We start from the raw sequence: 55,247 nt of genomic DNA, 5'->3' as shown, positions 1-55,247 counted from the left end.
CTCAACTGCTCGGCAGGCAGTGCCCTGCCACCGCACACCGCGCAGTACTCCTGGTCAGCAGGAACGTGCCCACCACACACGGCACAGTTCACTCGTCCACTTCCAATCTCGCCGAATGACAAAACGGCGCGGACACTACCGGCGCGACCACTCGGCGGGCACCCGAATTTCGAAACCTTGGAGTGCCGGTGTCCGGATCGTGACCGGCTCGTGACGGTGCCGCTCACCGGCCCAGTACGCGCCGGAGTTCCGCTCTGGCAGCGGTGCCCGACGAGTCGAAACGACTCGCGTAGAGCTCGTCGAATTCCTCGGCTCCCAGCTCCGAGCGCAACCGAGCGCACATCTCGCGCACGTCGGGATCCCCCCGGTCCAGCACCCCCTGCAGTGCCGCTGCCACGCCGAGCAATCGCGCGGCTTCTCGCGGAGCTCCCTCGGCGAGTACCAGTCGGGCCAGCTGCTCGCACAGCACCGCGCTCACCGGTCTGTCCGCCACGGGATTTTCGGAGTCCAGGGCTTTTCCGAACAGTTCACGAGCACCCGCCGGGTCTTCCTCGTCCAACGACAACCGGATCCGGAACGAGAGCAGCAGATCGCGCATCATCGGATGTGGTGGTGATCCGAGTTCCACGAGGTCCGCCTCGGCGTCTCGCACCAGCCGGTGAGCCGATTCGGTGTCGCCCTCGGCCCGGATCAGTTCCATCCACCCGTAGGTGACGATGACGCGATGGCTGGAGGGAGTGGTGCCCGCCAGCCGGGAAGCCTCGTCCAACTCGGACCGCGCGCCGGAGAGGTCTCCCATCCGAACTCGGTGCATTCCGATACGGGCCAGCTGTGGCACCAGTTCGGTGGTGGAACGCAGCTCGCGCAGCACACGTACGGATTCCGTGAGTCGCTCGACAGCGCTTTCGTGATCGCCCCGCAGCGAGTGGAAATCGGCCGTGCTGCCGATGGCCTGGGCCTTCCCCCAGCGGTCACCGATCGCCTCGAAAGCGGCCACGGCCCGCTCGGCGTGCTCCTCCCCCTCACCTGTCTCGCCCCGGCGCTCGGCCAGTATCGCCCACCCGTAGTGCGCGGCGGCTCTGGGCCACGGATCGGGGTGTTCGGCCGCGCGCCGCAACGAGCCCGCCATCTCGTCCAGCCGCTCCGTCAGCAACCAGACCATGGGTTCCAGCAATCCCAGGTAGACGTATCGCGACATCGCGCCCGTGTCGCGCAGCTTCTCCACCGCCGCGGCCACCCGTTCCGACCAACCGTAGGAGTCCTCGTAGAGCCTGCTGACCAGCTCCACCACCGCGCGGCTCTCCGCGGGTGCCGGTCCGGACAACGCGACCACGTCACGCATCCGCTCGGTGAGTTCGGTGTGGCGCATGGTCATCGACCAGTACCAGTTGAGCGCGGCGGCGAGCCTGATACCGATATCGGCGTCGGAGTTCTCCAACGCCCAGTGCGACGCCCGCACGGTGTTGTCGTGCTCGACATCCAGCCGTGCCAGCCACGTCAGTTGTTCCCGGGAGTGGATGCGTGGGGCCGCCGTCTCCGCGAAGGCCAGAAAGTGCTCGGCGTGACGACGTCCCAGGGCTTCGACCTCGTCGGCGGCCGCCAGCTGCTCGGAGCAGAAGGCCCGCACGGTCTCCAGCATCCGGTAGCGCATCACCGTTCCCTGGTCCACGGCCTCCACGAGGGACTTGTCCACCAGGTCGGCGAGCAGCTCGTCCACGTCCGCGGCGACCGGTCCGGCACCGGAGCACACTTCGGCCACCGATTCGGCACGCGCGGAGCCCGCGAACACCGACATCCTGCGCGCCAGTGTCCGCTCGGGTTCGGTCAGCAGCTCCCAGCTCCACTCCACGACCGCTCGCAGCGTGCGATGGCGCGACATAGCGGCCCGGTTTCCCCTGGTGAGCAGCCGGAACCGGTCGTCCAGCCGTTCCGCGAGCATGCGGGGGCTCATGGAACGGACCCGGGCGGCGGCCAACTCTATGGCCAGCGGCATGCCGTCGAGTTCACGGCAGATCTCCATGACGTCGGCCGTGTTGCTCGCGGTGAGTTCGAAATCGTGCCGTGCGGCGGCGGCACGCTGCACGAACAGTCGGACGGCGGGGCTGGCAGCGGCTGCTTCGACGTTGTCGGGAACTTCCAGCGGCCCCACGGGGAACAGTTTCTCGCCCGGCAGTGCCAGCGGTTCCCTGCTGGTGGCCAGTATCCGCAGTTCGGCGACGAGGGCGAGCAGCCGCTCGGTCAGCTCGGCGGCTCCCGTGACGAGGTGCTCGCAGTTGTCCAGGACCAACAGGGTCGGTTCGGAACCGAGCGTCTCCACCAGTCCGGAGAGCGGATCGCCCGGACGACCGTGATTCAGTCGGGGTGCCTCTCGGACTCCCAGGCCCGTCAGCACCGCCGCGGCGAGCTCCTGATCGGCGCGCACCGGCGCGAGTTCCACGAACAGTACCCGAAGCGCGGTGACCCGGGAGGCACTCTCGATCGAGAGTCTGGTCTTGCCGGAGCCGCCGGGGCCGAACAACGTCACCAGGCGCGCGTCACGCAACGCGTGGTCCAGCCGCTCCAGTTCCGGCTCCCGCCCCACGAAACCGCTCAACCGCCTCGGCAGCGCCGCGCCGTTCGGAGCGGTCCCGCCACCGACGCCGGGATCGTCGTCCGGGGGATCTCGCTCGGCGGCGTTCGCTGTTCCGGGGGTGCCAGACTCTTTTGCGGAGGTGACAGGCGCTGTCCCGAAGGCGGTGACCGCGTCGTCACTTCCCTCCCACGGCAGGGCGAGACGCATCTCACGTAGCCGGTCACCGGGTTCGGTCCCGAGATGTTCGAACAGCCGGTCACGCAGTTGTTCGTAGGCGCTCACGGCCTCGGCCCGCCTTCCGGCGGCGCGCAGCGCGCGGAAGCGCAGCTCGGCGAGGCTCTCGTCGAGCGGATGCCTGGCGGTCAGCAGCGCGAGCTCCTCGATGAGCCCGGCGTGGTCGCCGAGTCGTAGCTCGGCCTCGATCCGCTCGGTGAGTGCGGCACGCCCGAGCCGTTCCAGTCGGGGGACGGTGGCTTCGGCGAACGGGAGATCACGGAAATCGATCAGGGGGTCCCCGCGCCACAGTTCCAGCGCGGCTCGCAGGTCCTCGGCCGCCTCCGCCGGAAGGTTCCGGCGGAGCGCCCCACGGCCACTGGCGACCAATCGTTCGAAGCGGTGCAGATCGACCAGGTCCGGATCCGCCCGCAGCGCGTAGCCGAGCCCTTCGGAGCTCAGCCGCAGACCGGTCGTGGCACGCAGTGCCCGTCTGGTGCGGGCGATCAGCGTGTGCAGCGCGTTCGTGGCATCGCCGGGAACCGCGTCGGTCCAGAGCTCGTCGATCAGCGTCCGCACCGGAACGCTGTGGTTGAGGTCCAGCGCCAACCGAGCCAGCAGGGTGCGCACTCGGTTACCACCCAGCTCGACCGGTTCTCCCCCGTCGTCGTGCACCCGGAACGGGCCGAGCATCACCAGCAGCACGCGGCACCTCACCAGTTCCTGTCGCGTCCTCGCGAGCCGCGACGCACCGAAGCCTTCCGATGTGACAGCGCATCACCGGCCACGCTCCGACCGTTCGTCGCGACGCCGTCGCAGCCACGTGACGAGTCCACCGATCGCGGCGGCGAACAGCACGACGACTCCGAGCAGCACGGGCCATCCCCAGCGACTCGATACCGCGTCCAGCGTACGTCGGGTGGGGCTGTCCTCGTCGGCCAGCACCACACCGAGCAGCACCACGGCGGCCAGTAGAACCGCTCCGAGCAGGGCGTACCTCGGCCTGCCCAGCACTCGGGCGCGCCGGTGCAGCACCCGGGCGACCTTGACGAGGCGGAACACCCGGACGAGCTGGACCGCGGCGACCACCCGGACCAGCCGCAGCACCTGGGCGGGAGCGAACGCGAACACCACCGCCGGGATGGTCAACACGGTGACCAGCGCCATCCACCAGTGTTCCCGCAGCCAACGGGGCCGATCCCGGCTGAACCAGAACAGCAGCACCGACTCGGCGGTGAGCACCAGCATCGACGACCAGTTGAGCACGCTGCCGAACAGCGACACCGGCCCGTCGAGCCGGGTGAGGAACACCGCGGGAACCGAGGCGGCAGCGGCGGTGAGCACCGGAACGTGCAGCGCGCTCCGGATTCGGTCCTCGCCGCTCCGCCGGGAATCCACGCGGATCGGACCTTACCGGTCGTTCCGGAGGTCCACGGCGGTCGTGGTGCCGGACGACCGAAGAAACGATCCCGCCCCCGGAGGGACGGGATCGATCGTTTCGACTCGGTGGATCACTCTGAGGAGCCGGATCCCTCGGACTGGTCGTCCTGGTTGGAGCCGGAGCTCTCCGAGGACGAGCCACCGGAGGAACCGGCCAGGTCCACCGGCGGGGTGTCCGGCACGGTGGAAGGCTTGAGCTCACCCCGGAAGGTGAACTGGGCCTGGTCCTCGGTGCCTTCCTCGTCCCAACCGTCGACGTCGACGATGACGATCTGACCCGCCTCGACCTCGCCGAACAGGATCTTCTCGGAAAGCTTGTCCTCGATCTCGTGCTGGATCGTGCGGCGCAGCGGCCGGGCACCCAGCACCGGGTCGAAGCCCCGCTTGGCCACCAGCTTCTTGGCCTTGGAGGTCAGCTCGATGGACATGTCCTTGCTCTTGAGGGCGGTTTCCACCCTGCCGATGAGCAGGTCGACCATCCGGATGATCTCTTCCTCGGTGAGCTGGTGGAAGACGATCACGTCGTCGATCCGGTTGAGGAACTCCGGACGGAAGTGCTTCTTCATCTCCTCGTTGACCTTGGACTTCATCCGCTCGTAGTTGGTCTCCTGCTCGTTACCAGCGGTGAAGCCCAGACCGACCGCCTTGGAGATGTCGGCCGTGCCCAGGTTGGAGGTGAAGATCAGCACCGTGTTCTTGAAGTCGACCACACGGCCCTGACCGTCCGTGAGCCTGCCGTCCTCCAGAACCTGCAACAGCGTGTTGTAGATCTCGTGGTGGGCCTTCTCGATCTCGTCGAACAGCACCACGGAGAACGGCTTGCGGCGGACCTTCTCGGTGAGCTGGCCGCCCTCCTCGTAGCCGACGTAGCCCGGAGGGGCGCCGAACAGCCGGGAGGCCGTGTAGCGGTCGTGGTACTCACCCATGTCGATCTGGACCAGGGCGTCGTCGTCGCCGAACAGGAACTCCGCCAGCGACTTGGACAGCTCGGTCTTACCGACACCGGAGGGACCGGCGAAGATGAAGGAACCGGAGGGACGCTGCGGGTCCTTCAGGCCGGCACGGGTGCGGCGGATCGCCTGGGAGACCGCCTTGACCGCGTCCTCCTGACCGATGATCCGCTTGTGCAGCTCGTCCTCCATGCGCAGCAGCCTGGAGGTCTCCTCCTCGGTGAGGCGGAACACCGGAATACCGGTCCAGTTGGCCAGTACCTCGGCGATCTGCTCGTCGTCGACCTCGGCCACGACGTCGAGATCACCGGCCTTCCACTGGGTCTCGCGCTCCTCCTTCTGCGTGATGAGCTGCTTCTCCTCGTCACGCAGCCTGGCGGCACGCTCGAAGTCCTGCCCGTCGATGGAGGACTCCTTGTCCCTGCGGACCTCGGCGATCTTCTCGTCGAACTCGCGCAGGTCCGGCGGTGCGGTCATCCGGCGGATACGCATCCGCGCACCTGCCTCATCCAGCAGGTCGATCGCCTTGTCCGGCAGGTACCGGTCGTTGATGTAGCGATCAGCCAGGCTGGCCGCTGCCGAGAGGGCGGAGTCGGTGATGGAAACGCGGTGGTGCGCCTCGTAGCGGTCCCGCAGTCCCTTCAGGATCTCCACGGCGTGGTCCAGCGAGGGCTCGCCCACCTGGATCGGCTGGAAACGACGTTCCAGGGCCGCGTCCTTCTCGACGTTCTTGCGGTACTCCTCCAGCGTGGTGGCACCGATGGTCTGCAGCTCACCGCGCGCCAGCATCGGCTTGAGGATGCTCGCCGCGTCGATGGCCCCCTCGGCGGCACCCGCACCGACCAGCGTGTGGATCTCGTCGATGAACAGGATGATGTCGCCGCGGGTCTTGATCTCCTTGAGGACCTTCTTCAGGCGCTCCTCGAAGTCACCACGGTAGCGGGAACCGGCGACCAGCGAACCGAGGTCGAGCGTGTAGAGCTGCTTCTCCTTCAGCGTCTCCGGGACCTCGCCCTTGACGATCTTCTGAGCCAGCCCCTCGACCACGGCGGTCTTGCCGACACCGGCCTCGCCGATGAGGACGGGGTTGTTCTTGGTCCGGCGGGACAGCACCTGCATGATGCGCTCGATCTCGGTGTCACGGCCGATCACCGGGTCGAGCTTGGTCTCACGGGCGCTCTGGGTGAGGTTGCGGCCGAACTGGTCCAGCACCAGCGAGGAGGACGGGGTGCCCTCGCTGCGGCCACCGGCCTCGGCCGGTTCCTTGCCCTGGTAGCCGGACAGCAGCTGCAACACCTGCTGGCGAACCCGGTTGAGATCGGCGCCGAGCTTGACCAGCACCTGCGCGGCCACGCCCTCGCCCTCGCGGATCAGCCCGAGCAGGATGTGCTCGGTGCCGATGTAGTTGTGCCCGAGTTGGAGTGCCTCCCGCAGCGACAGCTCCAGAACCTTCTTGGCCCTCGGGGTGAAGGGGATGTGGCCACTGGGCGCCTGCTGGCCCTGGCCGATGATCTCCTCGACCTGCTGGCGCACGCCCTCAAGGGCGATCCCCAGCGATTCCAGCGCCTTGGCGGCGACACCCTCACCCTCGTGGATCAGACCCAGGAGAATGTGCTCGGTGCCGATGTAGTTGTGGTTGAGCATCCTGGCCTCTTCCTGGGCCAGGACAACCACCCGCCTCGCGCGGTCGGTGAACCTCTCGAACATTCGCACTCCCTGACTGCTGCGCCGGCGGTCTCGTACCGGGCACCGCTCCTGCTCACGCCGATGCCCGCGATGGGTTCAGCACTCTGAACTCCACTCTAGTAGCCACGGCGCACTCAGGGCTGTTCCGGCTCGCAGCCCACTTCTCGACAACGTTGCGTTCAGTCAGCCCAACAGGGCGTTGAGCTGCGAAATTCCATTCGAAAACCAGGCCGCCCGCGGTGTCCGCCGAGCGCGAACACCGCCTCCGACGGACCGAATCTCACTCATCCGGCCCAGTGCGGCGACTGTCCGGCCCGGTGTCGTGCCGAGCCACGGTGCTCGCGGGTCAGGAACCGCGGGTGCCGGGACCAGCATCCTCGGATTCCGAAGCCCGGGACTGCCTGCCGCCCACCGGAACCACCAGGGGTGTACCCGTGACCGGGTCCGGAATCACCCGCGCCCGGAGATCGAAAACCTCGTGCAGCAACCGCTCCGTGAGCACCTCTCCCGGAGGGCCCTGCGCGGCGATCCGCCCTTCGGACATCGCCACCAGCCGGTCCGCGTAGCGGGCGGCCAGGTTGAGGTCGTGCAGCACCATCACCACGGTGCGCCCGCTCTCGGTGTGCAGCCTGCCGATCAGCTCCAGCACATCCACCTGGTGCGACAGGTCCAGGTAGGTGGTCGGTTCGTCCAGCAGGAGCAGATCGGTTCCCTGCGCCAGCGCCATGGACAACCAGGCACGCTGCCGCTGCCCACCGGACAGCTCGTCCACGGACCGATCGGCGAGGTCACCGATACCGGTGAGCGACAACGCCTCGGCCACGGCCGACTCGTCGTCCCCGGACCACTGGCGATACCAGGACTGGTGCGGATGCCTGCCTCTGGCGACCAGGTCGGCGACGCGGAGCCCTTCCGGAGCGACCGGCGACTGCGGCAACAACCCCAGCGTACGCGCGACTTCCTTGGTGGACATCCGGTGGATGGGTTCGCCGTCCAGCAGCACGCTGCCGCGCCTGGGCCGCAACAGCCTGCCCAGGGCCCGCAGCAGCGTGGACTTGCCACAACCGTTGGGACCGATCACGCCTGTGATGGTGCCGTCGACGACGTCCAGGTCCAGCCCGTCGACAACCACGCGCTCGCCGTATCCCAACGACAGATCGCGGGCGCACAACCGGTTCCTCGCCCCCTCGGAGGAACCGCTCCCCGGTAAGGACTCGGTGGCCGCGGCCGTGCTGTCGACCGTGTCGTGCGCGATGTGCGAGGCGGTCATGTCTGAACCTCCCGATACCGGTGGACGAGCAGATAGATCAGGTACGGGGCACCGAGCGCGGCGGTGACGATTCCGACCGGTAGTTGCAGCGAACCGAACAGCGTGCGCGAGACGAGATCGGCACCGACGACGAGAAGCGCTCCGAACACCATCGACACCACCAGTGGCGGTCGCGGGGTGCCTGCCGTGCGGAGGGCGATCTGCGGGGTGGCGAGCGCGACGAAGGCGATCGGCCCGGCTGCCGCGGTGGCCAGCGAGGCGAGCACGGCGGCCCCCAGCAGCAGCGCCCCCCGGGCGATGTTGACGGGCACCCCGAGTTCGCGAACCGTGTCGTCGTCGAACTGCAACGCGCCCAAGGCGTGCGAGCCGAGCAGGCTCAACGGTACGAGCACCAGCAGGGCCAGCCCGACCGGCACCACGTTGTCCCAGTCGCGCGCGTTGAGGCTGCCGGTCAGCCACACCATCGCGCGTCCAGCGTCCTGGGTCTCACCGACGGTCAGCAGCCACAGGGTCGCGTTGACCGTCAGCGCGTTCATGCCGATGCCGACCAGCACCAACCGGAACGAGTCCACCCCGCCCCGGTAGGCCAGCAATCCGACCAGCACCGCGGTGACGATGCCGCCCACCAGCGCGACCAGGGGCAGGCCGAGGCTCGCGACGACGCCGCTGATTCCGCCGAGCGTGCCGGAGGTGACGATGACGGCGGTCGCCGCCGCACCGGCGCCTGTGGTCACGCCCAGCAGATCCGGGCTGGCCAGCGGATTGCGCACCACCGCCTGCGTGATCGCGCCGGACAACCCGAGCGCTGCCCCGACCAGCAGTCCGGTCAACGCACGCGGTAACCGCAGCTGCAGCACCACGAGCCGTTCCCCGGCGTCGCCACCGCCGAACAGTGTGCGCAGCACCCCCAGCGGGGAGATCGGGTAGTCGCCGAGCGCCAGATCGCAGGCGAACACCAGAAGAAGCCCCGCGAGGCCGCCCAACAGCGCCACCAGCGGGCGGAGGCGCAGCACCGTGGACACGGGGCCGACGCGCAGCGGGACGCGGCCACGTACCCGAGCGGCCGGGGCGCCGACGGGGGTTCGCACCGATTCCGTCACAGCCGCATCAGCCTCCTGCGTCGTACGAGAGCGATGAAGAAGGGGGCGCCGATCATCGCCAGCATCACGCCGACCTGGATCTCCGAGGGACGCGCCATGATCCGGCCGACCAGATCGGCCAGCAGCACCAGGCAGGAGCCCCCCAGCGCCGCGAACGGCAGCAACCAGCGGTGGTCGGGGCCCGCGAAGTATCTGGCTATGTGGGGAACGATCAGACCGACGAAGCTGATCGGTCCGCACATGGCCACCGCGCTGCCGACGAGTACCGCGATGGCGGTGATCCCGATCGCCCTGGACCTGGCGACGTTGTGGCCCAGCGCCGCGGCCATGTCGTCACCGAGGGAGAGCGCGTTGAGCCCGGGAGCGCTGGCGAGCCCCAGCACCAGCCCCAACAGCAGGAACGGCAGCACCCGTTGAATGAGCCCCATGTCCGAGACGGCGATGGAGCCGACCTTCCAGAACCGGTAGGTGTCCAGGCTCTGCCGGTCCAGCAGCACCAGGGCCGAGGTGAGTGCCTGCAGCAGTGCGCTGATCGCCGCCCCCGCCAGTGCCAGCGCGACCGGTGTCGCGCCTCCCTTGCCGATCGAACCGATCAGGAACACCGCCAGCGCGCTGATCAGCGCTCCCGCGAAGCTGAACCAGATGAAGCCGAGCATGCCGGTGATGCCCATCGTGAACACGGCCAGCACCACCGCGAGCCCCGCGCCCTGGGTGATTCCGAGCACGCTGGGGGCCGCTATGGGGTTGCGGGTGTAGCCCTGCATGAGCGCTCCGGCCAGTCCCAACGCGGAACCGGCGAGCACTCCCGCGATGGTGCGCGGGATGCGCAGCTCGTAGATGATCACGTTGTTCTCGGTACGCGAGCTCGCGAAGAGCGCGTCCACCACCGCGCCGGGCGGTATGAGCTTGGCTCCGATGAGGATGCTCAGCGCGCAGCTGAGCAGCAGCAGACAGCACAGTACGCCGAGGCCCAGCAGCCGGCCGCGTCGTCGCGAGTTCAGCCGGTCGGACCGCGTTGCCCGCTCGGATCTCGCTGTCCCGTCGGGCCGCCGCACCCGTTCGGGGGGCGGCGCGCTGTCGCGTTCGGTCGGTGCGGGGAGGGTTTCCGGCCGTCGGCCCCCTGCGGGGGACTCGTCGTGGGGCGCGGGAGAGGTCGAGGAAGCGGGGCCCGAACCGGACGGGTCGCCCGTGGCCGAACTGCGACTCAAATCCCACTCCCTTGGCTGTCCGCTCCGATTCGCTTAGGTTGCCCACACTTAGGTTAGGCCCACCTAAGAGTAACCGAAACAGGAAGGCGAACCGATGTCGGAAGTCACACGCACCAGACGTGAGTTGCTGCGAACCGCGTTGACCGCCGCAGGCGCGCTGCCCGTACTCGGGTTGGCGGCGTGCGGTGGCGAGTCGAACTCGACGGAGCAGGGCGGGGGAACGAACGCCCGCACCGTCGAGCACGCGATGGGTGAAACCGAGATCACCGGCTCGCCGAAACGGGTGGTCGCGCTGGACGCCACCTTCACCAGCGCCGCGATGGCGCTGGGGACGAACGTCGTCGGTTACACCACCTTCGGCGGCCGCGAGAAGCTGCCCGAATACCTCGGCCGGGACCGCACCCGATACGGCGAGCAGGCACAGCGCGTGGGCAGCCTGACCAGTCCGGATCCGGAGCGGATCGTCCAGCGCGACCCCGAGCTGATCCTGTCCGCGAAAGTCCGGCACGAGGACATGTACGGCCAGCTCTCCGAGATCGCGCCCACCGTGTTCAGCCGCACGACCGGGGCGACCTGGAAGGAGAACCTGCTGCTGACCGGTCGGGCGCTGGGCAAGGAGAAATCGGCCCAGAACGAGCTGGACGAATACGAACGACGTGCGAGAACGATCGGGGACAGCATCCGTTCGAAGGTGGGGCACAACCCGACAATGTCGATCGTGCGCTTCGCGGGCGAACCGACCGTGCGGCTCTACAGTGCCGATTCGTTCCCCGGCACCGTGCAACGCGACACCGGGCTGGCTCGCCCCGAAGGGCAGCCCGAAGAGGACGGAATCGCGGTCAATCTCAGCCAGGAGCGGATCCCGGAACTGGACGCGGACCACATCTTCGTAACCGTCTACCCCGATGAGGCGGGCGACGCGGCAAAGACCAGAAAAACCTTCGAATCAAACCCGCTTTGGAACAAACTCACCGGGAAGCAACACCTGGTCGACGACATCACCTGGATGACTTCGGTGGGAATCCACGGTGCACACGCGATTCTCGACGACCTCGCGAACGCGTTCGGTGTCGACGCGGCGCGATAACAGGCCAAGTGTGCGGGGTGCGCTCCGACATTGTCCAATGCGACATTGTCCGCCCGGGGCGCACCCGGCCCCACTCCGGCCCGGTGGTGTCCGTGTGGGCACCTACATCACGTCTGTCCTCGTCCGTACGAGCCCCGCGGCGACACGAGTGACGTGACCGGTCGTTTCGGCGCCGAGGCGCCGGAACACCATCGGACGCCACGACCGACGGGCACATCCGGACCCAACAAAGCACTACTGGCCACTGCTACCGAAACAGCGGCCGGTACTCCCGAAACAGCGGTCGGAGTATCGAGACATTCCCCCGCCGCATTCCGAATCGGTCTCCAATATCGGCCGGGCGGATATCGAGGGAGCACGGCACGAGCCGCGTTCCGGTTCGACGGGTGTCCGGCGGGACGAACCGAGCCGACGTCGACCGTCGCGAACTTCAGTGCGCCTTGTGGTACTCGGCGACGATATCGGCGGGGATGCGACCACGGTCCGAAACCTTCATACCCCGCTTGCGGGCCCATTCCCGAATCGCTTGGTTCTGCTCACGATCCGCGCTCGTGGAACCACCGGACGAAGCCGACGACGAACGCGCGGAACCCGCCTTCGGTCCCGGCTTCTTACGCCCCCCGGCCCGACGCGCACTCGCCAGAAAGCCGCTCAGTGCCTCCCGGAGCTCGGTCGCATTGTCATTGGAAAGGTCGATGGTGTACGAGACGCCGTCCAAGGCGAACTCGACCGTTTCATCGGCCTCTCCACCGTCCAGGTCGTCCACCAACTGGACAGTTACCTTCTGCGCCATCTTCCGCGGTCCTCCCCGGTATTCCTTACAGCGAGACGGTGACGATCCGAGCCCGAACGAGTATCGTCGGTGTTCTCTCGAACCACATCATCCTCGAAGCCGTATCGCGACCGATCACGCATCGAGCCACTAATACATCGTCACCGTTTCATTCTCGCCAGCAAGGTTAGCGCAGCAGTGCCGGATTCGCACTCACCCCACCGAAGAAATTTTCGCTCCACCATCGATCAGGGGAGTGCGATCACGTCATTCCGGACGCACGAGCGGGAACAGGATGGTCTCCCTGATGCCCAGCCCCGTCAACGCCATCAACAACCGGTCGATCCCCATTCCCACGCCGCCCGTGGGGGGCATTCCGTACTCCAGCGCCCGCAGAAAGTCCTCGTCGACGGGCATGGCTTCCTCGTCGCCCTCGGAAGCCAACCGCGCCTGCTCTTCCAGCCGCGCACGTTCGACGACGGGATCGACGAGCTCGGAGTAACCGGTCGCGAGTTCAAAACCCTTCACGTAGAGATCCCATTTCTCCGCCATCCCCGAATGCTGTCGGTGTTGCCGGGTCAACGGAGCGGTATCCAGCGGAAAGTCCCGTACGAATGTGGGAGCGTGGAGATGGTTGCCCACCATGTGCTCCCAGAGTTCCTCGACCAACTTACCGTGCCCGAACGACGGATCGAGCTCGGACAAACCGGCGCTCTCGGCATGCTTACGGAGCGTTTCGACAGAGGTTTCGGGGGTTACTTCCGAACCGAGCGCCTCGGAAAGCGATCCGTACATCGTAATGTTCGCCCATTGCCCGGAAAGATCGTACTCGGAACCGTCCGCCCAAGTGACGGTCTGAGTGCCGAACAGCGACTGGGCCGCTTCCTGGATCAGCGCGCGGGTGAGTTCGGCCATCGCGTTGTAATCCGAGTAAGCTTCATAGAACTCGAGCATGGCGAACTCGGGAGAGTGGGAAGAGTCACTCCCCTCATTGCGAAAGTTCCGATTGATCTCGAAGACCTTCTCGATACCACCCACGACGCACCGCTTGAGGAACAGCTCCGGGGCGATGCGCAAGTAGAGATCCATGTCCAAGGCGTTCGAGTAAGTCACGAACGGCCTGGCCGCGGCCCCACCCTGCAAAGTCTGCAGCATGGGCGTCTCCACTTCGAGATATCCGCGCCGTTCGAACGAATCCCGCAGCGAACGCAATGTCGCGGCACGGGTGCGAACCGTTTCGGCCGCCTGGCTACGGACCAGCAAATCCACGTAGCGCTGCCGAACGCGGTTTTCCTCGCTGAGTTCCTTGTGGGCCACGGGCAACGGCCGCAACGACTTGGCCGCCATCCGCCACTCGTCCGCCAGCACCGAGAGTTCACCGCGCCGAGAGGTGATGACCTCGCCCGCGACGAAAACGTGGTCCCCCAGATCCACGTCGGACTTCCACTCGGACAGGGCCTGTTCGCCGACCTCGTTCCGGCTGAGCATGGCCTGCAGCTCGCCGCCGTCCCCGCCCCGCAACGTGGCGAAGCACAGTTTGCCGGTGTTGCGCATGAACATAACCCGGCCCGCCACACCGACCCGTTGTCCGCTGGAAGCGTCCACGGGCAGATCCGAATGCGCCGCCCGCACCTCGGACAGCTCGTGGGTCACGGGCAGCGAGACCGGGTAGGGATCCTGGCCCTCGGCAAACAGACGTTCCCGTTTCTCCCGACGCACCCGCAGCTGCTCCGGCAGGTCCTCGGCTCCGTCGACACGACTCGATTGATCCTGGTCATTCACGGTTTACAAGGGTACGGACCCGCCGGGGGCGACATTCCGGCAGGATGGGGCAGCCCGTCCTCCGCCCGCGCCCCGGTGCGAGGGGCGCGGGCGCGCCGCGAACTCGTTCGAACCGGTGCACCGAACGAACGAGGGGACAGTGGCTGTTCCCCCGACGGGCGGTGATCTCCCCTCGACGGGGCGGTGATCTCCCCTCGACGGGGCGGTGACACGGATCACCGCTCGCCCGGTCCGGTCACTCCAGGTTCCGGTCGAAGACCAGCCGCAGCCCGAGCAGGGTGAGCTCGGGGACGTGGTGCGAGATCGTCCGGGACTCGCTGATCACCAGCGGCGCCAGGCCACCGGTCGCCAGTACCGTCGTGGGACCGCCGTGGGTCTCCTCCAACTCGGACACGATGCTGTGCACCAGCCCGTCCACCTGCCCCGCGAAGCCGTAGAGCAGTCCGGACTGCAGGCACTCGACTGTGTTCTTGCCGATCACCGAACGCGGCCTGGCCAGCTCGACCTTGCGCAGCTGGGCGGCCCGCGAGGCCAGCGCGTCGAGCGAGATCTCCACGCCGGGGGCGAACGCTCCCCCCAGGAACTCGCCCTTGGCCGAGATGGCGTCGATGTTCGTCGAGGTACCGAAATCGACCACGACGCAGTTCGTGGAATACAGGTGGTGCGCTGCCAGCGTGTTGATCACCCGGTCCGCGCCGACCTCCTTGGGATTATCGACCAACAGGGGGACACCCGTTCGGACACCCGGCTCCACGACGACCCTGGGAACATCGCTCCAGTTGCGGCCGAGCATGACCCGCAGCTCCCGCAACAGCGTGGGAACGGTGGACAGGGCCGATATGCCGGTGATCTTGTCGACGTAGTCGCCCAGCAGACCGCGCATGGTGAACGCGAGCTCGTCGGCGGTCATCCTGGGTTCGGTCCGCATCCGCCAGTCCCGCACCAGCCGAGCCTGGGCCTTCGGCTTCCGGCCGGAACCGGATCGCTGCTCTGGACCATCGGGCTCGTCCTCGTAGAGTCCCAACACGATGTTGGTGTTGCCGACGTCGATAGCGAGCAGCACCGTGGATTTCCCTTCCTGTCGAAACGCTGACACAACGGCGGGCGCTTTCCGCGAGCGACACGTCACCCGAACGAGACCCCCGGGAACGGCACGCCACCGCACGGCCCCGCGGGCTCACCGGAAGCCCACCAGCACTCCGGACGGCCGGCGGGCATCGATCTCACGATCGCGCGGAAGACCGCTCACCACCGGGTTCGCCTCACTCAGCGGGGCGAACCACTCGTGGTTCCCACAGCGGTGGTGGCGAGTCCCGATCCCTCGGGGGCGTGACCGGGATCGCCGCCTCGTTCGACCACGCGGTTCTCCCCGTCGACGAAGAGCACGCTCGGGCGGAACGACCTGGCCTCGGCCTCGTCCATGACGCCGTAGGCGATCAGGATCACCACGTCGCCCGGGTGGACCAGGTGGGCAGCGGCACCGTTGATACCGAGCACCCCGGAACCGCGCTCACCGGTGATGGCGTAGGTCTCCAGCCGGGCTCCGTTGGTCACGTCCACGATCGTGACCTGCTCACCGTCCAGCAGATCGGCCGCCTCCATCAGGGCGGCGTCTATGGTCACCGATCCCACGTAGTGCAGATCGGCCTGGGTAACCGTGGCACGGTGGATCTTGGATTTGAGCATGGTCCGGAACATGCCTGCTCCTTAGGCTTCGAGCTACCGGGTGGGAACTACCGCTTCAGATGCCGGATCGGACGGTCCGAGTTCCACCAGCGCGTTGTCCAACAGTCGGGTGCCGCCCACCTTCGCGGCCACCAGCAGTCGTGCCTCTCCCGCGTCCGGTGCGGGCCCCAGCTCGGGGTCGCACAACCGCAGGTAGTCGAGTTCGACCATCGGTTCGGTGTCGAGCACCTCGCGCGCGGCCGACAGCACGGCGTCCGGGCCGCGCGAACCGGCGTGGACCCCTGCCGCCAGCGCCGCCGACAACACCAGGGCGGCGGCGCGCTCGCGCTCGCCCAGATAGCGATTGCGGGAGGACAGCGCCAGCCCGTCGTGCTCGCGCACGATCGGGATGCCCTGCACATCGGTCGGGAAGTTCAGCTCGCGGGCCATCCGGCGCAGCAGCACCAGCTGCTGGTAGTCCTTCTCACCGAACAGGGCCAGATCCGGCGCCACGATGTTGAACAGCTTGGCGACGACGGTGAGCACACCGCTGAAGTGACCCGGTCTGCTGGCGCCCTCGAGTTCGCGGCCGAGCTCTCCGGCGTCGATCGTCGTCCGCGGATCGTCACCGTAGAGTTCCCGGCTGCTCGGGGCGAACACGAGCTCGGCGCCCTCCCGCCCACAGACCCGCAGATCCTCGTCGAGGGTGCGCGGATAGCTGTCGAAGTCCTCGCCGGGACCGAACTGGAGCGGGTTCACGAAGATCGAGACCACGGTAACGCTGTTCGGGACACGACGAGCGGCGCGAATCAGCTCCAGATGCCCCTCGTGCAGCGCCCCCATGGTGGGGACCAGCACGATCTTGCGACCGGTGCGGCGCAGCGCGCGCGTCACCTTGCCCAGTTCCGCGGGAAGGTGGTGCACGGTGACCTCGTCGGGGGTGAAACCCGGTCCGGCACCGACGCTCTCCGAACCGCCCCGCTCGTCCGTAACGCTCATCAGCGCCCCCCGTCGAGTACTTCGTTGACGCCAACGGCGTCGTCGGCACGCAGCATTCCCGAGCTCACCGCCCGGTCCGCGGTGCGTTTCGCCAGCTGTACATAGCCGGACAGCACGTCCGGCGCGGATTCGCCCAACACGTCGAGGTGGTCCCGCACGGTTCCCGCGTCGCCACGCGAGACCGGCCCGGTGATGGCCCGGTCCCCGTAGCGCAGCGAGTTGTCCAACGCGGCCGACAGGATCGGGGCGAGCACCCGGTCCGGGGACTCGACACCGGCCGCGCGCAGCAGCTGCGCGCTCTCGTTGACGAGGGTGATCAAGTGGTTGGAGCCGTGGGTCAGCGCCGCGTGGTAAAGCTTCCGGGACTCCTCGGCGATCCGCACCGGCTCTGCTCCGAGCTCCACGGCCAACGCCGCCCCGACGCTGAAGCCGGCCTCGTCGTCCTGCCGGGCCGTCACGGCCACGGTGGCCGCGGCCAACCGTTCCAGGTCCTCCGGCCTTCCGGTGAACGTCATCACCGGATGCAGCGCCACCGGCAGCGCACCGGCGTTCACCGCGGGTTCGAGTACCGCCACACCGTGCGCCCCGGAGGTGTGCACCACGATCTGACCGGAACGCAGCGCCTCCGCGTTCACCAGTCCGCGCACCAGCCCACCGAGCGCGTCGTCGGGCACGGCCAGCAGCACCAGATCCGCCTGTCGTGCGACCTCGTCGGGCGGGCGAACCGGGGTGTCGGGCAGCAGTAGCGATACGCGGTTCAGCGCCGCGTCGGAAACGGCTGCCACCGCCCCGACCTCGTGGCCCGCCCGGTGCAGCGCGGCTCCCAGCACACTTCCGACGCGTCCCGCGGAGATCACACCGACCCGAAGGCGGGGACGCGGACGCGTTTCAGCGGCCGAGCGCGGGGAATCCGGGTCCGCTCCCGGGCCGCGGACATCGTGCCTGTCAGTGGACACGTCGACCAATCCTCCTACCGTTCCAGTCCCGTACCGGGTACCGGACAGCGTCGTGAGAGTAACCGGAAAACACTTCCGGTGGGATCCCATGGTGGCGAGAGCCACGCACCCGCGTCCCTGGAGACTCGTCCGAGAGTGGCGAGCGCCACAACCTCGCGGCACCGGGACCGGCGGACCGTGCGTCCGGTCCGACCGGCGTCGGAGTAACGGAGACCCGCGTCAGCGCTTCTTCGGACGCTTGACGTTCATGCTGGTCAGTTCGTCCATCCTGATCCGCTCGGTGTAGATCGCCTCCTGGGAGCCGCTGGCGGAACGACGCGCCGTTTTCAGGTCCTCGATCAGCTTTTCGCGGCGTTGCCTGCGCACGACGCTCGTGGTGTTTCCGACACTCGCCCGATGCTGCAGAAACGCCAGTTCGGTGACCGCGATCTGGTAGTCGCGGACGGACCTGGCGGCTTCCTTCCCGGAGTTGCGCCGCACCCTGCGCTTCCAGTCACGTCGCGCGGAGAGACTGGCCAGTTTTTCGAGTTCACTGGACACGATCAGTCCCGCCCGTTGCAACGCGGGCAGCTGCGCGGCGACGATGCGCTGTTCGCGTTTGCGGTGCCAGACCACAAGCCAACCGGTTCCCAGGAAGATGGGAACCATGATCACGAAGTAGATGTCGATGAAGCGCACCCCGCCCAAGGTGGTGGAGGCGTTCCAGAAGGCGTGCAGCAACACCGCGGCCAGGAACCCCAGTACCGGCCACAGTCCCCGGATTCTCGGACCACCGGCACGCGTAGCGAGACCTATTCCGATCCCGACCATCGCGGTGAACAGTGGATGGGAGAACGGCGCCAGCACACCGCGCAGCACGAACACGGCCACGATGCCTCCGGTCATGTCTCCCAGTCCTGCCTGCGCGAACGCCTTGCCGAAGTAGAAGATGTTCTCGATGAAGGCGAAACCGGCCGCGGTCAACGACGCGTAGACGATGCCGTCGACCATGCCGTTGAACTCGGAGCGGCGTCGGAACCACAGCGCGACCACGAAAAGCGACTTCGCGGCCTCCTCCACCAACGGCGCGGTGACCACCAGGGCGAAATGCTGCTGCAGGGTGCCGCTGAACAGGATCTCGCCGAAACCGGTCATGGCGTCGTTGAGCAGGAAGGCACAGGCCGTGGCACCACCGGCGCCCCACAGGAACGCGCCGAGCAGCAGCATCGGCGGCTCGGGCTCCCAGCGGTCGATCCACACGATCGCGGCGAATACCACCCCGACCGGCAGCAGGGCGACCAGCGCACCCACCACGGCCGCGACGTAGCCCACACGCGCGGTCGCGATGCCGAGCATCGCCAAGCCACACATACCGAGCAGGATCAGACCCGCGATGGGCCAGCCAACGACGCTGTGCTTGTAGGTCTGGTTCCTGCGGGCGCCCGACAGATCAGGATTGGACACGCCAGAAACGATAAAGCCCGCTTGCCACCGACCGACAGCACCAGCCGATACCGAAATCAGCTCGCGATTCTCACTCGTCGCGGCGGCGACGTCTGCGCGTCTCACCGGTGTTGCCGTAGGCGGCCAGCAGATCGTTGACGGATGTTCCCTGCGTATGAGCGCCGGAAGCCCCCACAGGAGAGGACTGCTGCGCCGAGGAGGTTGTCGCGTCGGCAGGGGGGTTCGGCTCCACCGTGGGAGGTGTCACTCCAGTGGGCGGACCTGATGTCTCACCCGATCGTGCGGATCCGTCGTCGGATCGATTCGTACCGCCGGCAGCGCCCTCCCGGGGCGCTCGTGCCGCCGCTCCGGTCGGCGCGGCGGCTGGCGGGGCCTGTTGCGGGCGTTCGACCGGTCCGGCGTCGTTCGGCGGTCTGCCGGGGGGACCGTGTCCACCCGGCGCACCTCCCACGGCGCCACCGGGCGGGCGCGTGCCGGATACCTCGTCACCGGCCGCGGTGCCACCGGAGCCACGTGCCCGAGGACTTCCCGGCGGCCGGGCTGGACCGGTTCTTCGTCCCGGCGTACGGGCCGGTGCGTCCTGGTTGGCCGGCGCCGGTGGGGGTGGTTGCGCACCAGCGGCAGGGGGAGGTGGTGCCGCCCGCGGCGGTTGCGCACCGAGCTGATCGGGTGTCGGTTCCGAACCGGGCACGCCCTGAGCAGCGGGACGTCCGACCGGAGCACCCGGTGCCGGGTGCGAAGCGGCTCCGCCCGGCGCGCTGCCAGGGGGCGTGGCCGCGGGTGGCGTGGGCACCGGAGGAGACGCTGCCGGAGGGACAGCGGTAGAAGGAGTGGCCGCCGGGGAGGTGGACATCCGGGGCGCGGCTTCGCGCTGTGCTGCTTCGCCCTCGCCCGGGAACGCCAGCGGAGCAGCGCCGACCTCGGCACCGGGAGCACCGGGCTCCCGCGCGACGGGAGGAGCCTGTTGTCGACCAGGTGCGGCGGAGCGGTTGGGATCGGGAGCGGCAGCAGGTTTCGGTCCCGAAGCGGGAGGACCATCGTTTCGCGGGCGCCCGCCGGGACGCCCGGGCTGGCGCCGGGGCGGAACGCTGCCACTCGCGGAAGCACCGCCCGCCGCGGGCTCCCCGGCGTCCGATGAAGCACCGGCCCCCGCCGCGGCACCGGAATCCGCCGCCTCGGGGGGAACCGGAGAAGCCGCGGCTCCGGAAGCACCTCCCCCGCCGGGAACATCAGCCCGTGCGGTCCCCCCGGAAGGAGGTGAACCGGGGGCGGCAGGCGCGGGAGTTCGCGGTCGGGAGTCGGGATATCCGGGCGCGTGCTCGACGGAACCGGGCTCGTCCCCGCGAACGGGGTCCGAAGCGGACACAGCGGCCGACGAGGTGGCCCCGGCGGGGGGCGAACGATTCAGCAGCCGACGCAGCTCGTACAGCTCCGAACGCAGTTCGGCGACCTCGTTCTCGGTCTCCTCCCGGACCCGGCGCAACGCCTCGTTGTCGGCTTCGGTCTCGTACTCCTCGCGAGCGTCGATCTCGCGTTCGAGTTCCAGTTCGTAGCAGCGCTGCCGCTCGGCCAACAGCTCGTCCTGCTCCATCGAACGGTTGCGCATCCGACCGGCCCACAGGCTCGACAACAGTGCCGCCCACAGCGCGGCGAGGATTCCCAGCCGCAGCATCCGGACGTCGTCGCCGAGAATCAGCGTGACCGTCGCCGCCACGGCCAGACCCGACGTACCGAGCCACAGCAGCACCGCTCGATCTCCTCGCGATCGAGACTCGGAATCGCTCGGGTCAGCCATGCGGCCAACCGTACCCGGAGTTTATCGCTTCGAAATCCGGTGGGACTCCTCGGAAACGAATCGATCACACAGTGAAACGACGAGCAGTGCTCAAGAAAAACAGCCCCACCGAGTCGTGCGATAAACCAAGCACCGAACGTGTCCAACCACCGAGAAACACCACTCACCACCCCAGGACAGCGTCAATTTCTCGCGAAATCGCGGCCCCAGTGCGGTGGCGCGGTCCCTGTCGGCGTCAATTTCTCGCGAAATCGCCGCGCGGAGGACGGCACAGCCGAACTCCCACCACTCAAGCAGTCGGCGCCGCCGCGGGTTCTCCGGTGCGGCTCTCGCGAGGACGGTCCCGACGTTGTGTAGGTCGCTACCCGATGTCGTGGCACCCGCAGCGAGAGCCGTGCCGGAGATTCCGCCACCCGTCTCCGGAACGGCGTCGATTTCTCGCGAAATTTCCGCCTCCGGAACCCTCGCCGGAACGGGACCATGCGGCGTCAGCAGCGCGGGTGTCCCCGGTGCGTGAGTCGGATGCATTGCGAGGCCGGGCCGCTCGCCGCGTAGGTCGCTACTCAAGAGCCGGCCCAACGCGGCAAGGCGCCGACTCACGTGACGGCTACCCGACCAGCTACGAAACCGGCACCGATCTCAATTCCTACTGTTCATCGTCGTCGTCTTCCTGCGGCTCATCGGGATTGCGCATGGCCCACTCCAGCCACAGCCCACCGCCGACCAGCGCCGCGGCGCTGACGAGCCCGACGATCGAAGCGATGGTGTCCGAGCCGAACACCCGCACCTCGGTCAGCAGGTACAACAGCATCGACGCCCACGCACCACCCATGAGCGCGCCCACCAACGAGGATGCTTTGGCCAGTGCCACGATCCGGGTCGCCATCATCGGATCGAGTGGTTCGGAGCCGCTCCGGTGTTTGGCCCTGGGACGCAGCACGATCGCCAGCACGGCGTCCACGATGGCCACCACCAGCAGTACGCCCCCGGCCGCCACCGGCAACGGCGGCAACGATCCGTACGACAGCTGCACGACACCGTAGAGCAGCACCGCGGCGAGCAGCGCCGCACCAAGGAGCTCGCGGGGTCTGGTGTAGCTCATCCGTCCTCCGTCCGTATCGCGAGGCAGGCACGTCAACATACGGCGCCACGCCGTGCGTTCCACTTCGGGCGGGACGTTCCTCCCGACCCGACGACCACCCGCACTCCGAGCGCGAGAGACCGAAGACGTGGCCTAGCGCAACGCCAGATCGGGGCGTAGCCGCACACCCGCGGTTTCCGTCTCCGGCAGTACGGCCAACAGCTCGGACACCGCTCCGTGGCCGGGGAGTGTGGCTTCCGGTTCGATCTCCAGCCACGGAATCAGCACCGTCGCTCGCTCGGGAGTGCCGGGATGAGGCAGCAGCAGTTCGGGGTCCCGGCTGTGCACCTCGTCCACGGTGACCACGTCGACATCCAGGGTACGGGGTCCCCAGCGTCGCTCCCTGCGACGTTCGGCCTCCCGTTCCAGGTGCTGTGCCCGGCGCAGCCAGTCCCACTCGTCGTCCGCGGCGGACTCGACCAGCAGGACGGCGTTGAGGAAGTCGGGCTGGTCCGTGACCCCCCACGGAGCGGTTTCGTAGACCGAGGAGGTCGTGAGCAGTACCTCGCGCAGTCCCCGAACGGCGAGCCGGAGGTGTTCCAGTCTGTCCCCGAGGTTGGAGCCGAGGGACAACACCGCCCTGCTCATGTCGAAGCGGCCTTCGCTCCTCTGCCGCCGCGGCTGGATCGGCGGATGGTTACCGACACGTCGTCGAAGGTCACCGGGACCGGCGCGTCGGGCTTGTGGATCGTGACCTCGGCGGCGTGCGGCCTACCGTCGCTCATGATGTCGTCGGCGATCTCGGTGGCCACGGTCTCGATCAGGTCCCGCGCGGGACCGGCGACCACGGCGGCGGCGCGTTCGGCGAGAACCCCGTAGTGCAGTGTGCGCTCGACGTCGTCGGAGGCGGCTGCCTCGCCGAGGTCGACCCACACCGTGATGTCGACGACGAACTCCTGCCCTTCCCGTTTCTCCCGGTCGAAGACGCCGTGGTAACCGAAAACCCGCAGTCCGGTCAGTCCTACCCGATCAGCCACGGATCTCACCTCCGTTCCGCCAGGCAGCGGCCACCTTCACCGCGTCGGTGGAACCGCTGACATCGTGCACCCGTACTCCCCAGGCACCGCGGTCGGCGGCCAGGGTGGAGATCGCCGCGGTGGCCGCGTCGCGCCCCGCCGCGGGACGCGGGTTTCCGTCCGAATCGGACAGCAAGCTGCCGAGGAAACGCTTGCGGGAAGCGCCGACCAGCAACGGGAATCCCATTCCGAGGAAGGTGTCCAGCCGTCGCAACAGCGACCAGTCGTGCTCGGCCTTCTTCGCGAAGCCCAGCCCCGGATCGAGCACGATGGATTCCTCCGGGACACCGGCGGCCAGCGCCGCCGCCACGCGTTCGGACAGTTCCGCCCGTACCTCCCCGACCACGTCCTCGTAGACGGCGAGCGAGTTCATGTCCCTGCTGTGCCCTCGCCAGTGCATGAGTACCCAGGGCAGCCCCGAATCGGCGACCGCACCGGCCATCTCCGGATCGGCCAGACCTCCGGAGACGTCGTTGATCATCGCCGCGCCCGCCCGCGCGGTGGCGGCGGCCACCTCGGCGCGCGTGGTGTCCACACTGACGGGAACCCCCGCCTCGACGAGTTCCCGCACCACGGGAAGCACACGCTCGGTCTCGGTGGCGGCGTCGACCCGCTCCGCCCCCGGCCTGGTGGACTCGCCGCCCACATCGACGATGTCGGCTCCCCGCTCCCACAGCCGCAGGCCGTGCGCCACGGCGGCCGAGTGATCCAGGTACCGACCGCCGTCGGAGAACGAATCGGGGGTTACGTTCAGGATTCCCATCACGCGGCAGCGCGATGGCTTCGGCAGCTGAACGGCCATCACTTCCCCCGGATCAACGACAGCGCCTCGGCCCTGGAGGACGAGGAGGAGCGGAATATGCCACGTACGGCGGAGGTGGTAGTGGTCGAACCGGCCTTGCGGATACCGCGCATCCCCATGCAGAGGTGCTCCGCGTCGACCACGACGATCACCCCCCGCGGTTCCAACTTGCGAGTGAGTGCGTCGGCGATCTGCGAGGTCAGCCGTTCCTGGACCTGCGGGCGCTTGGCATACAGATCGACCAGCCGCGCGAGTTTGGACAGTCCCGTGACCCTGCCCTGTTCGTTGGGAATGTAACCGATGTGGGCCATTCCGTGGAACGGAAGCAGATGGTGCTCGCACTGCGAGTACATCGGAATGTCCCGGACCAGCACGAGCTCCTCGTGGGCCTCGTCGAACGTCCGGTCCAGCACTTCGTCCGGATCGGTGTAGAGCCCGGTGAACAACTCCTCGTAGGCGCGGGCCACCCGTGCTGGGGTTTCCCGCAGTCCGTCGCGCTCGGGGTCCTCACCCGCCGCCAGCAGCAGCTCCCGGATGGCGGCTTCGGCGCGGGGCCTGTCGAAGTACTCGTCGACCAATTCGGCGGGATCGGATCCGAACTCCGCGTCCGGCCCGATAGGCACGCCCTGACCTGTCACGTGTCTTCCCCTCCACAGCGGTGAGGCACCCGGCTCGGCGAGCCGGGTGCCTCGTTCCACTGCAGTCCGCGGTTACCGGCCGCTGTTGGGGCCGGTCCCGTTCTCGTTGCCGGAATCCTGGTCACCCTCGGAATTCCGTTCGGAGTTCTGCTGGTTACCGGCGCCCGGCTGCTCCGTGTCGGCGGAACCCGAGCGGTGCTGGTGACCGTTCTGATCCTGGTTCTGCTGGAACTGCTCGGCCCGCTGCTCAGCGGCGCCGGGCTGTTCTTCCGGACGCTGTCCCTGCGGCGCGACGCCCTGCTCCCATGCGGGAGAACCGTTGTACTGGGGCTGGCCCTGCTGGGGCTGGCCCTGCTGGGGCTGATAGCCGGACTGCCCACCGGGTGAGGTGGCGGGGGTCCAGCCGGGAGGGGCCCCGTAGTTGGGCGGCACTCCCTGGGGAACCTGGCCACCCTGCGGAGCCTGTCCCTGCGGGACATGCCCCTGCTGTGGCTGCCCACCCTGCTGTGGCTGCCCACCCTGCTGTGGCTGCCCACCCTGCGGCGGATAGGGCTGCTGGGTACCGGGCTGCTGGCCCGGTGCGGGCTGCGGCGGATAGCCGTAGGCCTGCCCCTGCTGGTTGTCGGGACCGTACTGCCCGGCGGGCTGCTGCGGTCCGTAACCGTTGGACCCGGAGACGGCTCCGACCGGTGCGGGGCTGGGCTGTTCGTTGATCGGCGGCGGCCAGGCTTCGCCGCGTTCTATCGCCAACTCGCCGGGCGTCTTGATCGGCGGCTTGTCCGAGGGAGTGCGCCCGCCGAAGTCGTTGAACGCGGTGATCCGGGGGCGCTTCTCCACATCGGCGAAGATGCGCTCCAGATCGGTGCGGTTCAGCGTCTCCTTCTCGATCACTTCGAGCACGAGATTGTCGAGCACGTCCCGGTAGGTGTTGAGGATCTCCCACGCCTCGGTGTGCGCCGCCTCGATCAGCTTGCGCACTTCCTCGTCGATCTCGTGGGCTACCTCCAGCGAGTAGTTCGGCTGCTGGCCCGCCGAACGCCCGAGGAAGGGATCGCCTTCCTCCTTGCCGTACTTGACGGCGCCCAACCGGGCCGTCATGCCGTACTCGGTGACCATGGCACGCGCGATCTTGGTGGCCTGCTCGATGTCACTGGAGGCACCGGTGGTCGGCTCGTGGAAGACCAGTTCCTCGGAGGAACGCCCGCCGAGGGCGAACACAAGACGACCGATCATCTCCGAACGGGTCATCATGTCCTTGTCGTCCTCGGGGACGACAAGCGCGTGCCCTCCGGTCTTGCCCCTGGGCAGGATCGTGAGCTTGTAAACCGGTTCCAGGTCCGGCATCGCCCAGGCGGCCAGCGCGTGACCACCCTCGTGGTACGCGGTGATCTTCTTGTCCCGCTCGGAAATGATCTTGCTCTTCCGACGCGGGCCGCCGATCACCCTGTCCACCGATTCCTCGAGCGCGGCACCAGTGATCAGCTGCGCGTTCTCACGGGCGGTGAGCAGCGCGGCCTCGTTGACCACGTTCTCCAGATCGGCACCCGAGAACCCGACGGTGCGCTTGGCCAGCCCGTCGAGATCGGCGTCCTGGGCCAGTGGCTTGCCCTGGGTGTGCACGTTCAGGATCGCGCGCCTACCGCGCAGGTCGGGCGGGGCGATGGGGATCTGCCGGTCGAACCGGCCGGGACGCAGCAGCGCCGGGTCCAGGATGTCCGAACGGTTGGTGGCGGCGATCAGGATGATCCCGCCCCTGGAGTCGAAACCGTCCATCTCGACGAGCAGCTGGTTCAGCGTCTGCTCCCGCTCGTCGTGACCACCGCCGAGGCCGGCACCGCGCTGCCTGCCGACCGCGTCGATCTCGTCGACGAAGACGATGCAGGGCGCGTTCTGCTTGGCCTGTTCGAAGAGATCACGAACACGGGAGGCGCCGACACCGACGAACATCTCGACGAAGTCGGAACCGGAGATCGAGTAGAACGGCACCCCTGCCTCACCCGCGACCGCGCGGGCCAGCAGCGTCTTACCGGTACCGGGCGGCCCGTAGAGCAGCACGCCCTTCGGGATCTTCGCCCCGAGAGCCTGGTAACGGGTCGGGTGCTGCAGGAAGTCCTTGATCTCGTGCAGTTCCTCGACGGCCTCGTTGGCTCCGGCGACGTCACCGAACAGGGTCTTGGGCATGTCCTTGGTGAACTGCTTGGCCTTGGACTTGCCGAAGTTCAGCACCTTGCTGCCGCCGCCCTGGGCGTTGTTCATCATCCACATCACGAGCAGGACCAGCAGGCCCAGCGGGATGAGGTAGATGAGCAACTGGCTCCAGATGGAGCTCTGGGACACCTCGGTGTCCCAGTTGGAGATGCCGGACTGCTCGATCCGATTGACGATGTCCTCTTGGGAACCGGTCGGATACTTGGTGAGGATCCGGTTGCTGCCCTGAACCTGGACGCCGTCGTTCAGGGTCAGCCTGACCCGCTGTTCTTTGTCCTCGATCGTGGCTTCGGCTACGTTGCCCTGCGAGATCTGCTGCAGCGCCTTCGAGGTCGACACGTCCGTGTAGCCACGCGTGTCGTCGAAGAGCACACTGAAGGCATAAATCAGCAGCAACCCCGCCAACAGCCACAGCAGCGGGTTGCGGAGCAGGCGCTTTCGGTCCATTCACTTGCGGCCGCCGAGCGGCCTCGACCCTCCCTGACTGTCACGTCGGGTGGTGGCGGGCGTCCATTTAACGTCCACCCCCGGTTCAGCCCAGCGTACCGCTCGCGGCAGTGTCGAACTGCGCGAGTCGTTTCACCGGCAACCCAGGGTACCCGCCCCTGGCGTTCCAACGGCCCATGCACCGGATTAGTTCCAACAGTCCCCTCGCTCGGTGACACAACGCACGGACGATGGTCGACCGTACGCCGTGAGCGCCCTCACTTCCAGCGATCACCGTGATCCCGGATCACCGTCACTTCCGGACACCGGGGAACGGCGCACGGCCCCCTCACGGTTGTACCCGTGGTACGGCACTCGCGGAAAACCGGATCACGCTCCGGAGGTGTAGACCTTCGGATCGAGACTGCCGATGTACGGAAGATCACGGTAGCGTTCGGCGAAGTCCAGCCCGTAGCCGACGACGAACTCGTTGGGAATGTCGAATCCGATGTAGCGCACCGGCACCTCGACCTGTACGGCATCGGGTTTGCGCAGCAACGTGCAGACCTCGACCGAGGCCGGTTCCCGTGCGGCGAGGTTGCGCAACAGCCAGGACAGCGTCAGTCCGGAGTCGATGATGTCCTCGACCACGAGCACGTGCTTGCCCGCGATGTCCCGGTCGAGATCCTTCAGGATGCGCACCACGCCCGAGGACGAGGTGGACGAGCCGTAGGAACTGACCGCCATGAACTCCAGCTGCGCGGGCCGGGGCAGTGCGCGGGCGAGATCGGTCATCACCATGACGGCGCCCTTGAGGACACCGACAAGCACCAAATCGCCCCCCGAAAGGTCCCCGTAGTCCTCGTCGATCTGCTTGGCCAGCTCACCGACCTTGTCGTTGATCTGCTGCTCGGTGATGAGCACGGAGGCAATGTCGCCGTCGTACACGGCCCGGCTTCCCCTCTCGATTGGGTCGTTGTTCACCCGTCGCTCGACCGTTGCTCGGTTCCGCGACCCCCGCATTCCACCAGAAGGGTCCCACGCCGACGAACCAGCGCAAAGTTTCCTGGCAGAGCGTGACCGCCCTGCCCGCGCCAGTCACCTACCAGGGCATCCGCGGCGCGCAGATGGGCGTCGCTGAGTTCAGGGACGCCCTGTGCGGAGAGCCAGTCCCGCAGCACTCGTCTGCGGAGCGCGGGAGGATGCTCGGCAAGACTACGCGCGTCGAGCTCCCCCGAGTCGGCCACCCGCTCGCGGATCCCCGCGGCGACCGCGTCCAACGCGTCGGCGTCCTCCCGGAGCTGGACGGCGGTGCGGGAGAGCGCCTCGGCGACCCCGCCCTGCAGGACCTCCTCCAGCAACGGCAGCACCTCGGCGCGGAGCCGGACCCGGGTGAAGGCGGGATCCGTGTTGTGCGGGTCGCGCCAGGGCCGCAGCCCCAGCTCCTCGCAGGCCTGTTCGGTGGTCCGACGAGTCACTCCCAGGAAGGGGCGCGCCCACGGCCCGTCCAGCGGGCGCATACCGGCCAGCGAGCGCGCGCCTGAACCACGCCCGAGCCCCAGCAGCACCGTCTCGGCCTGGTCGTCGAGGGTGTGCCCGAGCAGCACCGGGGATCCTTCGGGACGTCGGAGTCGCAGCGCCTCGTAGCGGGCTCGTCGAGCCGCCGCCTCCGTACCACCCGCCCCGTCCGGTTCGACGCGCGCGACGTCCACCTCGACGCAGCCGAGCCCGGTGAGCTGTGCCGCGGCGGCGGAGGCGACCCGATCCGAACCGGGCTGCAGCCCGTGGTCCACGACGACCCCGTGGACCGGCACGTTCCGGTGCCGCGCGAAGTGGGTGGTGGCCGCGGCCAGGGCCAACGAGTCCGGGCCACCGGAACAGGCCACCACCAGCGGAACACCGCGGTAGCGGACGGCCGGTTCGGAGTCGAGCAGTCGTCGCACGGCGAGCCGGACGGCGCTGACGCTGGGAGCTGGCGGCACGGGCCGATTATCGCGCCACCGGACAGCCGGAGCGCTCACCGGTGGTGGTGCGGGCCCATCGACTCCTCGGATCCCTGGCAAAATCCCCTCGGATGTCCGGGCACAGGGAGCGCTCGCGAACGGAAAGCCCGATCAGCCGTGCACCCGCCGCAACCAGGCGGGCGGGTCCGAGAGCTCGGAGCGGGTGGGCAGGTTGTCGGGTTCCTGCCATACCGCGTTGAATCCCGTCATGCCGACGGCATCCACCACCCGGCGGGTGAACTCGGCCCCCTTGGCGTACTGCTTGATCTTCGCGTCCACCCCGAGCAGGCTGCGCAGCACCCGGTCGAACAGACCTCCACCGGCCCGGCGCTGGGTGAACCGCTCCCGGATGGTGTGCACACTGGGCACCACCCGAGGCCCCACCGCGTCCATGACGTGATCCGCGTGCCCCTCCAGCAGAGTGGAGAGGGCCAGAATCCGGTCCAGCGCCGCACGCTGCCGCGGACTCTGCAGCAGCTCGACCACGCCGAGCATTCCGGGACTGGTGTCACTGCCACCCGTCCGCGCCGCCCGGAGCTCACGAGCCGCCGCGGGCAACCTGCCGAACAGCTCACCGGTGGAACCCTCCGTCTCGGTGAACAGTTCGCCGATACTGCGGGAGAAGTGCTCGCGCAACCAGGGAACGGCGTTGAACTGGAGCCGGTGAGTGGACTCGTGCAGACAGACCCACATCCGGAAGTCGTCCTCGGGAACGCCGAGCGCGCGCTGCGCGGCGACGATGTTGGGGGCGACCAGCAGCAGCCTGCCCGGATCGCCCGACCCCGACTCCGCGGGAGCGAACGGATCGTACTGGCCGAGAACCTTGGTGCCCAGGTAGGCGAGCACGAGACCGGCCTGCATCCCGGCACCACGGCTGTTGACGGCGGCCAGCACCGGATTGACCTCGTCCCGGTCCTCGTCCCCGGCTCCCGCCAGCGCGGTGTGGGTCAATTCGGCCAGTCCACGAGTGGCACCCCGCAGCCAACCCGGCCGGTCCACCACGTCGCCCGGGGCCACCGGAAGATCGGTGCCCAGACCGGTCAGTTCCCGGACGTGGGTCTCCGCGCTGACGCTGAACTCGCGGAGCGCGGCGACGACGCCGTCGGCCTCGGAACGCGAGATCTCCGGGCCGGGGCCGAGCAGCCTGCTCGCGGTGGCGACAGCGGTGTTCCAGTCGACGGCGTCGCCGCTGCCGTTGCCGGAGACGTACCCGTCCCGGCGGTGCTGACTCGGTCGGGCATGCCTGGCCGAATCCCGACGTAGCGGCGCTGACAGCGCGGACGCACGAACAGTCACGTTTCCGACAGTACCCGTGCGAACATCACACGGCGAATCTCCGATTCGCTCCCCCACCTCCCAGACCTCACCACTTCCAGCCGTCACGACTCCCAGCCGTCACGAGTGAGCGGCGGAAGCGGAACCGGGCACCGGCAAGGCGTGACGGGACGGCCGGTTCCGGGCGGCCCGCTCAACGGCAGCCGCAGCTACGCAACGCGGCCGCCAATTCGTCGATCACCGGGCGTACGGAGACGGGATTCCGCCCGTTGGACAGGAACGCGAACGCCAACAGCCTGCCGTCCCGAGTGACGACGGTCCCCGCCAGGGCGTTGGTCCCCGTGAGTGTTCCGGTCTTGGCACGGACCCAACCGCTTCCCTCGGAGGCGTCGCCGTCGTAGCGCCCGGCCAGACCGCCGGTTCCGCCGGCCACGGGAACGGAGGTCAGCAACGGACGCAGTCTGGCGGAACGCCCCGAGGGGTTCTCGACGGGAGCGCTCGCGGTGCGCATTATCGCGCCCAGGATCCGGGCGGGCAGCTCGTCGGAGGCGGAAAGCCCGCTGCCGTCGACGATGTCGACACCGGACAGATCGAAACCGTTCTCGCTCAGCACGGTGCGGACCGCCCGGACGGATCCGGAGAACGACGGTTCGTTGCCGGTGGTGATCGCGACCTGCCGCGCGAGGGCCTCGGCGAGCACGTTGTCCGAATCCCGCAGTGTTTTGCGCACCAGATCCCGCAGCGGCGGCGACTCGACCCGCGCGAGGGTGGAGGCCCCCGAGTCGACGGTGGTCGTGCTGACAGAGCCGGTGGGAGCTCCCAGTCTGGAGGCGAGCTCACGGGCCGCGTCCAGCGCCGGTTCATCGCTGCGTGAACTGACCTTGCTCTTGGGGTCCTGACGCCCCCCGTCGAGCATCACCGGCTGGATCGGGGCGACATATCCCCTGTCCACATCCGCCGGATCCCAGCTGTCGGCCAAACCTGGCCCGCTGTAGCGGCTGACGTCGACCTTGACCGACTCGATGTCGCCGGAAGTGGTCGACCGGATTCGCTCCACCAGTTCGTCCAGCCCGGCCGCACCGGGATAGACCGAACTCTCGCCCTCGGGCAGTGCGGACAGCGTCGGATCACCTCCCCCTACCAGCACTATGCTGCCGGGTTCGCTGCCGCGCACTACCTTCGTGCGGAACCGGAAATCGTGATCGACGGCCAGCAAGGCCGCCGACGCGGTGAGCAGCTTGTCGGTGGAAGCGGGGACCAGCCCCCGGTCCGGGTTCCGCTCCCAGAGGGTCTTGCCGGACCTGGCGTCACGGACCACGGCTCCGAAGTCCCCGAGCACCGGGTTCGAGGCGATCTCTTCCAGCTCGGCTTCGACGCCCTGTTCGGTCGGTAGGGGCGCCGAGGCACTCAACCCCTTGACATCGGGGCGCAGCGAGACCGGGGCGGGTGGATCGGCACGTGGGTTCAACACGTCGCCGAACCAACCGGAACCGCGGAACACCAGCACTGCGGCGATCGCGATCACGCCGAGCAGGGCCACCGCCGAGAGCACGAGCGTCCTGCGGCGTCCACGGGACGGGTGTTCACCGGAAGCCGCGGGAACGGACTCGCCGGATTCGGGGCCGTCGCCGTCGAGGTCGCCGTAATCACCGTCGTGGTGGTCGCTGTCGTGATCGTCGTGGTCGAGGAGTGCCGCGGTGCCGGTGGTGGGGTTCTCCTCGGATCCTCGGCCGGCCGGTTCGGCGGTGTCAGCGGGGTGAGCTGCCTCGGTACGCGGTGCGGGTTCGGCAGGCTGGGAAGTCTCGGCAGATCGGGAGGCATCGCCGGGCGGAGAGGTCCCGTCCCGGCGCGGACCGACCTCCTGGTCGGCCTGCTCGTCCCGCCGGGGCAGCAGCTCTTGTTCGACTGTTCCGGACTCGTCGTACTCCCCGTCCCGGGAAAACTCCCCACCCCGCGCGGATTGCGGAGACGCGCCTGGGTCCCCCGGGGTCGCTTGTCCCCGGGCACGGTCGGAATCCTGCCGAGGAGGCCACGCGGAAGCCGTTTCCGAGCCGATCGGCATATCGAAATCGGCGGGAGCGGCAGGACGAGCCGCACCGGGAGGCCGACTACCGGTGGGAGCCCCCGGCTGTTCACCAGCGGCGTTCCCCGACTGGTGATGTCTCTGCTGTGCGGTGAATCGCTCGGTTCGCTGCTCCAACCGCTCGCGGTGTTCCGCCGGATCCGGTTCGGCGCGCGGCCACCCGGGATCCGCGGCGGGAATCCGCGGCATGCGGATGGTCGGGGGATCGGCGGCGGGAGCGGGGCCGGGGTTCGGGACCTGCCTCGGGCTCCCTCCGGCCTCCCGGTCACGCTGGTCCGATTCCTGCCCGCGCCGCTCGGGATGCCGCCCCTGTTGGCCGGAATCCTTCCCGGGCTGGTCCGGCTCCTGCTCAGTGGGACGGATCGCGCTGAAACGCTGGGTGCGTTCGACCGCGGCGGGGTCCTGCTCCGGCCACTCCGGCTCCGAGACGGAAGTCTCCGATGTCCGCTCGGTGCTCGCGGGCCGGGAATCCTGCTGTTGGGGATCCTCCGACTGGGATTCCGGCGGCTGGGATTCCGGCGGCTGGGATTCCGGCGGCTGCGCATCCGAGGACCGGGCGCTCTGCGACTGGGTGGAGTGCTGCTCGGGATCCTCCGCGGGCCATTCGAACGAGTCGTCCGGATCCTGGACGGTGTCGGACGTCTCGGCCTCCGGAAAGCCGTCGGAAAAGTCGCCGGTGGATTCGGCGGACGATGCCGCGTCGTCACGACCGCCCGTCCCAGCCCGTGATTCCTGGGGTTCGGGCAAGTGCTCCTCCTAGCGGCTCTCACCGGCTCGCGAATGCGATCTCGCACACTGTGTGCGGCTGGAACGGCTGACTTGTCCCACACTAGTTGCGTCCGTGGGAGTGGTTGATGAGGCCACACCGGAAACGGTGCGGACCGCTGACCGAGAACCGCCGAGGGCTGTCGCCGTGCGCGCCGGTCAGGCCGGAACGGCCGGGCGGCGATCACGGCGCCGGGTACTCCGGCCGGAGCGTGCACCCGCTGCGAGCTGGGGTTATCCGACCCCGCGAGCGGTTTTCAAAGCCGGTTCCTAGGCTGTAGTCATCGCTCCACCGGTGGTGGTAACGGTTCGGACACGATCCACTCCGATCCGATTCCACGCCGGATGGTCCGCCCCAGGGCGGGCGATCGGGGACTCCCCGAGCAACGGCCGGGAACGGCACCATCGCCGTCCGAAACATCACTAGGACGAATGAGGAACGCGTGGACTTCGACGTCACGATCGAGATCCCCAAAGGGGAGCGCAACAAGTACGAAGTGGACCACAAGACGGGCCGTATCCGTCTCGACCGGACGCTGTTCACCGCCACCCAGTATCCGGCCGACTACGGGTTCATCGAGGAGACCCTCGGCGAGGACGGGGATCCGCTGGACGCGCTCGTGCTCATCCAGGAGCCGACCTTCCCCGGTTGCCTGATCAGCGCTCGCGCCATCGGCATGTTCCGGATGCGCGACGAGAAGGGCGGCGACGACAAGATCATCTGCGTGCCCGCCGATGATCCGCGGCAGGAGCACATGCGCGACATCCATCACGTGCCGGAGTTCCACCGGCTGGAGATCCAGCACTTCTTCGAGGTCTACAAGGACCTGGAACCCGCCAAGAGCGTCGAGGGCGCCACCTGGGTCGGCCGGGACGAAGCCGAGGCGGAGATCAAGAAGTCGTACGAGCGGGCCAAGGAAGAGGGCCACTGAGTCTTCGGATTCTCCGTTCGGCTCGTCGGGATGCTCCCCACGGCGGCGGACTCACCACCCGGTCGTGAGCGGTTGCCCCGACATCGAGCGGCACCCGCACCACTCCCGGGGAGCTCCCGGGAGCACCGCTGTGGCAGCAGCCACGGGTGGCCGGACCACGCGGCCGGGCGTCCGGCACGGGAAGCACCGTAGGAACGCTCCGAGCCGATGAGACAGCAGGGAGCCGGTGAGACAGCAGGAAGGTCCCCGCCGAGCCATGGCGGGGACCTTCCTGTGTGCCGTAGTCCCTGTCGTGCCGTCCTCGCGGCGGGGACCGTTCAGCGAGCGATACCGCCGACCACGTCACCGACGGGCAGCCCGGCGAGGTTGCTGCTGGAAGTCGGCGCGGGACGAGTCGAGGGCTGCTGCTGGGTCTGCTGGGCCTGCTGTGACGGGTTCTGCAGCATCTCGCCCGGAACGCCGTCCAACTGCTCCCCGTTGAGCAGCTCACCGGAGATGTGGCCGTTCTGCACGGCTTCCTTGAGCGGGTCACCGTCGACGGCCCCGGCGGCATCGCGGCCGGCAGGGGTGCCCTGGGAGGGCACGACATCGCCGATGGCCTGCTGCGCGGAATGCAGCGTCGCGGCGGTGTGGTAGGTGGTCTGGGCCACGTTGTTGTCCACCGGCAGCTCGGCGGGCAGCTCCGGGCCGTCCGCGGCGGCGGTACCCGCGAAGCCGATGGCGCCGACGCTTCCCGCCACCAGGGCGGTCACCGTGGTAAGAGTGCGTTTCATCGCCTTGGTTCCTCTCTGCACAGGTAACTGTCCCCCACGCCGGACAAAGACTACGGAAATCACCCTCAACACGATTCAGCGAACCCTAGTAGCGATTTTCTTATACAGCGAGTAACGAAAATTGCTATACAGGCTCGAAAACATGCCACCACTAACACGATCGAGCTATACATTTTTATGCGCACCGCATGAGAACATCCCGAGCCCTCGGGCCGGAACCAACACCGCATCGGGCATGACGCCGGGTCACGGATCGTGCTTCGGTCCGCGACCCGGCACCTACACGAGCGCGTCCGGCAGCATCGCGGGGCCGACCTGCTGCTGGCGTTTGGCGTGCTCGTCCAGCAACATCTCCGCCTCGTGGGCGAATTCCGCGTAAGCCGCCTGCTCGCTGTCGAACCGACGATACTTGCCCACCCGGAGCTCTACCGAATGATATTCACGTTCCAGCGCGTCCGCGGTTCGCTGCAGGTTGATCCCTCGTTCGCGGTACTTGGCAAAGCCGGACAGTGCGGCGGTCAACGCGACCAGCAGGCTCGCCCCCACCACGGCCCAACGGACGTCGGCCATCGTGACCGAGATCGCCGCGATCACCGAAGTCACGATCGCACCGGAAATGATCACGACTTGCAAAGTGTTGTGCACCCGACGAAAACGCCGGGCCTGCCTGCGATAAGCACGAATCGCGTCGGGCAGGTAGGCCCGATAACGCTTGTGCGCCGCGAGCAGGTCACCGCCGGAGCCGACGTCGTCGAGCGACTGCTCACGTCGAGCCTGGTTCAGTTCGCGCAGTTCGATCGCCATATCGCGTACTTTGAAGTACTGCCGGTAGAGCAGGAAGGCCGACCCCACCACGGAGATCACCGAAATCACCGAAACGAGTGTCGACAACTTCCATCCCGGACCCCAGCCCGACGCGAACCAGCTCACGATCAACGCGACCAGCGCCACGTTGGCGGGAAGTGCCCACACCGCCAACAGGCGTCGTAACAGCAGCGCCCGGTGCACCTGTTCGGAGAGGTCCGCGATGCGTCGGGCGACGTCATCGGGATCTGATTCGGCGGAGAGCACACCTCCCCCGACAATCCCCGTGCTGACCTCGGTACTGCTCATCACACGATCCCTTCACGGCGTCACTGTGATCGAAATAGCTCAACAGCGTTACTGCAATCGGCTGACGGAGTGACGCCCAGAGTGGCCGAATAACGCTACGCATTCAGTCCCCCGCAGGGCGGCATCGACACCGTTCACCGGCAGTCACCGACCCGTCACATCATCCACGAGACGCCAGCCGCGCGGTCAGGCGCGTCACGGACACGGAGCACCCCCGGATGGCGAAGTTCGCACGGACACGAGGAAAACATACAATAGGTCCACAATGGACTTACAGTCCACGCCCGGATCGCCACGATGATGACGGCACGCCTCCACCCCGGCGGCATCTCCCCCACACCCCGCCGGGCCACCCCCACGTGAGCGGATCGTCGCACACTACCCACCCGAAGCGAGAGCAACGGAGTTTCCCGAAAAAGGCATCACTCAATCGCTTTACCACACGAACAGATGACGTATTCGCCGCCCGGAATGAATACGAGCCAACAGAAAACACGAGTAACACCCGCACAGGATCGCGACAATTCCACCCCCGTTCGAGCAACCAGGAAGACGTTTCGATCGAAACCCTCAAACCGAAAGGTGCCATATTACCTGTACAGCGAAAACACAACCGAGCACCCCCGAAAACCGGCGGCACGCACCCGAACGAACCGGTACCGAGAAACGAAGATTTTCCAGCGCCCGAATTCGACCGGAGAAGCACCTAGCGCACCGAGAACGGAGCATCGTCCCTTCCGGCATCCCGGTCAGAATATTTTTCACATCCACCCGTGCGGCGTAGCGCGGAAAAACCTCATGTTTTCCGGGCGATCCGCCCCGCCGACCGAGCGGAAACCGAGACACCGGCGGGGGCGCACCCGCGACACTTCCGCTCACGAAAGCGTCTCGGAACCGCAGCCGATCAGCCGATGACCACCGTGCAGGTGTCACTCGGTCGAAACTTCCCGGGGGTCCCGACATCCGCCAACCACACCGCTAGCGGCAGCGGTCCGCTGTGCCGCATCCCGTCCGGCACCCACGCCCGTCCGGACCGCACCAGGATCAACAGCCCAGTTTCGTCACCCACCGGGTCGAAGTTCTCGGAACTAGGTCCGAACGAGGTGATCCCGGAGCGACGCGCCAGCTCGGCAGCGGTTACGGACACATCGTCCACCGCGACGGCGACCTCGCTGATGGAGGCGATGTGCTCGGGCCCGAAGTCCTCCGGCGCCGGGCGGTGTCGCACCCGCCTCCGGGCGATCAGCTCCAGCACTTCGCCGTCGGGGCCGAGGAAGTAGACCGAACGCGCGTTCCACCCGGCGGGGCCCTCGAACTCGTGCTCGCCGGTATCGGCGGAGCGCAGCAGCGGAACGCGTTCCGCCAACCACGAGACCGCGGCGTCGAAGTTCTCGGTGGGAACGTCGAAAGCCAGGTGATGTGCCGCCGCGGTGGCGGGGCCGGGGGTCAACCACAACTCGCTGGAACCGATCGTGACCCGGGCGGCACCCTCGTCGTGCGAGACCGACAGCCCCAGGAGATCGCGGTAGAAGGCCACCGCCGCCGCTAGGTCACTCACGTGGTGTTCGACCGTCGAGATCCGCATCGTTTCCTCCCGCAAGGGTACCTACCCATGACTCCGAACCGTTCGGGTTCCACCCGCTCGATCGATCCGGTAACGCGGCGAACCTAGATCTTCGAGCGCACTCGAAGTCAATGCCGCGGTTCCGGTGGAGACACGGCCGAATCACGCGGCGGAGACACGTAGGGCGGCGGGCGTGCACAGGTGGGCGGCGATCATCCGAACACCGGCTCGCCGTGTTCGAGGTAGACGGTCCCACCCAGCTCACGTGCCGTGAGGGCCCCACGCAGCCTGCGGGCCAACCTCGGGATCAGGTACTCGTCGAACTCAACCACCGGCACCCACTCCCAGTGGTCCAGCTCGTCGAAGTCGAGCCGGATGCGCTGTTCGTCCTCGGCCAGCTCCCCGCAGTCGAAGACCCAGAGCAGCTTGTCGGGTTCGCTGTCGGTGGGTGCCCAGTCCACGACCAGTATCCGACTCGGATACCGCCGAATCCCCAGCTCCTCGTCCAGTTCTCTGACACATGCTCGCGCCGGTGACTCACCCGGCTCCACGTACCCACCGGGGATGTCCCACCGGTTGCCGTAGGTCTTGCGGACGAGCAGCACCTCTCCGCCTGCAGCGACGAACAGCGCACCGGCCGCCATCCTCGAAACGGTCGTCCCGAACTCGTCCGCCATGGGCAAACCCTAGGTGCCGGGGTGGCGCGATGTCGGTGCCGACACCCCGGCGATCCCGCCCTCGGGTCGGTGCACCCGCTACCGCTCTTCGATCGGCTCGACGACGGGAGGTCCTGTCGGGCACGTCGGCGGCGGCGAGTGCTCGTTTCAGAGCGTGTACTCCAACCGGAGCAGTCCGTGCTCGAACTCGACGGAGCGACTCGCTATGCCGGTGAGTTCTCCGGTCCCTGATGTGGGGACGATGGTGCCGTAGGTGCGCTGCTCCGTCCCGTCCGCGAGCCCACCGTGCTGCAGCACGAAGGTGCCGTGCCGACCGTCGAGCGTGCCCTCGAAGCGTTCGGAGATCACGTAGCCCCCGCCGGAGGACCCTCCGGCGGTGAGCACCACGCCGGTGCCCGTGCCGTCGAGCACGCCCTGGTACCGCTTACGGATCGAGACCCTGGACAGTCTGGGGCCCTCCGCCGGTTCGTCGTAGACGGACTCGTCCCACTCCAGAACCTCGAACGGGATCTCGACGGTGCGGCTCTCGTGTTGCTCGGTCATGGGCCGAAGCTATCGCTCGGTATAGACATCACGGGGTGTTCGGGGCATCACGGGGTGTTCGGGGTCAGCCGCTGCGGTGGGTGTCAATTTCTCGCGAAATCGCCGAGCGGGGGCGAGGAGGCGAAGCGGCGGGGCGAACCGAGCCGAAACGAGAACCGGCCGTCTCCCGCGTCGCGGAAAACGGCCGGTCACCGGTGGAGCCGCCTAGGGGAGTCGAACCCCTGACCTACGCATTACGAGTGCGTCGCTCTGACCGACTGAGCTAAGGCGGCGAAACCGAGTACAAGTGTAGCGGGTACGTGAACGTCACCCGTAGCCCCCCGGCTCGTTGAGAAGTGGAGTGATGACGATCACGGGAATACCGGAAGGTGCTGGATGCGCATACCCCCTGTCCACCGGATCGCGATCTGTTCCGCCGTCTCGTTCGCCGTCGCGTGTCTGAGCCTTCCCGCCGCGACCGCGCAGAGCACACCCCCGGAAACCCCCACTCCCTCCCCCGAGATCCCGGGACAACCTCCCGGCAGGAGCGAGCCGGAGAAGCCGGTTCCCGGGCCGGTGGTGGCCGAGGCGGGCACCGGCATCGGTCTGCTGCGGGTGCTGCCGAACGCGGTTCCGGGCGAGTCGATCCTGGACGCTCCCGAGTTCGACGAGCAGTTGCCCAGGCAAGCACTGGTGGAAACCGGGATGGGCCTGGCAACGGCCAAGGCCAACTCGGAGGCGTACCTCGCCCAGGAGCACGCGATCGCCGAGTCCGCACCGTTCGGATTCGCCGTGGGAGGCGACGCACCCGCACTGCCCGGCTCACTGGCGCAGACCGCGGTACCCGATCACGCCGAGCCCAGGACCAGAGGTCTGGAACCACCGTCCACTCCGCTGGACAAGTTGCTCGACCTCGGCCTGCTGAAAGGCAACGTGCACGCCCGCTGGGACGAGAAGCTCGGCCCCTGCGTGGAACCGATCGCCGATGCCGAGACCACGCTGGCGAGCATCTCGGCGCTGAACGTGCTGCCTTCGCTGCAGAGCCGGGAGGACGAACTCGCCGAGAAGGTCTCCAGCGGTACGAGTGAGCTCGCCGCCGACGAGGCCGGGGCACTGCGCGACGGATTGAGCCAACTGGCCGGACCGCTCGAACAACTGGGGGGCCTGCTGGGAGGCGCGGGAAGCTCCGGCGCGTCCGGTTCGGTGCTGCGGGTTCCCGAGATCATGCACGCCCGCTCCAACGTGCGACTGGTGGACGTGGCGGAGCAGGACAACAAGGCGGTCCGCTCCACCTCGCGGTTCGACGTCGCCAGCATCCGGCTGTTCGCGGGGACCTCGCAGGAACTGCGCATCGACATCGTCAGCCAACCGACCCTCACCGCCACGGCCACCGGCGATCCGAAAACATCCACGGTGGACTACAGTGCACCGGTACTGCGGGTCAGCCGCGGGGGCGAGGAACTGTTCACGTTGGACGCGGCCAACCCCGAGTTCGAACTTCCGATCGGCATCCCGCTGCCCACCTCGGGCCTCGACTCCGACGTTCCGCTGGTCGGGCACTCGGACGAGTCCGGGGTGCTGGACATCGGCGTGCTGCGGCTCAGTCTCGGCGAGCTGACCGAGCAGCGGGACGGGACCGCGGTACGCGCGGGAGCACGGCTGCTGGACCTGAAGATCCTGCCGAACGAGCTGCTCGGCTTCTCCAGCGCACTCGCCCAGATCTCGTTCGGCGAGCAGTTCGCCAGGGCGAACGCGCCGGAGGGCGGTGTCGACTGCTCGACCTCGACCCAGCCGCCGACCACCACCCCACCTGCGTCCGGGGGCGACTCCCCGCCACTGGCGAAGACCTCGGGGGCCTACCATGCGGTGCCGCTGTTCTGGACCGGAACGGCCCTGTTGTTGCTGGGTGCGGTGCTGGTGGCTGCACTGCCGCGCCGCCGGGGGTGAGCGCGGCGGATCATCGGTGGAGTTCGGCGGCCAACGCCTCCACGGCGATGATCGGTTTGACGTTGCGGTCCAGCGCGGTTCGGCAGCGCAGCACCGCTTCCAACCGGCGCAGGGCGGTCTCGGAGGTCCACTCCGCGGCCGCCCGGCGTGCCTGGCTCGCGAAATCAGGATGGTTCAGCGGCACCTCGGCCCCGAACCCGAGGGCCAGCACGTCCCGGTAGAACCCGGCGAGATCGACCAGCGCCAGGTCCAGCGCGTCCCGCTGTGAGCGGGTGGCGCGGGCCTTCTGCTTCTTCTCCAGTTCCTTCAGCGCCGCGTTGGCGCCCCTGGTGGCCGAGGAGGTCCCCTTGCCGGTGCCACCGGCACCCATCGCGGTACGCAGCTCCTCCTTCTCGGCCTCGTCGCGCGACTGGTTGGCCTCGCCGGCCTCGGCCTCGGCGGCGCGGACCAACCCGCTCGCCTCGCTGAAGACCTCGGACAGACCGCGCAGCCCGAGCGGGATGCGCAACACGGCCTCGCGGCGTTCCCTGGCCTGCTGGTCGGTGGCCAGCCGACGAGCACGATCGACGTGTCCGCCGCACACCGAGGCCGCCCAGTCGGCCATGGACCGCTCGACGCCCTCCCGGTGGTGCAGCACCTCGGCGATCGCCTCCGTGAGCGGGGTGCGCAACTGCACGCCACGGCACCGGGAGCGGATGGTCACCGGCACGTCGGCGGGATGGTCCGAGGGCGAGCACAGCAGGAACACGGTGCGCGCGGGGGGTTCCTCGACCGCTTTGAGCAGGGCGTTGGCCGCGCCCTCCGTGAGCCGGTCGGCGTCCTCGATGAGCACGACCCGCCAGAGACCGGTGTTGGGGCGTCGGGCCGCGGCCTGCACCAGCGAACGCATCTCGGCGACCGAGATCGAGAGACCTTCCGGGACCACCGTGGTGACATCGGCGTGCGTGCCCGCGAGTGCCGTCTCGCAGGCGACGCACTCGCCGCAGCCGACCGTTTCCGGGTCGGTGCACTGCAACGCTCCCGCGAACGCGCGGGCCATGACGGGATGTCCCGAACCCGGTGGACCGGTGAACAGCCAGGCGTGGGTCATGGCTCCCGTGGCGGTGTCGCGCCCCGCCAGCCGGTCACGTGCCGCCCGAGCGGCCTCGCGCAGGGTGCGCACGGCTTCGGGCTGGCCGACGACCTCGGCCCAGATGCCCTCGGGCTCCCGCTCGGCGACGGCCCCGGCTGCCGGGGCCGTTGTCTCGCTTGCCATCGCCGGTACCTCGAAACCCGATCACGTGTTGGAACGGTCCGCGGCTCGCTGTCCCTTCGAACTCGCGGACGCGGAACTCCCGGTCTTGGAACCGTTGCTCTTGGTGGCCGAGCTCTTGGTGGCCGAGCTCTTCCCGCCCGTGGAGCTCTTGCTCGCCGAACTCTTGGTTCCGGAGCCACTCGACTTCCCGCCCGCGGACTTCTTGGCGGTACTCTTGCCGCTCGAACCGCTGGTACCGCTCTTGGTGCCGCTGCCCGAGGTGCCGGATCCCGAGGAACCGTTGCCGCCACCGGACTTGGAACCGCTCTTGCTGCCGTTGGAGCCGGAGCCACCGGACTTCTTGCCGCCCTTCTTGGCGGGAGCCTTGGCGCGTCGTTCGGCGACCAGCTCGACGGCACGTTCCTTGGTCAGCTCTTCGACGCTGTCGCCCTTGCGCAGCGAGGCGTTCGTCTCGCCGTCGGTGACGTACGGGCCGAACCGTCCGTCCTTGACCACCAGGTTCCGGCCGGTGTCCGGTTCCTCGCCGAGCTCGCGCAGCGGAGGCGCCGCCGCCCTGCGACCACGCTGCTTCGGTTGCGCGTAGATGGCGCGGGCCTCCTCCAGCGTGATCGCGAAGATCTGCTCCTCGTTGTCCAACGAACGCGAGTCACTGCCCCGCTTCAGGTAAGGCCCGTAACGGCCGTTCTGCGCGGTGATCTCCTCCCCGGTGTCGGGGTCGGTCCCCACCGTCCGGGGCAACGAGAGCAACCGCAGCGCGTCCTGCAACGTCACCGTGTCCAGCGACATAGATTTGAACAGGCTGGCCGTGCGCGGCTTGGTCTTGGTGCCCTCCGGCAGGATCTCGGTGACGTAGGGCCCGAACCGCCCGTCCTTGGCGACGACCTCGTGGCCGGTCTCCGGATCGGTACCGAGGGTGTTGCCCTCCATCGGGGTGGCGAACAGCTTCTCGGCCACCTGGGGAGTCAGCTCGTCCGGCGGCAACGCGTCCGGCAGGTTCGCGCGCTGCGACTCGCCGTTGCCCTCGCCCGACGTGGAAGCGCTGCGTTCGAGGTAGGGCCCGTAGCGGCCGACCCGGACGTAGACCGTGCGCCCGTCGTCGTCGGTGAACATCGGGATGGAGTTGACCTGCCGGGCGTCGATCTCCTCCACACCGGAGCCGACGAGCTTCTTCAACCCGCCGGCACGGCCGATGGAGTCCTGCGGACCGATGTCACCACCGAAGTAGAACCCGTTGAGCCACTTGGTGCGCTGCTGGGCGCCCTCGGCTATCCGGTCGAGTTCGTCCTCCAACGCGGCGGTGAAGTCGTAGTCCACCAGCCTGGAGAAGTGCTGCTCCAGCAACCCCACCACGGCGAACGCGATCCAGGAGGGAACCAGTGCCGAGCCCTTGCGCCAGACGTAGCCGCGTTCCTGGATGGTGCTGATGATGGAGGCGTAGGTGGAGGGACGTCCGATCCCCAGCTCTTCCAGGGCCTTGACCAGGCTGGCCTCGGTGTAGCGGGCGGGCGGGCTGGTGGTGTGCCCGTCCGGGTCGAGTTCGCCCGCCGAGACCCGCTGCCCCTCGACGAGGCGAGGCAGTCTCGACTCCGCGTCGTCGGCCACCCCACCGGCCTCGGAGTCCACCGACTCGACGTAGGCCTTGAGGAAACCGGCGAAGGTGATCGTGCGGCCGGAGGCGGCGAAGGTGCACTCCTCCCCGCTCGTGGCGGTGCCGGTGACCCGCACCGACATGGTCGTCCCCTTGGCGTCGGCCATCTGGGAGGCGATGGTGCGCTGCCAGATCAGCTCATAGAGCTTGGAGCCGTCGGTGTCCAGTTCCGAGGAGACCTGGCGCGGGGTGCGGAAGTTCTCCCCGGCCGGACGGATGGCCTCGTGGGCCTCCTGCGCGTTCTTGACCTTGCGGGTGTACTGCCTGGCCTGCGCGGACAGGTAGTCGTTGCCGTACAGTTCCCCGGCCTGCTGCCGCGCCGCCGCGATAGCGGTGTCCGACAGCGTCGTGGAGTCCGTACGCATGTAGGTGATGTAGCCGTTCTCGTAGAGCCGCTGCGCGGTCCGCATGGTGCGGTCGGCCGAGAACCTGAGCTTTCGCCCCGCCTCCTGTTGCAGCGTGGAGGTCATGAACGGCGCGTAGGGCTTGCGCGTGTAGGGCTTCTCCTCGACGGCGGAGACGGTCAGCTCGGTGTCGGCCAGCCCCTCGGCGAGCGCACGGGCACGCGGTTCGTCCAGCACCAGGGCGTCGCCGGTGAGCTCGCCGTCCGGGCCGAAGTCACGTCCGGTAGCCAGCCTGGAGCCGTCGACGTTGACCAGCCGGGCACCGAAACCGCCCTGCCGGCCGGGCTGCTCGTCGTCGGCGGTGTGCAGCGTGGCGGCGATGTCCCAGTAGGAGGCGGGCACGAACCGGATGCGCTCCCGTTCCCGCTGCACGACGATGCGGGTCGCCACCGACTGCACCCGACCCGCCGAGAGCTTCGGCATGACCTTCTTCCACAACACGGGGCTGACCTCGTAGCCGTAGAGCCGGTCCAGGATGCGGCGGGTCTCCTGCGCGTCCACCAGGTCGTTGTCGAGCTCGCGGGGGTTGGCCGCGGCGGCCCGAATGGCGGACTCGGTGATCTCGTGGAACACCATCCGGTACACCGGGACGGAGGGCTGCAACGTCTCCTGCAGGTGCCAGGCGATCGCCTCGCCCTCCCGATCGCCATCGGTGGCGAGATAGAGCTCCTCGGCGTCGGACAGCGCCTCGCGGAGTTCCTCGACCGTGTCCTGCTTGTCGTCGGTCACCAGGTACAGCGGTTCGAAGTCGTTGTCCACGTTCACGCCGAAGCGTGCCCAGGACTGCCCCTTGTAGTCGGCCGGAACGTCGGCGGCACCGCGCGGGAGGTCCCGGATGTGGCCGCGCGACGACTCGACCTGGTAGTCCGAGCCGAGGAAGGAAGCGATCTTGCGCGCCTTGGCCGGGGACTCGACGATCACCAACCGCCGACCGCCGGAGCTCCCGGTGGATGCCTTAGAAGCGCGCCCCTTGGCGCCGTCCTTCTTCGTCCGTGTCGAGCCAGCCACGCCTACCTGCTCTCGTCTGGAGGTGTCCGATCCGTCAGTGTGCACCGTGTCCGGTCCTGTTCGCCGTCCCGGGGAACGCACAGCGTGACACACGCCGCCCCGGTTCCGCGCGCTTCACCAGGCCGAACGTCCCCTACCTCGGCAGTGTTCCGCCATGACGCCCACGAGGAGGTGTGTCGAACGACTCACGGCGACAGCGGCCATGCTCCCCCAGGAGCGCCGTTCGGCGCGGGTCCGACGAGCTCGGCCAACCGAGTCAGGCGACGCCGTCCCACGATCCGCAACGCGGGCTCCGCACCCGGCGAACCGACCGTCCTGGCTGGTAGGCCCGCACGACCGAGTGACGAAACAAGCGGCCCGTGAGTCTCCGGCACGCTCGGATCCAGCCCGAGTAGATACCCCCCAGTGGTGGGGGCGCCCGCGATGAGCGTCCAGACGCGCAGCGCCGAACCATCCGGGTTGAATCCGTTCGGCACCGACTTTACCGCGCCGTGTAACCAACTCGCGGCCAGCTGGGTCAGATCGGCCCGGAACGAGGTCCGCAACAGTGATTCACCGCGCTCGGTGCGGGACACTTCCACGGGTACTCCTCGCGCCCGGAACATCTCGTGCAGTGCGCGGGCCCGCCAGGACTCGGCGAGCACGACGGAGAGGCGCGCTGCGGTGCCGCGCCCGAAACCGGTCACCTGGCCGTGGCCGCAGAGCAGGCCGGCCAGATCGGCGATACGAGCGGGCCGTGCCTCGGCCGAGAAGAACGAAAGCTGGCCCACTCCGGTGATCGTAGAGTCCCGCGCGCTCCGGGCGCCAGAGCACACGATCACCGGAACCGGGCCGGGGAACAACCACACGGCTTCCGAGCGCCGCGTTTTCTCGCGAAATCGCCGGGCCGCTGGACGGGGGACGCGGTGTGTACTGCGGCCCGGCCTGGGCGTTCGTCGATTTCTCGCGAAATCGCCGGGCCATCGACGCAGGCCGAACTCCCACCACGGCCGCAAGCCGCACTCCGACCATCCCGGCGGTCGGCACCGCCGCGGGTTCTCCGGTGCGGCTCTCGCGAGGAAGGCCCGACGTTGTGTAGGCCGCTACCCGATGTCGGGCCTCCCCGCAGCGAGAGCCGCACCAGAGGTTCCGCCACTGAAGTAACCACGGAAGACGAGGTGGTCACGGTTCCGAAATCACTTGGCGCCGTTGACGACCTCGTCCCCGGAGCTCTCGGCGATGGCGGTACTCCTCCGCTTGGAGGAGATCACCGCCGTGGCTATCACGAGGAAGCAGACCACCGCGATGGTGATCCGCAGCCCGAGCGAGGCATCGACCCCGACCGTCACGGTGACCACGGCGGGCGCCACCAGCACCGAAACCAGGTTCATCACCTTCAGCAGCGGGTTGATTGCGGGACCGGCGGTGTCCTTGAACGGATCGCCGACCGTGTCACCGATGACGGTGGCCTCGTGGGCGGGCGAGCCCTTGCCGCCGTGGTAACCGTCCTCGACCAGTTTCTTGGAGTTGTCCCAGGCACCGCCCGAGTTCGCCAGGAAGATCGCCATCAGGGTTCCCACCGCGATCGCACCGGCCAGGTAACCGGCCAGCGGCCCGACCCCGAGCCCGAAGCCGACCGCTATGGGAGCGAGAACCGCCAACAGCCCCGGCGTGGCCAACTCCCGCAGCGAGTCCCTGGTACAGATGTCGACCACCCGGCCGTACTCGGGACGCTCCGAACCGTCCATGATTCCAGGCTTGGCGGAGAACTGCCTGCGCACCTCATGCACAACCGCTCCCGCCGCCCGGGAGACCGCGTTGATGGCCAGTCCGGCGAACAGGAACACCACGGCGGCACCGATGATGACCCCGACGAGCACGTTCGGGGCGTACACCAGGAACTCGCCGACAGTGAGCTGAGCACCGATGGCGGCCAGTGCGCTGCCTATCGCGTCGCGGTACGAGCCGAACAGCGCGGTGGCCGCCAGTACGGCGGTGGCGATCGCGATGCCCTTCGTGATGGCCTTGGTGGTGTTGCCGACCGCGTCCAGCTCGGTGAGTACGGCCGCCCCCTCGCCCTCGAACTCGCCGGACATCTCCGCGATCCCCTGCGCGTTGTCGGCCACGGGACCGAAGGTGTCCATCGCGACGATCACGCCGACGGTGGTCAGCAGTCCGCAGCCCGCCAGCGCGACCGCGAACAGCGCCACCGATATGGAGCCGGACAACAGGAAGGCCCCGAACACCGCCGCCGCGATGACCAGCGCGGTGTAGACGGCCGACTCGAAACCGACCGAGAAACCGGTGAGTATCACCGTGGCCGGACCGGTGGTGGAGGACCTGCCGACGTCGCGTACCGGCCTGCGCTCGGTGGCGGTGAAGTAGCCGGTCAGTTTGAGGATGACGACGGCGAGCGCGATGCCGATGATCACGGAGACGAGCGCGACCACCGCGGGGTTGCCGCCGAGGTCGAGGATCCGGGGCGGAACTCCGGTCAGCTCGGCGTACGAACCGGGCAGGTAGAGCAGCGCGGCGATCGCGCAGGCGACGGCGGATATCGCCGCCGAGATGTAGAAGGAGCGGTTGATGGCGACCAGCGCGCCCTCGCCGCTTCGCGCCCTGGTGATGTAGACACCGAGCACGGCGGTGATCACCCCGATGGCGGGCACGATCAGCGGGAAGAGCAGTCCCTTGGTGCCGAACGCGGCGGTTCCCAGGATCAGCGAGGCCACCAGGGTGACCGCGTAGGACTCGAACAGATCGGCGGCCATTCCGGCACAGTCGCCGACGTTGTCACCCACGTTGTCCGCGATCGTGGCGGCGTTGCGCGGGTCGTCCTCCGGGATGTTCTGTTCCACCTTGCCGACCAGGTCGGCCCCGACGTCGGCCGCCTTGGTGAAGATTCCACCACCCACACGCATGAACATCGCCAGCAGCGCGGCACCGAATCCGAAGCCCTCCAGCACGCGTGGCGCCTGTCCCGCGTAGACCAGCACCACCAGCGCGGCGCCGAACAACCCCAGTCCGATGGTGGTCATGCCGACCACCCCGCCGGTGCGGAAAGCGATCCGCATCGCCTTGGTTCTGCCCGCGGTCGGGTCGTTGGCGGCAGCGGCGACACGCAGGTTGGCCCGCGTGGACAACCACATGCCGAGATAGCCGATGGCGGCGGAGAACGCCGCGCCGAACAGGAAGAACACCGATCTGCCGATCCGCTGCGCCGGTGTCTCGGCCGGGAGGGCGAACAGCAGCAGGAACACGATCACCGCGAAGAACGCCAGGGTGCGGAACTGGCGGTTGAGATAGGCCGAGGCACCTTCCTGGACGGCTCGGGCGATCTCGCGCATCCGCTCGGACCCCTCGGCCGCCGCCAGCACCTCACGGATGAGCACGTAGCCGAACACGAGAGCGGCCAGTGCGATGACCAGTACGATTCCGACGATCGTGTAATCGGCGGTGTCGAGCCGCAGCAGGGACGACGGCTCCTGGGCCAGGACGTGCCCACCGTGCGGCACGGCTCGCGGTTCCGCCGACGTGCCCGCGAATTCACCGCCCGGTGGCGCGGGCCGCGGTCCGGTGCTCGCGGCCCACCCGGACCGGGCAACGTTGAGCAGGGACATTCGTCCTCCTCGGTTGTGCTCGGGTCACGTGCCGGAGAGCTTCGGATCCGGCTTCGGACACCGGTGTCACACCGAGGCGAGCGGTGCTGCTCCGCCCCGTACGCGGTATCCGCGACCCTTTCCATACAAAGTGCTTCAATTCACTTTGTGATCTTCCGCTCGCTCCGGACTGCGCATTCTTCCACCATGGATCGATCAAGGCATCCGGATGATCACCCGTTCAGGGGGACGGTGCGGCGACTGAAGCGATGGAGATCGGCACGGGAGTGTCGGCACCGCGGACCGCACGCGGGCGTGTCCTTCCGCCCCCGGGAGGCGAACAGCACGGTGAGCCGCCCAGTGGAAGGCCCCGACGCACTCGCCCGGTGAGTTCGCCCGGTGAACTCACCGGGCGAGTCAGCACTGCGCGCACCACCGACGGTCGGTTGTGCGAGGCTCGGAACGTGAGTTCAACGGGACGCGACCGTGCGTACGGGGCGGACGGCGGGAACCGGCTGCTCGACAGGGTGCTGGCGGGCACACCCCCCGAGCGGTCCCCGGTACGCCACGTCGAACACCTCTCCGAACGCCCCGCCCGGCACGGCGAATGGCCGGACTGGGCACCGGACCGGCTGGTGACCGCGCTGCGCGCCCGAGGGACGGAGCGCCCCTGGATCCATCAACTGCGAGCGGCGGAACTCGCGCACGGCGGGGAGAACGTCGTGGTCGCCACGGGCACGGCCTCGGGCAAGTCGCTGGCCTACCAGCTTCCGGTGCTGACCCGGTTGGAGCTCGACAGCCGTGCCACCGCCCTGTACATCTCGCCCACCAAGGCACTCGGAACCGACCAGCTGCGTTCGGTCGCGGGACTCGACCTGCCGGGGGGACGGCCCGCCACCTATGACGGTGACACCCCCAACACGGAGCGGGACTGGGTACGGGCACACGCCAGATGGGTGTTCACCAATCCGGACATGCTGCACCACGGAATACTGCCCCGACACTCGCGCTGGTCCCGGTTCTTCCGGAACCTGAGCTACATCGTGGTCGACGAATGCCACACCTATCGGGGCGTTTTCGGCTCCCACATCGCGCTGCTGCTGCGCAGGCTGCGCCGTGTCGCGGAGCACTACGGGGCCGCCCCCGTCTTCGTGCTCGCCTCCGCCACCGTCGCCGAACCGGCCGAACTGGGCGGCACCCTGACCGGCCGGACCTGTCACGCGGTCACCGAGGACGGCTCCCCGCGCGGCGGGCGCACCGTGGTGCTGTGGGAACCACCGCTGCTGGAGGAGGTCACCGGGGAGAACGGGGCACCGGTCCGGCGCTCCGCCGGGGCGGAGACCGCGCGGATCATGAGCGACCTGGTGATCGAGTCGGCCCGTTGCCTGGCGTTCGTACGCTCCCGCGCGGGGGCCGAACTCGCGGCGCTGGGGGCGCGGCGCTCCCTGCGGGAAGTGGCACCGGAGCTGGCGAGCAGGGTGGCCGCCTACCGCGGCGGCTACCTGCCGGAACAACGCAGGGAACTGGAGCACGAACTTCACTCGGGCGAGTTACGTGCGCTGGCGACCACCAACGCCCTGGAGCTCGGGGTGGACATCTCCGGGCTGGACGCGGTGATCATCGCGGGCTACCCGGGAACCCTGGCCTCGCTGTGGCAGCAGGCGGGCCGCGCCGGTCGCGAGGGTGACGGAGCGCTGGTCGTTTTCGTGGCCAGGGACGACCCGCTGGACACCTACCTCGCCCACAACCCGGAGGCGGTTTTCGATCGCCCGGTGGAGGCCACGGTGCTGGATCCGGGCAATCCCCACCTGCTGCGACCGCACCTCGCCTGCGCCGCGGCCGAACTACCACTGGACGAACGGGCGCTGGAGGAGTTCGGCGGCGAGACGGCGCGGGAGAACGTGACGCGACTGACCGAGGCCGGAGAACTCCGCGCTCGCCGGAACGGGTGGTACTGGACGGCACGGCAACCACCGCACCACTCGGTGGAACTGCGCGGCTCCAGTGGGCAACAGACAGCCGTGGTGGAGAGTGACTCCGGCAGGCTGCTGGGAACGGTGGATCCGGAATCGGCCCACGGGCTCGTCCACCCGGGAGCCGTCTACCTGCACCAGGGCGAATCGTTCGTGGTGGACGAACTGGACCTCGACGAGGGAATCGCACTGGTCCACGCCGAGGATCCGGAGTGGAACACCTCACCACGCGAGGAAACCGACATCGCGGTGCTGCGCACCCTGCGGCAGCTGCGGACGTCGAACGGACTGTCGATCAACCTCGGCGAGGTGGAGGTCACCTCCAGGGTGACCGGGTATCTGCGCAGGCTCCCCAGCGGAGAAGTGCTGGATCAGCTGCCACTCGACCTCCCCGAACGGAGGCTGGCCACACGAGCGGTGTGGTACAGCCTCGACGAGGAACTGCTGGTGGGCAGCGCGCCGGGGGGCGCCGGGCTGGATCCGGCGCGCATCCCCGGCGCGCTGCATGCTGCCGAGCACGCGGCGATCGGCCTGCTACCGCTGTTCGCGACCTGTGACCGATGGGACATCGGCGGGGTGTCCACCGCGCTGCATCCGAACACCGGGGAGCCGACGGTGTTCGTCCACGACGGACACCCGGGGGGTGCCGGGTTCGCCGATCGCGGTTTCGCAGCGCTGTTCCCGTGGTTGGCCGCCACGCGGGAGGCGATCGTGGCCTGCGACTGCTCGGCCGGCTGCCCGTCCTGCGTTCAGTCACCGAAGTGCGGCAACGGCAACGAACCGCTGGACAAGGCGGGGGCAGTGGCGGTACTGGACGTGCTGCTGGCCGAACGGACCGATGCCGCACCGGCCTGAGCGCCGGTACCGCCGGATTCTGTTGTGAAACTACCGGGTTCCGGGGCTGGTGCCGAGGGAGTTTCCGCCCCCGCGCCCCGGTGAACCGAGGTGACGAGGCCCTGTCAGCCCGTGGCGGTGAGCACGCGATCACCGTGGAGCCGGTGCAGCCCGGTGGTCAGCGCGTCCTGGACGTGTGCCGGTTCGGGGAGCCGCCAACCGCAGAGCCGCGGCTTGACCCGCCAGTGCAGTACTCCGTTCGGGAAGGTCGAGGGCGGCAGCGGCAGCCAACTACCCGCCGCGTGCAGTCGCACGCCGTCCGCCGCTGCCAGCTCCTCGGACAACCGCTGACCGGCCGCGGTGAAGAAGTACCACCGGCCGTGGGGGGTGGCGGCGATCGGCGTGGGGGTTGCCAGCGCGCGCAGCGCGATCGCGGCCCGACGTCCGAGGTCCGCGTTCACCTCGATCGCCTCGATTCCCTCCCCCGTGGCCAACAGCACGCTGTAGGGATGTGTCGTCCACCAGCCGGCGACGTCGTCGGCATCGGCGCTCAGCAGTTCCCGCCAGTCGCGGCGCACCGGAAGCGGCCCCTGCCCGGTCTCATCGGTCGAACTCTCGCGGCCGACCCATCCGTCGGCCGACGGGTAGCTCCCCGGAAACACCGGCCAGCCGTGCGAAGCCAGTTCGAGGACCTGCACCCGCAGCTCGATCCGGAAGGCATTGCGCCAACCTTCCGTCGCCAAATCCATTCGTCACGCCTCCTTGTTCCGCGCTGGTACCTCCAAATAACGGCAAGCGAAGGCGTTTCGTACACCCCCGCGTCGACGACCGGTCACCGCAAGGCGATGAGCGTGATCCGGATAACAGAGCGGCCGAACTCGTAGCGGTAACGAGTGGTCCCGCCGCTACCACTCGTCGCGTGACGAGCGGTCTTCCACTGAGTGGACTTTCCGGGCGAAGCCGGACGAACCACATCCGAACGACGCGTTTGAACTCCACTGTGGACTTCGTATTCGGCTCGGCCGGTTCTGCCGGCTCTCCGTCCGGTTCGACGACGTACTCGCGGAGCGAGAACTCACGCCGGAGCTCGCCGCCGGAACCAGCCGCCGGAGCCGGCGCCGCGAACGAGAACGCACGGGGCTTCGATCAGTCCCGCCGATCGTCGACCGGCCCGGCCATCGCCCGCCCGGTCACGCGCCCGGTTCCCGGTGGTGCTACCGGGACCTCCAGTTCGGTGCGAACCCGTACCCGCCCACCGTCCATCAGGCATTCGGTCAGCGTGACGTTCATCCGCCGTGCGACCTCCCCCGCGCGGGAACAGGCATCGTGCCGCCCTTCGTGGCTGTGTGCCGCCGCTGCCAGGGCAGCCAGGTCGGCCGCGCCACGCACCCGATGACCCGCGACGAGCACCGCACCGAACTGGACCCCGATCCAGCACGCCGCGAGTACCGCCAGGGTCAGCACCGCGGCCGGGACCGTGGCACTGCCCCGGTCAGCCGAGTCACCGCCGGACCGGGCACGTCCCGCCGAGCTCATCCGGGAGACCCCGGAGTGCCGCCGGGGACGTCGCGCTGCCCGGCTTCCGGGATGTCCGCCCCCGCGACGCCGGGTTCGAGCGCCGCGTGCGCACGAGCGCGCAACCGGAGTGGAAGGACCTCCCCGAGCGGCCGGACGCCGACGGTGACCGTCACGTATCCGTTCGCGACGGTGGTGTGGTGCCGCGCGTTGTCCGGGGCCACGCGTTCCACGGCTCGTTCCGCGCGGACAACGTCCCCGCGGGCACGCAACCTGGCCGCCTCGACAGCGGCATCGGTGCAGCGGAGCTGGAGGAAAACGGCCGTGATCGCACCCAGCACCAGCAGGAAAACGGCCACCACCGAACAGATTCCCAGCGCGGCCTCCACGGTCACGCTTCCGGAATCGGGTTCGGTGTCGGCTCGGGTATCGCTTTCCGCGCGCACCGCCCCGCCCGAAGCGCCGCCGGTCAACGCGACTGCCCCGACAGCGCCTGCCGCAGCAGCGAGGTCAGCGCTTCGGTAACGAAATCACTGGTCACCAGCATGTACAGCACCGAGGCGAAAGCGGCCGCCGTCAACGTGCCGATGGCGTACTCGGCCGTGCTCATGCCGGACTCCCCGCGCAGCACGAGCCGGAGGCACCGGAGGAGTCCGTCCGGAATCCTCCGGAGCGACCCCCCGTGGAGATACTGGTACGTCCGTCGAATTCGTGCCATGTTCTCACTCCGTTCGTCGAACATCGGTGGTTTTCGGTAACCAGGGGGCGGTTCCTCCGAGTGCTCGGTCCGCGTGAACCGAGCGGTGCGTTCGAGCGGGTTCCGCCCCGGGCTCCCGGTTCGTCCTGCCGCCGGGCGACGCCCCCGCTCACCAGTGGCCCTGGAGTCGTTGGACCATCCCCAGCACGATCGGCAGCACACCGAGACAGAAGAACGACGGCAGAAAACACAGCCCCAGCGGTGCCGTCACCCGGACCGCCGCTCGCTCCGCATCGGCCATCGCCTTTTCCCGTGCGGCTGCTCGCTGCCGGGCGGCGATCTGCTCGGCGACTCGCGCGAGGCCGCTGCCGCTGCCCGCGCTGCGACGGGCCGCCCTGGCGAGTTCGGCGGTCTCCGGTCGCGCCACGGCGGATTCCCAGGCTGCGTCCGGATCGGCCCCGAGTGCGAGTGCTCGGGAAGCCTCGCGGAGTCCGTTGGCCGCTGAGGTGTCGAACTCGGTTGCCATCTCGTGCAACAGGGTTGTCGGCGGCAGCCCCGCCCGCAGTCCCGCGGCCAACAGTTCACAGCCCGCTGCCACTCGAGTCGGCGGAGTCGGAGGCGGCCTCCTCCCACGAACCAGTGCGAGGCGGCAGCCCCGCGCCGATACCGCACCCGCGCCGAGTGCCACGGTCAGGGCCGCCGAAGGACCGTGCGAGCCCAGCAGCACGACGACCGTGCCGAGCCCTACGGCCGAGCCGAGTGCGGCCGGGAGGAACATCTGCCGCGACACCGAGGTACGCAGCACATGAACGACTTTCACGCGTCCGGCACCCGACGCGTGGGACACGTCGCGTGTGCTGCCCGCGCGGCGCGCGGGCAGCACACCACGCAGCCTCCGAGCGGCGGCCCGGTCACCCAACAGCAGCAGAGCCGCCGTCACCATCGGCAGTACCGGCGGGTCGAGCACCGACAAGCCCGTGATCACCGAGGAGGCCGGGATCACTGACGCGCTCCGCTACCGGTCAGTCGTTGCACCCACAGCACACCGACGCACAGCAAACCGGTTCCCGACAGCAGCAGGACGTGTCCGAACGGGTCCGTCGTGAGCACGCCCAGGGCATCGGCCCCGCTGGCCTGCCCGAGCGCGAGTCCGAGCACGGGTAGAGCGATCAACACCGCGGCGGTGGCACGTGCCCCGGCCAGCTTGGCTCCGACGTCCCGCTCGGCCCGGAGCCGATGCTCCAGATCCGTCCGCGCGGTTTCGAGCAACCGCGCCAGCGGGATGCCGTATCGCTCGGCGAGTCGCCAACGACGCGCTATCCGGGCGGCATCCCGATGTACCTCGGCGGGCAGCGATCCGGTTCCGAACTCCCGGTCGGGGAGACCTCCCAGGCGCACCGTGGTCGCGAGGTCGGCGAAGAACCCGCTCACCTCGGTTGTGCTGTCGGTGGCGGCACTCTCGGCGGCGGCACCGGGATGCGTTCCCACCTCCAGTTCACCCACCAGCACCCG

General features: G+C 68.5%; 44 protein-coding genes and 1 tRNA gene (2 of these 45 only partly in view). 4 read left to right on the top strand and 41 right to left on the bottom strand.

What is annotated here, in order from left to right:
• The 7 genes from J2S53_RS17940 to J2S53_RS17910 all read right to left on the bottom strand — a co-directional run.
• A protein-coding gene (locus J2S53_RS17940; RefSeq protein ID WP_456241939.1) for a DUF4328 domain-containing protein crosses the window boundary here: on the bottom strand, positions 1-92 show its 5' end (the start). Its footprint begins 802 nt before the window's first position; 92 of the gene's 894 nt are visible here — the first part of the coding sequence; its start codon is at positions 90-92; its stop codon lies off the left edge, out of view.
• 131 nt (positions 93-223) lie between these two features.
• Positions 224-3,490: an AfsR/SARP family transcriptional regulator gene (locus tag J2S53_RS17935; RefSeq protein ID WP_456241938.1), complete on the bottom strand. Its 3,267-nt coding sequence runs from the start codon at positions 3,488-3,490 to the stop codon at positions 224-226.
• A gap of 72 nt (positions 3,491-3,562) precedes the next feature.
• Complete coding sequence (locus J2S53_RS17930; RefSeq protein ID WP_456241937.1) at positions 3,563-4,183, bottom strand: hypothetical protein; 621 nt, start codon at positions 4,181-4,183, stop codon at positions 3,563-3,565.
• Positions 4,184-4,296: 113 nt separating this feature from the next.
• Positions 4,297-6,882 carry an ATP-dependent Clp protease ATP-binding subunit gene (locus J2S53_RS17925; protein ID WP_092980225.1) on the bottom strand — a complete coding sequence of 862 codons (2,586 nt, stop codon included), beginning with the start codon at positions 6,880-6,882 and terminating at the stop codon, positions 4,297-4,299.
• Positions 6,883-7,207: 325 nt separating this feature from the next.
• Entirely contained in the window at positions 7,208-8,131 is a 924-nt protein-coding gene (locus tag J2S53_RS17920) for an ABC transporter ATP-binding protein (protein WP_456241936.1), read from the bottom strand.
• Positions 8,128-9,231 carry a FecCD family ABC transporter permease gene (locus J2S53_RS17915; protein ID WP_456241935.1) on the bottom strand — a complete coding sequence of 368 codons (1,104 nt, stop codon included), beginning with the start codon at positions 9,229-9,231 and terminating at the stop codon, positions 8,128-8,130. Before J2S53_RS17915 ends, J2S53_RS17920 begins: the two co-directional genes overlap by 4 nt.
• Entirely contained in the window at positions 9,228-10,286 is a 1,059-nt protein-coding gene (locus J2S53_RS17910; RefSeq protein WP_456242825.1) for a FecCD family ABC transporter permease, read from the bottom strand. The genes J2S53_RS17915 and J2S53_RS17910 overlap by 4 nt, the downstream gene beginning before the upstream one ends.
• A gap of 247 nt (positions 10,287-10,533) precedes the next feature.
• On the opposite strand from J2S53_RS17910, the gene J2S53_RS17905 reads away from it, so the two are divergent.
• Complete coding sequence (locus tag J2S53_RS17905) at positions 10,534-11,526, top strand: ABC transporter substrate-binding protein (protein ID WP_456241934.1); 993 nt, start codon at positions 10,534-10,536, stop codon at positions 11,524-11,526.
• A 430-nt stretch (positions 11,527-11,956) separates the two neighbouring features.
• Here J2S53_RS17905 and J2S53_RS17900 read toward each other — a convergent pair whose 3' ends face one another.
• The 18 genes from J2S53_RS17900 to dacB all read right to left on the bottom strand — a co-directional run bounded on the left by J2S53_RS17900 (position 11,957) and on the right by dacB (position 33,277).
• Positions 11,957-12,319: a histone-like nucleoid-structuring protein Lsr2 gene (locus J2S53_RS17900; RefSeq protein WP_092628285.1), complete on the bottom strand. Its 363-nt coding sequence runs from the start codon at positions 12,317-12,319 to the stop codon at positions 11,957-11,959.
• Positions 12,320-12,565: 246 nt separating this feature from the next.
• On the bottom strand, positions 12,566-14,080 hold the full coding sequence (gene lysS, locus J2S53_RS17895; protein ID WP_092980238.1) for a lysine--tRNA ligase: 1,515 nt from the start codon (positions 14,078-14,080) through the stop codon (positions 12,566-12,568).
• A gap of 235 nt (positions 14,081-14,315) precedes the next feature.
• Positions 14,316-15,143 (bottom strand): type III pantothenate kinase, encoded by an 828-nt coding sequence (locus J2S53_RS17890; RefSeq protein WP_456241933.1) that lies wholly within the window; start codon positions 15,141-15,143, stop codon positions 14,316-14,318.
• Between the two features lie 203 nt (positions 15,144-15,346).
• Positions 15,347-15,778 carry an aspartate 1-decarboxylase gene (gene panD, locus J2S53_RS17885; RefSeq protein ID WP_092980244.1) on the bottom strand — a complete coding sequence of 144 codons (432 nt, stop codon included), beginning with the start codon at positions 15,776-15,778 and terminating at the stop codon, positions 15,347-15,349.
• A 21-nt stretch (positions 15,779-15,799) separates the two neighbouring features.
• Positions 15,800-16,744 (bottom strand): pantoate--beta-alanine ligase, encoded by a 945-nt coding sequence (gene panC / locus J2S53_RS17880; RefSeq protein ID WP_456241932.1) that lies wholly within the window; start codon positions 16,742-16,744, stop codon positions 15,800-15,802.
• A complete protein-coding gene (locus tag J2S53_RS17875; RefSeq protein WP_456241931.1) occupies positions 16,744-17,700 on the bottom strand; it encodes a Rossmann-like and DUF2520 domain-containing protein in 957 nt (318 codons plus the stop codon). The genes panC and J2S53_RS17875 overlap by 1 nt, the downstream gene beginning before the upstream one ends.
• A 219-nt stretch (positions 17,701-17,919) precedes the next feature.
• Complete coding sequence (locus J2S53_RS17870; protein ID WP_456241930.1) at positions 17,920-19,143, bottom strand: PrsW family intramembrane metalloprotease; 1,224 nt, start codon at positions 19,141-19,143, stop codon at positions 17,920-17,922.
• A gap of 70 nt (positions 19,144-19,213) precedes the next feature.
• Entirely contained in the window at positions 19,214-20,890 is a 1,677-nt protein-coding gene (locus J2S53_RS17865; RefSeq protein ID WP_456241929.1) for a DUF6779 domain-containing protein, read from the bottom strand.
• A gap of 694 nt (positions 20,891-21,584) precedes the next feature.
• A complete protein-coding gene (locus J2S53_RS17860; protein WP_456241928.1) occupies positions 21,585-22,040 on the bottom strand; it encodes a DUF3180 domain-containing protein in 456 nt (151 codons plus the stop codon).
• 132 nt (positions 22,041-22,172) lie between these two features.
• Positions 22,173-22,667: a 2-amino-4-hydroxy-6-hydroxymethyldihydropteridine diphosphokinase gene (folK, locus tag J2S53_RS17855; protein ID WP_456241927.1), complete on the bottom strand. Its 495-nt coding sequence runs from the start codon at positions 22,665-22,667 to the stop codon at positions 22,173-22,175.
• Complete coding sequence (gene folB / locus J2S53_RS17850) at positions 22,664-23,056, bottom strand: dihydroneopterin aldolase (RefSeq protein WP_092925574.1); 393 nt, start codon at positions 23,054-23,056, stop codon at positions 22,664-22,666. The genes folK and folB overlap by 4 nt, the downstream gene beginning before the upstream one ends.
• Positions 23,049-23,858 (bottom strand): dihydropteroate synthase, encoded by an 810-nt coding sequence (gene folP / locus J2S53_RS17845; RefSeq protein ID WP_092980432.1) that lies wholly within the window; start codon positions 23,856-23,858, stop codon positions 23,049-23,051. Before folP ends, folB begins: the two co-directional genes overlap by 8 nt.
• Before the next feature lie 38 nt (positions 23,859-23,896).
• A complete protein-coding gene (gene folE / locus J2S53_RS17840) occupies positions 23,897-24,520 on the bottom strand; it encodes a GTP cyclohydrolase I FolE (RefSeq protein WP_342752555.1) in 624 nt (207 codons plus the stop codon).
• An 87-nt stretch (positions 24,521-24,607) separates the two neighbouring features.
• Positions 24,608-27,190 carry an ATP-dependent zinc metalloprotease FtsH gene (gene ftsH / locus J2S53_RS17835; protein ID WP_456241926.1) on the bottom strand — a complete coding sequence of 861 codons (2,583 nt, stop codon included), beginning with the start codon at positions 27,188-27,190 and terminating at the stop codon, positions 24,608-24,610.
• Between the two features lie 369 nt (positions 27,191-27,559).
• On the bottom strand, positions 27,560-28,117 hold the full coding sequence (gene hpt / locus J2S53_RS17830) for a hypoxanthine phosphoribosyltransferase (protein WP_456242824.1): 558 nt from the start codon (positions 28,115-28,117) through the stop codon (positions 27,560-27,562).
• Between the two features lie 32 nt (positions 28,118-28,149).
• On the bottom strand, positions 28,150-29,151 hold the full coding sequence (gene tilS / locus J2S53_RS17825; protein WP_456241925.1) for a tRNA lysidine(34) synthetase TilS: 1,002 nt from the start codon (positions 29,149-29,151) through the stop codon (positions 28,150-28,152).
• Between the two features lie 132 nt (positions 29,152-29,283).
• The gene (locus J2S53_RS17820) at positions 29,284-30,468 is read right to left on the bottom strand and encodes a zinc-dependent metalloprotease (protein WP_456241924.1); all 1,185 of its coding nucleotides are present in this window, start codon (positions 30,466-30,468) and stop codon (positions 29,284-29,286) included.
• A 172-nt stretch (positions 30,469-30,640) separates the two neighbouring features.
• The gene (gene dacB, locus J2S53_RS17815) at positions 30,641-33,277 is read right to left on the bottom strand and encodes a D-alanyl-D-alanine carboxypeptidase/D-alanyl-D-alanine endopeptidase (RefSeq protein WP_456241923.1); all 2,637 of its coding nucleotides are present in this window, start codon (positions 33,275-33,277) and stop codon (positions 30,641-30,643) included.
• A gap of 461 nt (positions 33,278-33,738) precedes the next feature.
• Between dacB and J2S53_RS17810 the strand changes: the two genes are divergently transcribed.
• Positions 33,739-34,227, top strand: coding sequence for an inorganic diphosphatase (locus J2S53_RS17810; protein WP_092628268.1), 489 nt, complete (start codon positions 33,739-33,741; stop codon positions 34,225-34,227).
• 317 nt (positions 34,228-34,544) lie between these two features.
• Here the strand turns inward: J2S53_RS17810 and J2S53_RS17805 are convergent, their stop codons facing one another.
• From J2S53_RS17805 to J2S53_RS17780, 6 genes are all read right to left on the bottom strand, one after another.
• Entirely contained in the window at positions 34,545-35,000 is a 456-nt protein-coding gene (locus tag J2S53_RS17805) for a hypothetical protein (RefSeq protein ID WP_456241922.1), read from the bottom strand.
• 279 nt (positions 35,001-35,279) lie between these two features.
• Positions 35,280-36,113 (bottom strand): DUF4231 domain-containing protein, encoded by an 834-nt coding sequence (locus J2S53_RS17800; RefSeq protein WP_456241921.1) that lies wholly within the window; start codon positions 36,111-36,113, stop codon positions 35,280-35,282.
• 904 nt (positions 36,114-37,017) lie between these two features.
• Entirely contained in the window at positions 37,018-37,698 is a 681-nt protein-coding gene (locus J2S53_RS17795; protein ID WP_456241920.1) for a VOC family protein, read from the bottom strand.
• Positions 37,699-37,889: 191 nt separating this feature from the next.
• The gene (locus J2S53_RS17790; RefSeq protein WP_456241919.1) at positions 37,890-38,354 is read right to left on the bottom strand and encodes an NUDIX domain-containing protein; all 465 of its coding nucleotides are present in this window, start codon (positions 38,352-38,354) and stop codon (positions 37,890-37,892) included.
• 147 nt (positions 38,355-38,501) lie between these two features.
• The gene (locus tag J2S53_RS17785) at positions 38,502-38,897 is read right to left on the bottom strand and encodes a DUF3224 domain-containing protein (RefSeq protein ID WP_456241918.1); all 396 of its coding nucleotides are present in this window, start codon (positions 38,895-38,897) and stop codon (positions 38,502-38,504) included.
• Between the two features lie 195 nt (positions 38,898-39,092).
• Positions 39,093-39,169 (bottom strand) — tRNA-Thr (locus tag J2S53_RS17780).
• A 103-nt stretch (positions 39,170-39,272) separates the two neighbouring features.
• Here J2S53_RS17780 and J2S53_RS17775 point away from each other — a divergent pair.
• Positions 39,273-40,823: a hypothetical protein gene (locus J2S53_RS17775; protein WP_456241917.1), complete on the top strand. Its 1,551-nt coding sequence runs from the start codon at positions 39,273-39,275 to the stop codon at positions 40,821-40,823.
• Positions 40,824-40,833: 10 nt separating this feature from the next.
• Here the strand turns inward: J2S53_RS17775 and J2S53_RS17770 are convergent, their stop codons facing one another.
• From J2S53_RS17770 to J2S53_RS17755, 4 genes are all read right to left on the bottom strand, one after another.
• The gene (locus J2S53_RS17770; protein WP_456241916.1) at positions 40,834-42,078 is read right to left on the bottom strand and encodes a DNA polymerase III subunit delta'; all 1,245 of its coding nucleotides are present in this window, start codon (positions 42,076-42,078) and stop codon (positions 40,834-40,836) included.
• 21 nt (positions 42,079-42,099) lie between these two features.
• Entirely contained in the window at positions 42,100-45,138 is a 3,039-nt protein-coding gene (gene topA / locus J2S53_RS17765) for a type I DNA topoisomerase (RefSeq protein WP_456241915.1), read from the bottom strand.
• 185 nt (positions 45,139-45,323) lie between these two features.
• On the bottom strand, positions 45,324-45,908 hold the full coding sequence (locus J2S53_RS17760; RefSeq protein WP_456241914.1) for a hypothetical protein: 585 nt from the start codon (positions 45,906-45,908) through the stop codon (positions 45,324-45,326).
• Between the two features lie 405 nt (positions 45,909-46,313).
• Positions 46,314-48,737: a sodium-translocating pyrophosphatase gene (locus tag J2S53_RS17755; protein WP_456241913.1), complete on the bottom strand. Its 2,424-nt coding sequence runs from the start codon at positions 48,735-48,737 to the stop codon at positions 46,314-46,316.
• A gap of 248 nt (positions 48,738-48,985) precedes the next feature.
• Here J2S53_RS17755 and J2S53_RS17750 point away from each other — a divergent pair, with 248 nt between their 5' ends.
• Complete coding sequence (locus J2S53_RS17750) at positions 48,986-51,544, top strand: DEAD/DEAH box helicase (protein WP_456241912.1); 2,559 nt, start codon at positions 48,986-48,988, stop codon at positions 51,542-51,544.
• A 104-nt stretch (positions 51,545-51,648) separates the two neighbouring features.
• Here J2S53_RS17750 and J2S53_RS17745 read toward each other — a convergent pair whose 3' ends face one another.
• The 6 genes from J2S53_RS17745 to J2S53_RS17720 form a co-directional block, all read right to left on the bottom strand.
• The gene (locus tag J2S53_RS17745) at positions 51,649-52,272 is read right to left on the bottom strand and encodes a bifunctional DNA primase/polymerase (RefSeq protein WP_456241911.1); all 624 of its coding nucleotides are present in this window, start codon (positions 52,270-52,272) and stop codon (positions 51,649-51,651) included.
• A 397-nt stretch (positions 52,273-52,669) separates the two neighbouring features.
• On the bottom strand, positions 52,670-53,059 hold the full coding sequence (locus J2S53_RS17740) for an Rv3654c family TadE-like protein (RefSeq protein ID WP_456241910.1): 390 nt from the start codon (positions 53,057-53,059) through the stop codon (positions 52,670-52,672).
• The gene (locus tag J2S53_RS17735; protein WP_456241909.1) at positions 53,056-53,511 is read right to left on the bottom strand and encodes a TadE family type IV pilus minor pilin; all 456 of its coding nucleotides are present in this window, start codon (positions 53,509-53,511) and stop codon (positions 53,056-53,058) included. Before J2S53_RS17735 ends, J2S53_RS17740 begins: the two co-directional genes overlap by 4 nt.
• The gene (locus tag J2S53_RS17730) at positions 53,508-53,756 is read right to left on the bottom strand and encodes a DUF4244 domain-containing protein (protein WP_456241908.1); all 249 of its coding nucleotides are present in this window, start codon (positions 53,754-53,756) and stop codon (positions 53,508-53,510) included. Before J2S53_RS17730 ends, J2S53_RS17735 begins: the two co-directional genes overlap by 4 nt.
• Before the next feature lie 148 nt (positions 53,757-53,904).
• Positions 53,905-54,738, bottom strand: a complete 834-nt coding sequence (locus J2S53_RS17725) for a type II secretion system F family protein (RefSeq protein WP_456241907.1) — start codon at positions 54,736-54,738, stop codon at positions 53,905-53,907.
• A protein-coding gene (locus J2S53_RS17720; RefSeq protein WP_456241906.1) for a type II secretion system F family protein crosses the window boundary here: on the bottom strand, positions 54,735-55,247 show its 3' portion. It continues 330 nt past the right edge of the window; the window shows 513 of its 843 coding nt (coding positions 331-843); its start codon lies off the right edge, out of view — the gene reads right to left on this strand; it ends in the stop codon at positions 54,735-54,737. Before J2S53_RS17720 ends, J2S53_RS17725 begins: the two co-directional genes overlap by 4 nt.

Source organism: Actinopolyspora lacussalsi (genome assembly GCA_030803735.1).
Lineage (GTDB): Bacteria > Actinomycetota > Actinomycetes > Mycobacteriales > Pseudonocardiaceae > Actinopolyspora > Actinopolyspora lacussalsi.
Note: the sequence above shows the minus strand (reverse complement) of the source record. Positions and strands in the feature narration are given on the sequence as shown.

What these genes read in the sequence shown, in the direction of transcription:
- J2S53_RS17745 (WP_456241911.1), bottom strand. Translation starts at nt 52,272, where the DNA reads ATGGATTTGGCGACGGAAGGTTGGCGCAATGCCTTCCGGATCGAGCTG.
- J2S53_RS17920 (WP_456241936.1), bottom strand. Translation starts at nt 8,131, where the DNA reads ATGACCGCCTCGCACATCGCGCACGACACGGTCGACAGCACGGCCGCG.
- J2S53_RS17785 (WP_456241918.1), bottom strand. Translation starts at nt 38,897, where the DNA reads ATGACCGAGCAACACGAGAGCCGCACCGTCGAGATCCCGTTCGAGGTT.
- J2S53_RS17740 (WP_456241910.1), bottom strand. Translation starts at nt 53,059, where the DNA reads ATGAGCTCGGCGGGACGTGCCCGGTCCGGCGGTGACTCGGCTGACCGG.
- J2S53_RS17795 (WP_456241920.1), bottom strand. Translation starts at nt 37,698, where the DNA reads ATGCGGATCTCGACGGTCGAACACCACGTGAGTGACCTAGCGGCGGCG.
- J2S53_RS17905 (WP_456241934.1), top strand. Translation starts at nt 10,534, where the DNA reads ATGTCGGAAGTCACACGCACCAGACGTGAGTTGCTGCGAACCGCGTTG.
- J2S53_RS17925 (WP_092980225.1), bottom strand. Translation starts at nt 6,882, where the DNA reads ATGTTCGAGAGGTTCACCGACCGCGCGAGGCGGGTGGTTGTCCTGGCC.
- ftsH (WP_456241926.1), bottom strand. Translation starts at nt 27,190, where the DNA reads ATGGACCGAAAGCGCCTGCTCCGCAACCCGCTGCTGTGGCTGTTGGCG.
- panD (WP_092980244.1), bottom strand. Translation starts at nt 15,778, where the DNA reads ATGTTCCGGACCATGCTCAAATCCAAGATCCACCGTGCCACGGTTACC.
- panC (WP_456241932.1), bottom strand. Translation starts at nt 16,744, where the DNA reads ATGAGCGTTACGGACGAGCGGGGCGGTTCGGAGAGCGTCGGTGCCGGA.
- folK (WP_456241927.1), bottom strand. Translation starts at nt 22,667, where the DNA reads ATGAGCAGGGCGGTGTTGTCCCTCGGCTCCAACCTCGGGGACAGACTG.
- folP (WP_092980432.1), bottom strand. Translation starts at nt 23,858, where the DNA reads ATGGGAATCCTGAACGTAACCCCCGATTCGTTCTCCGACGGCGGTCGG.
- J2S53_RS17860 (WP_456241928.1), bottom strand. Translation starts at nt 22,040, where the DNA reads ATGAGCTACACCAGACCCCGCGAGCTCCTTGGTGCGGCGCTGCTCGCC.
- J2S53_RS17800 (WP_456241921.1), bottom strand. Translation starts at nt 36,113, where the DNA reads ATGAGCAGTACCGAGGTCAGCACGGGGATTGTCGGGGGAGGTGTGCTC.
- J2S53_RS17750 (WP_456241912.1), top strand. Translation starts at nt 48,986, where the DNA reads ATGGAGATCGGCACGGGAGTGTCGGCACCGCGGACCGCACGCGGGCGT.
- J2S53_RS17755 (WP_456241913.1), bottom strand. Translation starts at nt 48,737, where the DNA reads ATGTCCCTGCTCAACGTTGCCCGGTCCGGGTGGGCCGCGAGCACCGGA.
- J2S53_RS17770 (WP_456241916.1), bottom strand. Translation starts at nt 42,078, where the DNA reads ATGGCAAGCGAGACAACGGCCCCGGCAGCCGGGGCCGTCGCCGAGCGG.
- J2S53_RS17775 (WP_456241917.1), top strand. Translation starts at nt 39,273, where the DNA reads ATGCGCATACCCCCTGTCCACCGGATCGCGATCTGTTCCGCCGTCTCG.
- J2S53_RS17790 (WP_456241919.1), bottom strand. Translation starts at nt 38,354, where the DNA reads ATGGCGGACGAGTTCGGGACGACCGTTTCGAGGATGGCGGCCGGTGCG.
- J2S53_RS17805 (WP_456241922.1), bottom strand. Translation starts at nt 35,000, where the DNA reads ATGAAACGCACTCTTACCACGGTGACCGCCCTGGTGGCGGGAAGCGTC.
- J2S53_RS17730 (WP_456241908.1), bottom strand. Translation starts at nt 53,756, where the DNA reads ATGGCACGAATTCGACGGACGTACCAGTATCTCCACGGGGGGTCGCTC.
- J2S53_RS17900 (WP_092628285.1), bottom strand. Translation starts at nt 12,319, where the DNA reads ATGGCGCAGAAGGTAACTGTCCAGTTGGTGGACGACCTGGACGGTGGA.